This is a genomic window from Ruminococcus sp. 1001713B170207_170306_F1 (genome assembly GCF_015668065.1).
Taxonomy (GTDB): Bacteria; Bacillota; Clostridia; order Lachnospirales; family Lachnospiraceae; genus Blautia_A; species Blautia_A faecis.
Genome location: NZ_JADPEX010000009.1, coordinates 1 through 57,671, shown reverse-complemented (window position 1 = coordinate 57,671; position 57,671 = coordinate 1). Strand labels below are relative to the sequence as shown.

General features: G+C 40.7%; 46 protein-coding genes and 1 pseudogene (1 of these 47 running past the window's edge). 42 read left to right on the top strand and 5 right to left on the bottom strand.

Going from position 1 to position 57,671, the window contains the following annotated elements; translation table 11 throughout:
* The 5 genes from I4V84_RS07560 to I4V84_RS07540 all read left to right on the top strand — a co-directional run.
* Positions 1–1,170 carry the 3' end of a hypothetical protein gene (locus I4V84_RS07560; protein WP_195991516.1) on the top strand. The gene continues 1,248 nt to the left of window position 1, outside the view, so the window shows 1,170 of its 2,418 coding nt (coding positions 1,249–2,418); its start codon lies beyond the left edge, outside the window; its stop codon occupies positions 1,168–1,170.
* Positions 1,167–1,847, top strand: a complete 681-nt coding sequence (locus tag I4V84_RS07555) for a hypothetical protein (RefSeq protein ID WP_195991515.1) — start codon at positions 1,167–1,169, stop codon at positions 1,845–1,847. Before I4V84_RS07560 ends, I4V84_RS07555 begins: the two co-directional genes overlap by 4 nt.
* A gap of 22 nt (positions 1,848–1,869) precedes the next feature.
* Positions 1,870–2,145, top strand: a complete 276-nt coding sequence (locus I4V84_RS07550) for a hypothetical protein (RefSeq protein ID WP_195379816.1) — start codon at positions 1,870–1,872, stop codon at positions 2,143–2,145.
* 169 nt (positions 2,146–2,314) lie between these two features.
* On the top strand, positions 2,315–3,232 hold the full coding sequence (locus I4V84_RS07545) for a tyrosine-type recombinase/integrase (RefSeq protein ID WP_195991514.1): 918 nt from the start codon (positions 2,315–2,317) through the stop codon (positions 3,230–3,232).
* Between the two features lie 212 nt (positions 3,233–3,444).
* Positions 3,445–4,233, top strand: a complete 789-nt coding sequence (locus tag I4V84_RS07540) for a class I SAM-dependent methyltransferase (RefSeq protein ID WP_187564954.1) — start codon at positions 3,445–3,447, stop codon at positions 4,231–4,233.
* On the opposite strand, the gene I4V84_RS07535 is transcribed toward I4V84_RS07540, so the two are convergent.
* A complete protein-coding gene (locus I4V84_RS07535; RefSeq protein WP_187564955.1) occupies positions 4,200–4,967 on the bottom strand; it encodes a hypothetical protein in 768 nt (255 codons plus the stop codon). The two genes, I4V84_RS07540 and I4V84_RS07535, sit on opposite strands and share 34 nt — an antisense overlap.
* A 904-nt stretch (positions 4,968–5,871) precedes the next feature.
* Here I4V84_RS07535 and I4V84_RS07530 point away from each other — a divergent pair.
* From I4V84_RS07530 to I4V84_RS07430, 21 genes are all read left to right on the top strand, one after another.
* Positions 5,872–6,552 (top strand): hypothetical protein, encoded by a 681-nt coding sequence (locus I4V84_RS07530; RefSeq protein ID WP_195991513.1) that lies wholly within the window; start codon positions 5,872–5,874, stop codon positions 6,550–6,552.
* 17 nt (positions 6,553–6,569) lie between these two features.
* Positions 6,570–8,921, top strand: coding sequence for a leucine-rich repeat protein (locus tag I4V84_RS07525; RefSeq protein ID WP_195700026.1), 2,352 nt, complete (start codon positions 6,570–6,572; stop codon positions 8,919–8,921).
* 67 nt (positions 8,922–8,988) lie between these two features.
* Entirely contained in the window at positions 8,989–14,229 is a 5,241-nt protein-coding gene (locus I4V84_RS07520) for an Ig-like domain-containing protein (RefSeq protein WP_195991512.1), read from the top strand.
* 148 nt (positions 14,230–14,377) lie between these two features.
* Positions 14,378–16,117, top strand: a complete 1,740-nt coding sequence (locus tag I4V84_RS07515) for a hypothetical protein (RefSeq protein WP_207748634.1) — start codon at positions 14,378–14,380, stop codon at positions 16,115–16,117.
* A gap of 165 nt (positions 16,118–16,282) precedes the next feature.
* Complete coding sequence (locus I4V84_RS07510) at positions 16,283–16,804, top strand: DUF4430 domain-containing protein (RefSeq protein ID WP_195991510.1); 522 nt, start codon at positions 16,283–16,285, stop codon at positions 16,802–16,804.
* A 336-nt stretch (positions 16,805–17,140) separates the two neighbouring features.
* Positions 17,141–18,025: a leucine-rich repeat domain-containing protein gene (locus I4V84_RS07505; RefSeq protein ID WP_177968197.1), complete on the top strand. Its 885-nt coding sequence runs from the start codon at positions 17,141–17,143 to the stop codon at positions 18,023–18,025.
* On the top strand, positions 18,018–19,058 hold the full coding sequence (locus I4V84_RS07500) for an energy-coupling factor transporter transmembrane component T (protein WP_226855067.1): 1,041 nt from the start codon (positions 18,018–18,020) through the stop codon (positions 19,056–19,058). Before I4V84_RS07505 ends, I4V84_RS07500 begins: the two co-directional genes overlap by 8 nt.
* Positions 19,055–20,815, top strand: coding sequence for an ABC transporter ATP-binding protein (locus tag I4V84_RS07495; RefSeq protein ID WP_118580660.1), 1,761 nt, complete (start codon positions 19,055–19,057; stop codon positions 20,813–20,815). The genes I4V84_RS07500 and I4V84_RS07495 overlap by 4 nt, the downstream gene beginning before the upstream one ends.
* Positions 20,794–21,702: an ECF transporter S component gene (locus tag I4V84_RS07490; RefSeq protein ID WP_237925520.1), complete on the top strand. Its 909-nt coding sequence runs from the start codon at positions 20,794–20,796 to the stop codon at positions 21,700–21,702. The genes I4V84_RS07495 and I4V84_RS07490 overlap by 22 nt, the downstream gene beginning before the upstream one ends.
* 52 nt (positions 21,703–21,754) lie before the next feature.
* Positions 21,755–22,732, top strand: coding sequence for a prenyltransferase/squalene oxidase repeat-containing protein (locus I4V84_RS07485; RefSeq protein WP_195991509.1), 978 nt, complete (start codon positions 21,755–21,757; stop codon positions 22,730–22,732).
* A gap of 52 nt (positions 22,733–22,784) precedes the next feature.
* On the top strand, positions 22,785–23,723 hold the full coding sequence (locus tag I4V84_RS07480) for a MoxR family ATPase (protein WP_118580669.1): 939 nt from the start codon (positions 22,785–22,787) through the stop codon (positions 23,721–23,723).
* On the top strand, positions 23,720–24,886 hold the full coding sequence (locus I4V84_RS07475) for a DUF58 domain-containing protein (protein ID WP_195991508.1): 1,167 nt from the start codon (positions 23,720–23,722) through the stop codon (positions 24,884–24,886). Before I4V84_RS07480 ends, I4V84_RS07475 begins: the two co-directional genes overlap by 4 nt.
* Positions 24,811–27,144 carry a transglutaminase domain-containing protein gene (locus I4V84_RS07470; RefSeq protein WP_195991507.1) on the top strand — a complete coding sequence of 778 codons (2,334 nt, stop codon included), beginning with the start codon at positions 24,811–24,813 and terminating at the stop codon, positions 27,142–27,144. The genes I4V84_RS07475 and I4V84_RS07470 overlap by 76 nt, the downstream gene beginning before the upstream one ends.
* Positions 27,145–27,162: 18 nt before the next feature.
* Positions 27,163–28,560 (top strand): DUF4430 domain-containing protein, encoded by a 1,398-nt coding sequence (locus I4V84_RS07465; RefSeq protein ID WP_195991506.1) that lies wholly within the window; start codon positions 27,163–27,165, stop codon positions 28,558–28,560.
* Positions 28,561–30,402 (top strand): hypothetical protein, encoded by a 1,842-nt coding sequence (locus tag I4V84_RS07460; RefSeq protein ID WP_195991505.1) that lies wholly within the window; start codon positions 28,561–28,563, stop codon positions 30,400–30,402.
* 24 nt (positions 30,403–30,426) lie between these two features.
* Positions 30,427–34,389, top strand: coding sequence for a cadherin-like beta sandwich domain-containing protein (locus I4V84_RS07455; RefSeq protein ID WP_195991504.1), 3,963 nt, complete (start codon positions 30,427–30,429; stop codon positions 34,387–34,389).
* 93 nt (positions 34,390–34,482) lie between these two features.
* Positions 34,483–35,226: a sugar phosphate isomerase/epimerase family protein gene (locus tag I4V84_RS07450; protein WP_187564942.1), complete on the top strand. Its 744-nt coding sequence runs from the start codon at positions 34,483–34,485 to the stop codon at positions 35,224–35,226.
* Positions 35,227–35,586: 360 nt separating this feature from the next.
* A complete protein-coding gene (locus tag I4V84_RS07445; RefSeq protein WP_195700016.1) occupies positions 35,587–36,048 on the top strand; it encodes a hypothetical protein in 462 nt (153 codons plus the stop codon).
* A 24-nt stretch (positions 36,049–36,072) separates the two neighbouring features.
* A complete protein-coding gene (locus I4V84_RS07440) occupies positions 36,073–36,357 on the top strand; it encodes a hypothetical protein (protein ID WP_147422319.1) in 285 nt (94 codons plus the stop codon).
* 138 nt (positions 36,358–36,495) lie between these two features.
* Positions 36,496–37,059 carry an RNA polymerase sigma factor gene (locus tag I4V84_RS07435; protein WP_118580693.1) on the top strand — a complete coding sequence of 188 codons (564 nt, stop codon included), beginning with the start codon at positions 36,496–36,498 and terminating at the stop codon, positions 37,057–37,059.
* Positions 37,049–38,119, top strand: a complete 1,071-nt coding sequence (locus tag I4V84_RS07430) for a DUF4179 domain-containing protein (RefSeq protein ID WP_195700015.1) — start codon at positions 37,049–37,051, stop codon at positions 38,117–38,119. The genes I4V84_RS07435 and I4V84_RS07430 overlap by 11 nt, the downstream gene beginning before the upstream one ends.
* A 134-nt stretch (positions 38,120–38,253) precedes the next feature.
* Here the strand turns inward: I4V84_RS07430 and I4V84_RS07425 are convergent, their stop codons facing one another.
* The 3 genes from I4V84_RS07425 to mobC form a co-directional block, all read right to left on the bottom strand.
* Positions 38,254–39,462: an IS110 family transposase gene (locus I4V84_RS07425; protein ID WP_195991503.1), complete on the bottom strand. Its 1,209-nt coding sequence runs from the start codon at positions 39,460–39,462 to the stop codon at positions 38,254–38,256.
* Between the two features lie 253 nt (positions 39,463–39,715).
* Positions 39,716–39,880 (bottom strand): hypothetical protein, encoded by a 165-nt coding sequence (locus I4V84_RS07420; protein WP_330634160.1) that lies wholly within the window; start codon positions 39,878–39,880, stop codon positions 39,716–39,718.
* On the bottom strand, positions 39,852–40,289 hold the full coding sequence (gene mobC / locus I4V84_RS07415) for a plasmid mobilization relaxosome protein MobC (protein WP_195589465.1): 438 nt from the start codon (positions 40,287–40,289) through the stop codon (positions 39,852–39,854). The genes I4V84_RS07420 and mobC overlap by 29 nt, the downstream gene beginning before the upstream one ends.
* Positions 40,290–40,778: 489 nt before the next feature.
* Between mobC and I4V84_RS20450 the strand changes: the two genes are divergently transcribed.
* The 3 genes and pseudogenes from I4V84_RS20450 to I4V84_RS19595 form a co-directional block, all read left to right on the top strand.
* On the top strand, positions 40,779–40,910 hold the full coding sequence (locus I4V84_RS20450; RefSeq protein WP_347708741.1) for a DUF5348 domain-containing protein: 132 nt from the start codon (positions 40,779–40,781) through the stop codon (positions 40,908–40,910).
* Positions 40,911–41,216: 306 nt separating this feature from the next.
* A complete protein-coding gene (locus I4V84_RS07405) occupies positions 41,217–43,388 on the top strand; it encodes an extracellular solute-binding protein (RefSeq protein WP_195589462.1) in 2,172 nt (723 codons plus the stop codon).
* Positions 43,389–43,472: 84 nt separating this feature from the next.
* A pseudogene (locus tag I4V84_RS19595) lies at positions 43,473–43,703 on the top strand (ISNCY family transposase); the annotation flags it as partial.
* A gap of 329 nt (positions 43,704–44,032) precedes the next feature.
* Here I4V84_RS19595 and I4V84_RS07400 read toward each other — a convergent pair.
* Positions 44,033–44,941, bottom strand: a complete 909-nt coding sequence (locus I4V84_RS07400; protein ID WP_195589454.1) for an AraC family transcriptional regulator — start codon at positions 44,939–44,941, stop codon at positions 44,033–44,035.
* Positions 44,942–45,113: 172 nt separating this feature from the next.
* Here I4V84_RS07400 and I4V84_RS07395 point away from each other — a divergent pair, with 172 nt between their 5' ends.
* The 13 genes from I4V84_RS07395 to I4V84_RS07335 all read left to right on the top strand — a co-directional run bounded on the left by I4V84_RS07395 (position 45,114) and on the right by I4V84_RS07335 (position 57,542).
* Complete coding sequence (locus I4V84_RS07395; protein WP_195589452.1) at positions 45,114–46,043, top strand: sugar phosphate nucleotidyltransferase; 930 nt, start codon at positions 45,114–45,116, stop codon at positions 46,041–46,043.
* Positions 46,044–47,144 (top strand): aminoglycoside phosphotransferase family protein, encoded by a 1,101-nt coding sequence (locus tag I4V84_RS07390; protein WP_195589450.1) that lies wholly within the window; start codon positions 46,044–46,046, stop codon positions 47,142–47,144. It begins immediately after the preceding gene.
* 58 nt (positions 47,145–47,202) lie between these two features.
* A complete protein-coding gene (gene galE, locus I4V84_RS07385) occupies positions 47,203–48,219 on the top strand; it encodes a UDP-glucose 4-epimerase GalE (protein ID WP_195589449.1) in 1,017 nt (338 codons plus the stop codon).
* A 499-nt stretch (positions 48,220–48,718) separates the two neighbouring features.
* Positions 48,719–49,747, top strand: a complete 1,029-nt coding sequence (locus I4V84_RS07380) for an extracellular solute-binding protein (RefSeq protein WP_195589448.1) — start codon at positions 48,719–48,721, stop codon at positions 49,745–49,747.
* A gap of 35 nt (positions 49,748–49,782) precedes the next feature.
* A complete protein-coding gene (locus tag I4V84_RS07375) occupies positions 49,783–50,787 on the top strand; it encodes an ABC transporter ATP-binding protein (RefSeq protein WP_195589447.1) in 1,005 nt (334 codons plus the stop codon).
* 14 nt (positions 50,788–50,801) lie between these two features.
* Entirely contained in the window at positions 50,802–52,553 is a 1,752-nt protein-coding gene (locus tag I4V84_RS07370; protein ID WP_195589446.1) for an iron ABC transporter permease, read from the top strand.
* Positions 52,550–53,374: a glycerophosphodiester phosphodiesterase family protein gene (locus I4V84_RS07365; RefSeq protein ID WP_226855062.1), complete on the top strand. Its 825-nt coding sequence runs from the start codon at positions 52,550–52,552 to the stop codon at positions 53,372–53,374. The genes I4V84_RS07370 and I4V84_RS07365 overlap by 4 nt, the downstream gene beginning before the upstream one ends.
* An 8-nt stretch (positions 53,375–53,382) precedes the next feature.
* Positions 53,383–54,090 (top strand): MBL fold metallo-hydrolase, encoded by a 708-nt coding sequence (locus I4V84_RS07360; protein ID WP_195589445.1) that lies wholly within the window; start codon positions 53,383–53,385, stop codon positions 54,088–54,090.
* A gap of 120 nt (positions 54,091–54,210) precedes the next feature.
* Entirely contained in the window at positions 54,211–54,900 is a 690-nt protein-coding gene (locus I4V84_RS07355; protein WP_195589444.1) for an MgtC/SapB family protein, read from the top strand.
* Positions 54,901–55,391: 491 nt separating this feature from the next.
* Positions 55,392–55,583: a helix-turn-helix transcriptional regulator gene (locus I4V84_RS07350; RefSeq protein WP_195700444.1), complete on the top strand. Its 192-nt coding sequence runs from the start codon at positions 55,392–55,394 to the stop codon at positions 55,581–55,583.
* A 725-nt stretch (positions 55,584–56,308) separates the two neighbouring features.
* A complete protein-coding gene (locus I4V84_RS20115; protein ID WP_264292699.1) occupies positions 56,309–56,431 on the top strand; it encodes a hypothetical protein in 123 nt (40 codons plus the stop codon).
* Entirely contained in the window at positions 56,421–56,828 is a 408-nt protein-coding gene (locus I4V84_RS07340) for a hypothetical protein (protein ID WP_195380379.1), read from the top strand. Before I4V84_RS20115 ends, I4V84_RS07340 begins: the two co-directional genes overlap by 11 nt.
* Before the next feature lie 18 nt (positions 56,829–56,846).
* Positions 56,847–57,542: a Cas9 inhibitor AcrIIA9 family protein gene (locus tag I4V84_RS07335; protein WP_195700445.1), complete on the top strand. Its 696-nt coding sequence runs from the start codon at positions 56,847–56,849 to the stop codon at positions 57,540–57,542.
* The last annotated feature ends 129 nt before the right edge of the window (positions 57,543–57,671 follow it).

The following is a 57,671-nucleotide window of genomic DNA, read 5'->3' as shown; positions in this document are numbered from 1 at the left end:
TGTGTGCCGTATTCCTTTTGGAAAGGACAGATAGAACCACTTGCAGCTGCATTATCCAAAAAGCCGTTATCCAGATGGATCCGGGAGGACTTTCGGAACATTTCGGATTTAAGCTACGGAACGGCACTGTGGCTTCTTGTTTACCGGGAGCAGCTAAAAGGCATGGAAAAAGAGATCACCATGGAACAACAGGCCCTCTATCTGTTAAAAGATCTGGTACTGGTAAAAGAGTGTGATTCGTTAAGTGAATTAAAAGAAAAGCTGATCTTAGGGGATGTTTCCTGGAGGCTGCTAAAAGAAAAACTGTCGTTTTCAGAAGAATTTGTACAAAATAATGCTGCTCGGATTGGCAACTTTCTATTTGTAGGTGGGGCTGAGATCATGGAAACTTTTCTGGAACGGCAGCCCTCCAAAATCGAAGAGATCCGGAGACTGGTTACAGCAGAGCTTCTTGGAAAATTTGACGAACTGAAATATCCATCTGGGGATCTCATGCGTGAGATTGATTTTGAGGTATCCGAAGAAGCGGAAAAAGAATGGAAAAAAGACAGGACTTTTACTAGAGGAAACCTGGTATTAAAAGAGGAAACCGGTCTTCTTCCAGTCATGCAGATTGGAGAGATTCCAAGCTATTCCTGCCTCTCCTACCGTTCAGGGTTAAACAGCGATTGCCTGTTATCCTGCTTTGATTCGAATAAAAAGTTTTTCTTTATCCGAAAAAATGGACAGGTGGTATTTCGGACCATGATACGATTGACAAAGGGATCCTATGTGGGTGACAGAATGCGAAAAAAGATCCAGTTTGCAGATCTGTCAGGAGCTGGGAAACCAAAAGAAGAGGAAGGGGAGGAACTGGTATTGTTCCTGGAGCGCTATTATGAGAAGAATCTGACAAATGAGGAAATGGACCAGGCCGTATATCTTGCATTTGTGGCTGCAAAAGAAAAAGCCAAAAAGCTGGGAGCCAGGTTGGTTCTTAGCTGCTATTACCAGGATCATGTGAAAACGAAGGAATATTTAAAAAGCAATTATTATTTATATATTTCCAAATCCAAAAACGGCAGCCAGTACCTGGATAGCCTATACGGGGAAGCGTCTGTTTCTGCTTCTGGAGACTATAGCAGCAATATCTTTTTGGTGGAAAATAAAGAACAGGAGGTGGCTGCGTGAGCGTTCAGGAACTAAGAAAAGAACAGGCAAGAAATTTAAGGTACAAGAAGCCCATTGCAAAAGGTCTGAACTGGCAGGATATTTGGGATGACCTGTATGAAATGTACGAAGGGTGTACCCTTGTGATCTGGTTCATGGATGATGATAAGGAAACTCTTTTAGAGTCTTTAAATGATGATGAATCCGAAGCTGAGGAATATAAAATTGCATTTTCTACCTTAGAAGCAGACTGTGACCAGCTGATGGCAGCTCTTCAGGAAGAGTGGATTCCCGAGTGCTTCAACCTGTTTTTTGTGGCTGCACAAGCCGGGGATTATCTTGGTTATGATATTTTTGAGCGTGATTATTTCGGAATCAACGGAGAAGAGGCCTGGGCGGAGGATGTGGCAAAAGAAAAGCTCATGCGTCTTACCAAAGAGGAACTGATCGCATCAGTACGCCAGTGCTTTAATGTTTATCGTTCCTACGTCGGGCTTCGGTACCGGTATGACAATCTGACTGCAGCCATGAATTTTATAAAGGGAGAGCACACAGACTATCTGGGAATCGTAAAGCGAATTGAAGATTTATATGAAGGAGCTTGTAAGGAAAAGGGAGCTTATGCGAAGGATACAAAAGCCTGGCGTGACTTTGACCGCTTTACAAAAAAAGTTCCAAATGAAGTGTGGATCGTATAAAAGGAAAAGTGGGGAAGTGTGTATGGCAAAGGCATTATATGATTTATGTAGAAAGGACGGAACGGTGATGGTTTATTCCATCACCGGACCGGAAGTGGCAGCAGCAATCGGCTGTAAGCTGCAGGATGTTTATAATTCTGCGTGTTATGGACAATTGATCCAGCATACCTATTATGCGGAAGTGATTGACCGTCCGCTTAGCAGGCGAAAGGATATTACCCTCTTAACGGAATATGATCGTGTCCGCAAGGAATTTCTAAAGAGACACAAAAACAGAAGAAAATTGTTTGTTGAATAGGAGAAAGTAAGGGGCTGGAAACAGTCCCTTACAAAAATACTGAGAATTGTGACGTGAAGTGTGTTGTTGGGAATGGCAACTCTTTTGGAAAATCGATCGGGTATTTTATGCATTGGTTTTGACAAAAAATATATTTTACAGTACTGTGATAGAAAAAGGAGTATTGGAAATGAAGCTACAGGATAGATTGGAACAATATTTAGAATATTGCATTTACAGAAAAGAACTGGACTCAAAAACGGTAAAAGCGTACCGGATCGACTTGAATCAGTTCTTTTCTTTTGTATGCTGTGATGCGCCAGAAAAAGAAACGATTGAGTGGTATATTACGGAGCTACATAAAAAATATAAGCAGAAAACGGTGAAAAGAAAAATTGCATCGGTAAAAGCCTTTTATAGTTACCTGGAAGAAGAGGAACTGTTAGAACAGAATCCGTTTCGAAAAATAAAAGTTAAATTTAAAGAAACAATAGTTCTGCCTCGGATTATCCCAAGAGATGAGATAGAGCAGCTCTTAAATTATATGTATACTTACCTGAATGGTCTTTCTGGCATTGGATATAAATATGGTTTGCGTGATGTAGCGGTTGTGGAGCTGTTTTTTGCCACTGGAGCCAGAGTATATGAAATATCGAATATTCGAAATGAGAGTATGGATTTGAATTCCGGGCGTATACGAATTATGGGAAAGGGAGGAAAAGAGCGGTATATCCAAATCAGCAATGAAGCAGTTTTAGAAATTCTACGGAAATACTATGCAGAAAATGAGAAAGAAATAAAAAAATGTGGATATTTTTTTGTGAATAATAGAGGAAACAGATACACAGAACAATCTATTCGTTTTATGTTAAAGAAATACACGAAGAATGCTGGGATTGAAACAAAAATTACACCCCACATGTTCCGACATTCCTTTGCTACATATTTGATTGAGGAAGGCGTAGACGTGAGCTGTGTGCAGCAGATTTTGGGGCATTCCTCAATAAAAACAACTCAGATCTATATTCACGTAGCAGCCAAAAAGCAAGCGGATATTTTGCGAGAACGACATCCGAGGAATAATATGAAAATTATGGATGCTGCGTGATATTAATATTTAGAATATTGGAGCAGTAGGCCAGCTGAAAGCAGGTGGTCTTTTTTATGTGCATAAATGTGAAATGCTGGAAATCATGTAATAGCATTTCTCAAAAAATAATTATATAGTATTAAAATATGGAAAATTTGTATGAAATTTGATATAATCTTTGTAGATAATTCTTAATTATCTTAATAAATAAGACATTAGGAGGCAGTGAAATGATTTCACAAGAAAATTCGACAGGTAGACCATTGGCAGATGCAAAATGGTTAGAAAATCACCATCGTGCAAAACTACCTGAAAGAACTGCTTTTGCTAAGAAATTAGCAAAATTGAATCCGAAAAATATTGTTGACTTAGGCTGTGCAACTGGTTTATGGCTTGAGCTTTTGAATGATATACTCCCGTCCGATTGTGAATTTATCGGCATAGATAGTGATAAAGAATCTCTAAAATCAGCAACTGAACGAAGCAAATTATGGGACAGAAAAGTTAAATTTCTTCATTTAGATTTGGAAAAGGAAGTTGACAAAATACCTCCCTGTGATATAACTTTAGCCTTTAATATTTTTCCATATATTGACGATCTGGATTCCTTTATAAAGGCGTTATGGAAGAGATCTCCACATGGAGTTCTTGCAGTACGGCAGTACGATGGTGCTTCAATTCGTTTTGGTCCAATGGATACAGCTATAAGACAAAAGATGGAGTTGGATTTAAGAATAGCAACTGAAAATAGTCAAAAATTTCACCATTATGATATGGACAGGACATTTTCAGCTTTGCGTAAATCCAACTATAATAATTTTGAATATAGTTTCGAATTATTTGAACGAGTGAGTCCGTTTGATGAAAACTTTATTCCCTATTATCAAGGCACGCTCATCTGGACCATTCAGCATTTATCTGAAGTATCTGCAAATAATCTAAAAAAATGGATGGAAGCTGACGCGCTTATGAAAAATCGCTATTTTTATGAAGTTGATTTAGTTGCTCTACTGTCATAATCTTCGACCGCAACACGCCACAGACCTTTGTATTGCGCAGCAAACATATTAAGTATTTCAGTATCTCTAGATAGCAATACAACTGGGTCTTGTGGTATATCTCTAAAATCCCAGTTAAATAAAACTTCTTTAGTACCATCTTTATATGTCAGAATAACAAAACCGATTTGGGGTTCTGATTGTGCAATCAGTTTATATTGGTAATTGCCTTTATGCTTTTCAGATACTTGAATGTCTATTTTTTTGAAACGTTCAAGTGCGGATTTATCTCCAATATCTTTCCAAGTTAGACCTTGATTTACATTTTTGGCAATTTTAACAAATGATTGTTGATAAGAAGTACCATCATATAAGCGTTCATTCGTTTGAATCTCTTCATCTTCGAAATTAAACGAAGTATTTTGTACATAATCTAGAACAGGCAATCTATTAATAATATATTCCCAAGCGTATTTTGGGGTTCCCATTTTTGTTACATGTAAATAGTTTTTTACGGTTTCACAAATAAGTTCTGAATCCTCAGATACTTTTTGCACTTCATTGTGAGTAGTTATATTTTGCCCAATAATCAACACAATTATAGAAAGTAAAAATGCTGGCACAGCTGCTAATGATGATTGCGAAGTGTATTTTAATGGATCGATATAATAAGTTATTACAAAAGTTGCAATAGTCAAAACCGAATTAAATATCAACAGAATCAATTGTTTTGTTGATGAATTCATTTTTTTCATATGAGCCCTCTCTTAATTAATTATAGCAGATAATTAAGAATTATCCTGTATTCAGTTCCAAAATATAAAGTATTATGAATTTTGAGGAGAAGTAGACGAAAAACGATCAAAAAAGTCAGAAGGTGAATTATAAAAAAACAGCACAAATTTTCATTTCTCCATATAAACTACATAATATTGTCAGGGAAATCCTGGAGCAGCATAATGCCTGGTATGAAATGACGAATACAAAGGAGGGCGTTTTGTTCCAGTTTAAAATAGAAAACGGAACCTGCACTTTATAAAAAGCAGAATTTGATAAATTGTTTTATATTATCAGAAGAATACGGAAATTATAGGATAATCGGTTTGATAAAATGGTGGATAAGCCCCCGATAGTATGGATCTATATAACTATGCTGTCGGGGCTTTTGTAGTTGCGGATGTATATAAGACATTAAGATACAGATTATAAAATATTTTATCAGATATGCAAATGGTTATTTAGAATTACAGGATCTAAGTAGATTACGAAAAAATGAATCAATAGGTTAATCAAACAAGAAAGTGATTTTCATTTATATGTAAAAATTACTGAAAAGTAAATTAGAGATGTTATAAATATAATAAATTTTTAAAAAATCTTTTAGAATGATTGACAAAATTATAGATAAATGTTATGATTTTAACAACAAGAGAATAATTATGTGGTCGGCTCCTAAAGAGCCTGTTTAAGACAATCCAGTGGAATTCTGGAACTAGACCTTTGTGTTTACCTGTGTATAGCATTTTGTATCATGAGTGCTTAAGTCAGACCATACTACACGTAGCGAAGACTCCTATATCTATTTATAAGGGGACTTCGCTTTTGTTATCTAAATGTGATTTTTCACGGTCAAGATCTGAGTTATAGGCAGACCTTGATTTGGAGAATAAAGAAACAGGAAGGAGGGTCACAGGTCGGATTAGCAACAAAATGATAACTAAAAATTACAAAAAGAAAAATGGTTTTAAATTGAAAGGAGACAACACCATGAAAAAGAATTTTAAACGAGTATCCGCTATTATCTTAGCAGCAGCAGCAATGTCAATGAGCTCAAGCGTAATCGCTTCCGCAGCAAAGATGAATATCTATGTTAGAGATTACGATCAGAAAGTAACAAATATTTATCAGGAAACTTCAACTACCCCAACAATTGTACTTGATACGAATCCTGGTGAGTCTATCTATGAAGCTATTGCAAAAGGAAAAGTAGCAAGCGATTCTAATAATGCGTTAACAGCAAGCATTAGTTCTGATTGGAATAAAGTAACCAATAAAGATGGCTCAATTGACTGGTATTTGATTTCTATGGGAATTAATAATCGTGCTAAGACATCGTTTGCTACAAAAACAAATGACAATAACTATTCAGATTTGGAATACGATGATGAAGGCAATATCATTCATGGCGTATGGAGCGGACATTCTTGGATGTGGCTGGAAGGTGGTATGGAAAGTATTAACAGTACAGCGTATCCGGAATATACAATGAGTGATGCTGTGTGCCCGGCAAGTGATTTTTCAATCATCTTAAGCTATGATCATTCTGAATTAAAATGGTAAGTAGGTGACAGTGAGAGATGAAACGTAAACAATTTTTTTTCATTCTTTCTACTTGCTTAGCCTTATCTGCATATAGTCCAGTAAGTGCAGCAGAAGCTACATTTAGTAGTTTTGAAGAAGATGAGACATTTGTATCAGAAGATGAGGACTCTTTTTGGGATGAAAATTATGATATTATAGATGATGAAAATGATGACTATAATTTCGTTGATTCTGAAGAATGTGGAGAGACTGAACAGGCTGAAATATTTGCTGATGAAGCTGATACAGGATATACAATAGTAAAAAATGGGGTACCAATCGAGTTTAAATATGATGGGACAACATTATATTTTAGGCTAACGGAGGGTGCAACAGAAGGAAAATTACCAGATTGGGGATCTGTTGCTGGAGCAATGTGGTGTCGTGGCAAGCTACAGACAAGTGCACAGAACGTAACGAAAATCGTTATCGGTGAAGGAATAACAGCTATTGGCAAGAATAATTTTTGCAAAGGCGGAAATAAGTTATTTGAAAACTTAACAGAGGTTGATGTGCCGTCAACACTTTCTGAAATCGGTTTCGGAGCATTTCAGAATGACACTAAATTAGTGAAGTTTGATTTTAATAATATAAAATCAATTGGTGATGTTGCGTTTGCTGGCACTGGATTTACTGACGTTACAATTCCTTTAGATGGTGTTATTCTTGGAAGCAATGCTTTTTATAATTGCAAGAATTTATCATCAGTTTCCATTGGTGATTCTGAATTATCAGATGGAATATTTTCAGATTGTAATTCTTTAGCTGATATTCATTATGCGAGTAAATTAGTGAATATTCCAGCAAATGCATTTCAAAGAACTGCACTATCCTCTTTTAATTTTGATGGAGTTGAATCTATCGGTAAAACAGCATTTCAAGGAACAAAATTAGAAACAATTAGTCTGCCAAATGTAAAAGATATTAGTTCTTATGCATTCTTAGGATCATCGGTGAAAAAGATTTCATTCGGCAATGCAGAAATAAATGTTGCTGAAGATGCATTCTCTAATTGTAATGATTTGACAGCAATTTGTTATGTTGGAAGCAGAGAACAGTGGAAAAATCTAGCAATCAGCGCATCAGTTTCTGAGAATGTTCAAATTCATTGCAAGGCAGATAGTGTAGAACCTAAAGTTGCTACTTGTACCGAAACAGGATTGAAAGAGGTTGGTGTTTGCGAAGTATGCGGTGATCATTATTCATATGCAGACGATGAAAACGTACTTCCTGTAGACACTGTGAATGGACACAACTGGTCAGAGGATTATGTGGTGGATCAGGAAGCAACCTGCACAGAGCCTGGCTCCAAGAGTAAACATTGTACAAGAGAAGGCTGCGATGCGAAAAATGATACCCAGGAAATTAAAGCTCTCGGACATGATTATGTTTCCAAAGTAACAAAAGAAGCAACCTGCACAGAGAAAGGAATTCTTACTAAGACTTGTAGCAGATGCAACGACGTTGTAACAGAGGAAATTCAGGCACTTGGTCATGATTTTGCGAAAGACTATACCGTAGATGTGAAAGCTACTTGCACAACTGACGGTAAGCAGAGCAAGCATTGCTCCAGATGTGATGCGAAAACAGATGAGCAGAAAATTCCAACACTTGGACATGATTTTACATCTAAAGTTACCAAGGAAGCTACTTGTACAGCTGATGGCGTGATTACCAAAACCTGCAGCAGATGTGATGCAACTGAAACAGAAGCAATCAAAGCAACTGGACATAAGTTTGGTGACTGGAAAGTAGCTGCTGACGCAACTGTTTTCGTACCAGAGCAGCAGGAGAGAATCTGCGAGACTTGTGGAGAAAAGGAGACAAAGACAGTAGGAACTGCTTTAAAAGCGACAGCCACTGTAAATGCTTCTACATTAAAACTGAAAATAAAGCAGTCCACATCGGGTCTTAAAGTTACTGGTCTTGCAAAGGGGGATTCCGTAAAGACATGGAAATCCACCAATACTAAGATCTTTACTGTAAAGGGAAGTGCAAACGGTACCTGCAAGCTTACAGCAAAGAAGGCTGGTACTGCAAAACTTCAGATCACTCTTGCAAGCGGCCTGAAAAAGACTGTAACTGTGAAAGTGCAGAAAGCTGCTGTAAAGACTACAAAGGTTACTGTAGCAAATACAAAAGTAACAGTTAAGAAGGGCAAAAAAGTTACCCTGAAACCAGTGGTAACTCCATTTACCTCCAAACAGAAGGTTACTTACACAAGTTCCAATAAGAAAGTGGCAACGGTTTCCACTAAGGGCGTTGTAACTGGAAAGAAAAAAGGAACAGCAAAGATCACAATTAAATCTGGTTCCAAATCAGTAAAAGTTACTGTTCGGGTAAAATAAGTATTAGGATCAAGGCTCTTCTTCCGTGAGGAAGGGGAGCCTTTTTTAGAAGGAGTGGCTGAAAAAAATGAAAAAAATAGGACTATGGAAAAAAATAGCCAGCTGGCTGCTTGTTTTTTTATTGGTACTGCAAATTCCAACCGACGTATTCGCAGAAGGTTGGATCAGTGAGAATGATATTTCTATATCTGTAGATTCTGTAGAGAATGAAGACGCTGATTATAATGAAGAGGAAGAAAACACTGATTTTTATAGTGATGAAAATATAGAAGAATCAGAAGGTGATAGTTTTACTGATTCAGAAGAGTTGTCAGAGGCAGATATTGCTTCCTTTAGTGATGAAACCAGTCTGTCTGAAGATACAGAGACACAGGAAATTCAGGTTACTGTGAGTGTAAGCAAAGACGGTAAATTTTTAAATGACAAAGACGGTAAGCCTATGGCTGGCCGTACCGTATTGCTTAGTGGCAAGGCGTCTTACACTATGGATGATGCCCTAAAACTAGCGCACGACTTATATTATCCAGGTGGTTCTGAAGCGGGATATGATTATCATGCAGATGATAGTGGTTTATATTATGGGCTTATTTACAAATTATGGGGAATTAATCGCGATGCTGTTCCGTTTATAAAATCGGTATTAAACAATGATAGCGCAAATTATCAAACTTCTTTAAATAGATTGATTCATGACGGTGATGATCTTTGTTTCTTTATTCAAAAACGAAAAAGTGTGGATTCTTATGCATATTTTACAAGGAAAACACAAACGGTTTTTGCAGGGCAGGATATAACGTTACAGCTGAAAGAAACAAGTGATGCACATATTTATAGTAATTGCCAAAGCGCATCTATTTATATTGACGGAGAAAAGGCAGAAGGTTTAATTACAGATGAACAGGGTAAAGTAACTATATCAGGATTGGAATCACGGGAGAAACCATATTTTATTACGACAGAGAAAATGGAAGAAACTGCTGATGGTGATAGAGCTACTTTAATATCAGCAGCTTATTCCTATATAACAGTTATTCCAAATGAAAGTGTTAAACAATCTTGCATAGATACAGTAACACTTCATTTTGAGACGGAAGAAAAAGAAAAAGATATTGCTCTTAGTGTATTAGATGGAAGCCAGGCATTTATTGTTCCAGCGGAAATGACATATGTAAATACGCATACTAACAAAACCGATATGTATGTTAATGTAGGCATGAAAGATGTAGTGAGTGATGACTGTCATGTTTATGCTGTTTATACAAGTCCGCGAGATCAAGCGGAACATAGAGTAAGCTTAATCCAAAATAAATATGTATATTTAAGCCAGGCAATTTCTAAAGATGCTATATTGGATCAAGGAAAAGGATATAATTTGGCTATTCGATCAATACGGATAGAAGTAAGTAAGAATGGCAATGTTATTGATTCTTGCGATCTTGAAATTCGTTATCGTAATCATTTAAAAGAAATAAAAGTTATTGACCCAAAAAATCACGAAATCCCGTCCAATCTAGAAGATTCATTGGATAACCAAGAACTTATTGTCAATATGCCAGAGAATATTGAACATATTAATCTTGAACTAGAAGCATACGGATATAACTCTTCTCTTAAAGTAATGTTGGAGAAAGAGGAAATTAAACCGGATTATTTAGGCAAATACTGTATTGTACCAAATTGGGATAATAAAGAAGAGTATATAGCGACAATAGAAATTATTGAGGGTAGCGACGTATATTGTCAGGAAACAGCCAAATACTCTTTGATTATAAAAAAGAGTGGAATTGACTATACTCCAGATGTTACATTTAAAGAACCATTTACTAATATAAAAACATTACATTTGGGAGATACACCTTTAACGATAAGTGTGCAAGCGTCAGTGCCAGGCAATGGAGAGGGAAAATTTACTTATCAATGGTATTATTTACAGAGTACAGAGCGGTATTTTAGAGCATGGAATTATCCAAAAACAGCTTGTAAAATCATAGAAGGGGCTACAGAACCTACTTATACTGTAGATACAAATGAAGCTAGTTCAGAAAAATGTTATTGCTGTGAAGTTACTTATGAACTGAATGGAAAAAAATATAGTGAATGGAGTTCGTTTGGTCAGTATGAAGTACTTCCGGAAACTGTTTCTTCCCCTGTAATAACAAAGCAACCTGAAAGTATTATATATGTAAAAGGTAAGCCGATAACTTATCAGCTCAAAATAGAGACGGAAAAATCGCAATGGTTTACAGAAGACACTTTATATCAATGGTATAAAAACACTGAAAATAATTCCGAAAATGGAACTTTGATTCCAGGTGCTACAAAAGATTCTTATATACCACCAATTCCAGACGATGGCACGATGTACTATTACTGTAAAGTAAAAACAAAAAGACTGGAAAATTGGTTTGACTCGTTTTATAGTGAGGAAATCTGCTCTGATGTTGCAGCTATGACTGCAGTGGATGAACCACTTCCGTGGGAAGGAAATGGCACTGAGGAGTCTCCTTATCTAATTCAAAATCTGTCTGATCTGGAAGCTTTGCAAAAGAAAGTCAATGTAGATGGATTTGATTTTTATGGAAGCTATTTTTCTTTAAAAGAAGATATCAATCTTCCGTCAGACTGGAAACCAATTGGTACAATCCAACCTGGAAATACCAGCACAGGGAATGGAAAATATATTTGGCCATTTTCTGGCATCTTAAATGGCGAAGGTCACACGGTCACAGTCGCGACTAATGGAAAGCCGCTGTTCAATTATGTCCGTGATGCAGTGATTGAAAATCTCAATCTTTTGGGAGAACAGATTAATGGATATGGTCTGGTTGACCGTTATACGGTTGACTATGGTCCTGATGGTGTCTATAATACAGGATGTCCGGATGCAGTTACGATTCGGAATGTTACGTTAAAATCTGGCATGAGTACCAAAAAGGCAGGACTGATTGGAGGATATGCTTCCGGAGCCAACTCAATTGTAATTGAAAACTGCAAAGCAGAGAGTGGTGTCCTGATCGGATATACAGGTCAGGAATCCAGTATTGGAACTTTTGCTGGTACAATTAATGGAATTATTCGTAACTGTAGCAGTTCAGCAACTGTAAGAGGATTAAACAAAGCCGGAGGGTTAGCAGGTGCTAAAGGCCAATCTATGGGTTCCTGTACCATTGAAAACAGCAGCTTTACTGGAAGGGTAAACGCTACTGGCAAATGGGTAGGAGGAATCCTTGGAAGCGGCTATGAGGCAGATTCTGCTCCGAATACTCCGGTTGCTTCCGTGAAAAACTGTTATGTAGCAGGAACCATCAGTGGTGTATCAAACGTTGGCGGAATCTTTGGTGGGGAGCCAAGCTGCATGCAGTGCTGGGGAAATGGAAGCGGATCCGTTTCTAACAACTTCTTCTACGGGACTGTTTCTGGAAAATCAAATGTAGGGGCTATTGTCGGATATTTAAAGAGCTTCGATAAATTCCAGGGGATTTCAAACAACTATTATTTGGATTCCTGTGGGGCATCTCAGGGAATCGGTGAAGTAGAAAACATCCTGACCGTAGAAAATGATTCCAAATATGGAATCGACTACGAGTTTAACCAGAGCGATTACTGCTTTGCAAAAACCGCCGGGGAATTCGCCGATGGCACCGTAAAGGATGGATTAAACAGCGGCAATTACCATAACTGGGAGCAGGGAGAGCGTTATCCGGTTTATGGAGCTGGCGCTTACCCGACAGGACTTACCCTTACCGGAGATTACAAAACAGAGTATTACATCGGAGAAGAATTGGATCTTTCCGGCGGTATCTTTACCGTTACCTGGAGTGATGGAAGCAAGACCAATCCATCTTTTGAAGAGATTACAGTGATCGGTTATGATCCCCAGACCAGGGGTAGCCAGATGCTTCAGTTAAAGTATGGGGCTGTTGAAACAACTATTACGGTGAAGGTTTTGGTAAAAGCAGAGAAGATCACCGTTTCCTTTAAGCTCCTTGGAGATAAGGCCCATGGCAGTGATTCGGACGGTGAGGTGCATACCTTAAAGGCAGGAAACCTGGAGACCTGGATCCAGGAGACCAGTGTAGATACTGACAGCAACGCAACGGTACTGGATGTACTGGAAAAAGTGCTTGCAGACAATCAGCTTGAATACAGCAATCCCAAAGGCAACTATATTGATTTTATCACCAAAGATGGGGAAAAGCTTGGAGAGTTCACCAATGGAAAGAATTCCGGCTGGATGTACACCTTAAACGGAATCCATTCCGATCTTGGTGTCAGTGAGCAGTTTTTAACAGATGGAGATGAAATTGTCTTCCATTATACCGATGATTACAAACAGGAGCACGACCATAAGTGGGTGGAAGGCTGGACTTCCGACGCAGAAGGCCATTGGCATGAATGCAAATCTGATTATGGAACCTGTGATATTACCGATAATACGAAAAAGGGCGGTTATCAGAATCATACCTACGGAGATGGAAAGGTAGTAACCGCAGCCACCTGTAAGTCAGAAGGCCAGATGGAATATACCTGTCTGGTGTGTGGCTATACAAAGACAGAAGTTATTCCAAAAACCAGCCAGCATTCCTATGATATTGGAACTATCACTAAACAGGCCACCTACACCGCTGCGGGGGAAAAGGTATATACCTGTACCGTATGCGGGGCAACCAAAACCGAAGTGATCCCGATGCTTACTCATGACCATAACTTTATCTGGACGGTCATTTCCAAAGCAACTGTTTTTTCACCAGAAAAACAGGTGGGAATCTGCTCCATCTGCGGTGCGAAACAGACACGGGATAACGGAAGCAAGCTGACCGCAACCATGAAGTTAAATGTAACCTCTATCAAGCTTCAGAAGAAACAGACTACTACAAAAGTGAAGGTTACCGGTCTGGCAAATGGGGATTCCGTGAAGTTCTGGACTTCCAGCAACAAAAAGATCGTGACCGTGGATAAAAACGGCAAGATCAAGGCTGGCAAGAAAACTGGAAACGCAAAGATCACCATCACCTTAAAGAGTGGCAAAAAAGCAACCCTGAAGGTGAAAGTACAAAGCGCGAAAGTAAAAACGACTAAGATTACCGGATTAAAGACGAAGCTCACCCTGAAAAAGGGCAAAAGCCTTACCTTAAAGCCTGTGGTTGCGCCAATCACCTCCCAGGAGAAGGTGACCTACACCACTTCAAATAAGAAAGTGGCAACCGTTACGAAAAAGGGTGTGATAAAAGCCAAGAAAAAAGGTACCGCAACGATCACAGTGAAATCTGGAAAGGTTACAAAGAAAATCAAAGTAACAGTGAAATAGCAATCGGAACATCCACCAATGCCGGACAGAGATTATCTGGTGTTGGTGGATCTTTTTATAGGAAAACACAGAGTTCATCCTCACATTGGAATTGCCGCAAAGAAAAAAATGTCTTAAAATATGGGAAAATGTAAAGTTTTGTTATTGCATGAATATAATAGAAATGCAAACACATTATCACTTTTTTATATTGCTAGGTTATGAATTTAATTTGTGCGGAGGGAAAAGAAGCCGCTCATATATTTGGGGTAGAGAAAGAGAGGAAATTTACATGGAACCAGAAAAGATGGTTTGGGATTTTAAAACTAAAATTATAAATGAGGCCAGTGAGAGTAAATGTCCGGAAGAACTGCTTAGTAAGCGTTCTCTAACAACTGCTTTTTGGCGATTTACAAGAACGTGGGGAAAAGAAGAAACAGAATACTATTTAAGACAATACGAAGAAAAAAGCAAACATGATAGCACATTAAAAAGGAGTGATTATACATATTACTTTGTTTTACATTTTGAACATAACAGTGATGTGGAAAAAGAATATCTGAAGCTGAAAGCGGCTAAGGGAAAGAATGAGAAAACGCTGCTGGATAATCAAGAAAAATTACAAGAAATGTTGCGTGATATAGGCGAAAATAGGGAACTGAAAAAAGAAAAATGTAAAATTAAGGATTTCAAAACGCAAAATGAAAAAGAACTAAGAGAACTGAAAGAAAAAGGTACCCGATTTTTGATAGAAACGGCATGGAAAAATTGTAGTATTCCAGAATGGCTTGGCTTTCTTAAGTTTGATTTTCCAATCGCTTGGCCGTGGAATGCAGAAAATGCAATTGATAGGGAAAAAAATTATATTCTCCTATATGAGTTTCCAGTAATGGAATGCGAAAAAATGCTAGCATTGAAAAATGAAGACGAAGACAAGTTCATAGAAGCAATAAAAAATAACATTGTTAAGTATCATATTCCAGAAAATATGCTGAAAATAACTAGGGAAAATGTATATCTGAATAATAGGGTGGAAATTATATCAACTTCAATTGAATTGTTCCAAAAAGGAAAATATAAAGCATTTGTGTTCTTGGCAATGCTACAAATCGAAGGATTATTAAAAACACTATTTCAATTTGTTTGGGGAGACAAATCGGAAAACGATGGACTAAAGAGTATAGCTGATAAAATAAGAGATAAGGATAATTTTGGAAAATACATTTATCTTGCATATGAGTTACCGGAATTGAGAAACCACATCGCACATGGAGATATGATTGAAATAGATACAAAACTTGCTTGTGAAATATTGATGGTTCTTAATCGACTTATAAAAGAAATCGATTCGGAGGAACAGGATTACAAAAAAATTATAGCGTTTTTAAATGATGTCAGTACAGCCGATTTAAAAACTCTGGCAAGTAGATTAAATTATTATTTTAGCTCTATAAATAATGTAGAATATTGTGGCTTGTTTGAACGATATTTAAAAGGTGAGTTTGATGATGTTATTCAATGGTACCATCTTTCTGACAAAGATTGTGAATTTAAGAAAATCATTCAATCGGATGAATTTTATCTATCCATATGGAACAAAGATCCTCTGTTTACTACGACTGTTGAAAAAGTACAGGTACTGGATGGATCCGTAAAAGATATAACGGTAAAGCATTATTCGGAGTCTTTACAGTATGAAGGAATGGTACAGCTATTATATAGGCTTTTGAATGGGATGGGTAAAAGCCATAAGTATAAGCCCGTTCCGTTGAACTGGTATGAAAAATACAGTGCGTTTGTTAAGCAGGCGAATGAGGCAAAACACGATACTTTGAAAAAAGCAGGAATTGATCTGGATGCAATAGAAGCAGAAGTTGACAAATTAATGGAGCAGGAGCCCAATGATTAAATCTACATAATGGCTGTGCAAGAACGTAAGTTTTGGAAAATAGGATATAGAGTCTAAGTTTAACTTCTGTTGGTGGCTGATCGTTTCTTTGATTTCAGATGACAGTCCCCTCAAACAATGCTACAATACCTGTAGAAAAAGAATACCAAAAAGAAAGGAAAGCGTATGAACCAAAAACGAAAAAAGTGGTCGGTCCTATTCTTAAGCCTGTTACTGCTTCTATGTGGCAGCGTGTTTACAGGGTGTGGGGGAGAGCATTCTTCCGGGGAGCCTGCGACCTGTACGATCGAGATCTCCTGTGAGACGGTCCTGGATCACATGGAGGAGTTAAAGGAAACCAAAAAAGAGTTTGTCCCGGAGGATGGACAGATCCTAAAAAAGACAACGGTCTCATTTACCACAGGGGAGAGTGTCTTTGATATTTTAAAAGCCATCTGTGGGGAAAAGGGGATTCAGATTTCTTCGAAATACACCCCATTATATAACAGCTACTATGTGGAAGGAATCAACCAGCTCTATGAGCTGGACTGCGGAAAAAATTCTGGCTGGATGTATAGTGTCAATGGGACATTTCCAAATTATGGGGCATCTGCGTATAAGCCAAAAGACGGGGATGTGATCTTGTGGGTGTACACCTGCGACCTTGGAAACGATGTGGGAAATCCCTACCAGGGAGACGAAAAATAGCAAGGTAAGCCCACAAGGTTCTAAACCACTAATCATGCAAAAATATTCATAGATTGCCAAAATTTGACAGATACCATTTCAAATGCTATAATAACAATATTTGATATAGGTAGAAATATCAGAGAACGAAAAATCAAATAACCAGACATGGTTCAGCCAGATAAGGCTGATTTAGGAAAATTCGGTGCGATTCCGGAACCATAATCACTGTATGAAATCAGCGGTACATAACAGCGCATTTTAAGTCAGCATATTCCACTTGTCGTAAAGGACGGAGGCTCATCGAAGTAATGGGGCTCTGTTTTTGTTACCCTAAAAAGCGGAGGAAAGAAAAGAATGCGTGTTTATAAAGATGAAGAAATGCGCTGGAGTATGTTGCGGTATGACAGCCGGACATTTACAGCACAGCAGGCAAAAATGTTAAAGGGGGATGTTACAAGGAAGGAGATCCCGGAAAAATATATCTACATTGACGATGGCTGTTTTCGGGCAGATGGACGGATGCGGGAAGTCATTCTCCCGCCAAATTGTAAGATCATTGGACGGGAAGCCTTTTTCCAGTGCCAGATCCGAAAGGAAGTTGTTCTTCCTAAGACAATGAAGGAAATTAAACGGCGGGCGTTTTCAGAAAATCACAGCCTGCGTGCAGTCCATTTTCCAGCGTCTTTAAAAACCTTAGGACCAAAAGCTTACCGTGATTGTACCAATCTATTAAGAGCCGTGTTTGCAAAAGACTCAGAGTGCCGGGAAATTCAGGAGGGAGCATTTGATTCCTGTTCCAAGCTAAAAAGACTGGTGCTGCCAGACCACGTTGAAGTGATTGGAAGTAAAGCGTTCTTTCGGTGCAAGGAGTTAAAAAAGGTAATTTTCCCAGATACCTTGAAGGTAATCGAGGCAGAGGCGTTTCGGTTTACAGGCCTTGAGGAATTAAACCTTCCGGAAGGTTTAGTAGAACTTGGCGATAGTGCCTTTTTCAAATGCAACAACTTAAAACATGTTGTGATCCCGGAGAGTGTGGATGTGATCGAACGCTGGGTATTCCATGGCTGCAACCGGCTGGAAAGTGTGGAAATCCGTCACGATCCGGAGTATGTCGGTCCGTGGATCGTTAATAAGAGCTGTACCATTCGCTGTTATAAAGGCAGCAAGATGGATGCCTATTGTGATGAGTATGAACTGAAGAGGGAGTATATCGGTGCCGAAAGCGTTGTCAATGAATAAAGAAAAAAACAACAGAACGTGTGCAAACCTTACGGTAATGGATACCTTTTCTGCCTGTCATCCTTTTTTGAATTTTTTCTATTTTACAGTGGTACTTTTTTTTACCATGTTCAATCAACACCCGGTGTTCATCGGGATCTCTTATATTGGAGCATTTTCCTATTCGTTTTTATTAAACGGATGGGAAAAGACTCTGAAACAAAGCTTTCTTCTTACTCTGCCAGGTCTTCTCATTGTGGCACTATTAAATCCCATGTTTAATCATTACGGGGTTACCATGCTGTATTATGTAAAAAGCAGCGGCAACTGGATCACCCTGGAAGCACTTGTGTACGGTGTGGTGCTTGGCGCTGTGATGTTCGTAGTCATCCAGTGGTTTTCCTGTTACAATAAAGTGATGACAACGGATAAATTTATCTATCTGTTTGGGCGGATCATTCCGGCGCTTTCCCTGATCTTATCTATGGCGCTTCGGTTTGTGCCAAGGTTTACTGCACAGTTAAAAGTAATCCGAAGCGGGCAGAAAGCCATGGGACGGGATGTATCAGAAGGAAGCCTTTTTGCGCGTATCCGCCATGGGCTTAACATGCTCTCCATCCTGGTTACCTGGGCGCTGGAAAACGCCATTGAGACCTCTGATTCCATGCGAAGCAGGGGATATGGTCTGAAGGGAAGGACTGCGTTTTCCATTTACCATTTTACAAGAAAAGATAAGTATGTCCTGGGAATGATGATCGGACTGTCTGCTATATTTACAGGGGGCTGTATCAAAGGGGCTGCCTATGCAAGTTATGATCCCAGAATCCTGTTAGCTGGCTTTACCATCCAGGGATACGCGGCACCCATTTCGGTTTCCCCGTTACTTGCCCTGCTTACTTATCTTTGTTTTGCAGCCTTTTGTTTTCTTCCAGTGCTGCTGGATGTGACAGAAACCATCCGCTTTTCCTATAGCAGGAGAAAAGAAACGGCGGACCTTGAAATGACGTATCAAAAAATTTACCAGACTCTGGAACAGGAAGGAACAGACAGATGAATCTTGTAGAAATAAAGGATTTCGGGTTTTCCTATCCGGAAAGTTCCAGAAAAGTTCTGGAGCATGTAAACCTGAACATAAAAGAAGGAACCTTAAATGTTATCATGGGAAGGAGCGGTTGTGGAAAAAGCACCCTGCTTCGCCAGTTAAAAAGCGTGCTTGCACCAGCTGGAGAAAAAGAGGGAGAGATCCTCTATCGGAATATTCCGCTTAGGGATACCGACCACCGCACACAGAGCCAGGAGATCGGGTTTGTGATGCAAAATCCGGACAACCAGATCGTGACCGATAAGGTATGGCATGAGCTGGCGTTTGGACTGGAAAGCCTTGGGTATGACAATGCCACCATCCGGCTTCGGGTGGCAGAGATGGCAAGTTATTTTGGTATCCAGAAGTGGTTTTATAAAAATGTATCGGAATTGTCAGGCGGGCAAAAACAGCTTCTAAACCTGGCTTCCGTGATGGCCATGCACCCGTCTTTACTGATCCTGGACGAGCCAACCTCCCAGTTGGATCCCATTGCAGCCTCCGATTTTCTGGAGACCGTGAAGAAGATTAATCGTGATATTGGGACTACTGTACTGCTCACCGAACACCGCCTGCAGGATATCATTCCGTATGCCGACCAGGTGTTTGTCATGGATGAGGGTACCCTGTTTATGGAAGGGACACCCCGGGAGATTGGAACCAAATTAAAGGAACAGCACCACGGCATGTTTTTATCCATGCCGGTTCCCATGCAGATTTATGCAGGGACAGAGAGCACCCTTACCTGTCCCCTTACCGTAAGTGAGGGCAGACAGTGGATCCGGGAATATATAGAAGAAAAAGGAATAAAAAAAGAACAGATCCAGCAGGCCAACCAAAGGTTGGAAAGACAGGGGGAGAAAAACAAAAACGAAACGGCAGGGCTTTTTGGGCATTTCAAGCGCCAGAAAGAAAATACGCCCCCAGCCATCCAGATGAAGGATGTCTGGTTTCGGTATGAAAAGGACAGCCCCGATGTCATTCAGGATCTGTCACTGGAAGTAAAAAAGGGAGAATTCTATGCCCTGGTAGGGGGAAACGGAACCGGAAAGAGTACCACCTTATCTTTACTTGGACGAGTACACCAGCCGTACAGCGGCAGAATCTACCTGGATGGAAAGGATCTTCGTTCCTTTTCCGACCGGGAGTTATACGGTGGGTATCTTGGTGTTATGCCACAGAATCCCCAGAGCATCTTTTTAAAAAAGACGGTACTAGAAGACCTCTATAGCGTGATCGGCGGAAAAAAAGAAAAGCCGTCCAGCGAGTACCCCATTTCCATGAAAAAGGAAAAAGCCATCGAGGGGATTGTAAGCCTTACCCATTTGGAAGGGTTGCTTAACCGCCATCCCTATGATTTAAGCGGCGGGGAGCAGCAGCGGCTTGCCCTTGCAAAAGTGCTTCTTCTTCGCCCGAAGATCCTTCTCATGGATGAACCGACCAAGGGAATGGATGCGGAATACAAAGAAGAGCTTGGAAGTATTTTAAAGAAGCTGCAATCCCATGGAATGACGATTTTCATGATTTCCCATGACGTGGAATTTGTAGCCGAGTATGCGGATACGACAGGCCTGTTTTTTGAGGGAAATGTGGTGACAAGCAAAAAGACAAGAGACTTTTTCGCTGGAAATAATTTTTATACCACTGCGGCAAACCGTATGGCAAGAGGTCTGTTTCCAGAGGCAGTTACCGGAAAGGATGTGGTGTCATGCTTGACGAATCCCAGTTAGATGAATTTCTGGATGAATTCTTTGGGGAAGAAAAACCAGCTTCGGATGCCGCCCGTTTAAAGAATTCGGGAAAACAAAATCCTTTCCATCGAAAAGAAGTTCCTTCTGAAGAACTGGAAGAATATACCCTTCCGTCCGACGGAATGATTATCCGCCAGATGGAGCGCCAGGGAAAGGTAAGCCGCCGCACCTGGTTTGCATTTGCGGTCATGCTGATCGTGGTACCAATCCTTCTATTCTTCTCGGTGAAGATATGGGGAGGGCGAAAATACCTGCTCTGCAGCCTGATCGTGGTAATGGCAGCCATGCTTCCCTTTTTTATGATGTTTGAGGGCAGGAAGCCAAAGGCAAGGGAGATCATGGTAATCTCCGTATTAGCTGCCATTGGCGTAGCAGGACGCGCCGCCTTTTTCATGGTGCCAAGCTTCAAGCCTGTGGCTGCCATCGTGATCTTAACCGGGATTTCCTTTGGCGGCGAGGCTGGATTTTTAGTTGGCAGCCTTACCATGCTGATCTCCAACATGTTTATGGGGCAGGGCCCCTGGACACCCTGGCAGATGTTTGCCTTTGGCATGATCGGATTTCTGGCAGGGATCCTGTACCAGAAGGGGATTTTAAAAGCCAGGAAGTTCGATCTTTGTATCTACGGATTTTTAAGTGTCTTTTTAATTTATGGAGGCATTATGAATCCTGCCAGCATCCTGATGTCCTACGGATATATTACAAAAAGCAGCCTGATCGCCTACTACATTTCAGGCGCCCCCGTGGATCTGGTACATGCAGCTTCCACCGTGATCTTCCTATGGCTGCTTAGCCGCCCGCTTCTGGAAAAGCTGGAGCGGATCAAGGTGAAATATGGGCTGATACAGGAATCAGAGAACCGGTAATAGAAAATAGATGTAAGTGGAATTTGATTTTTAAAAGAAGGAGAAACGAAAAATGTTAAATCCCAAAAAGAAAAGGACTGGATGCTATCTTGCCGGAATTCTGGCGGCGGCAGCAGCCATCAGCCTGTTATCTGGCTGCGGTGGTGGGACACCGTCCTTAGAGGAAGCATTAAAGAAAACTGCTTCCTATGAACAGACAAGTATTCCCTCCCCAGCTTCCGATTCCCTCGGCGGAGAGTGGACGGTGATCGCACTGGCACGCTCCGGGAAAGCGGCAGAGGACGGCTATTACGAAAAATACAGGGCAAACTTAGAAAAGCGCGTCAAGGAGCAGGAAGGGGTATTAAGTGAAAACCGCTATACCGAGTATGCAAGGGCTGTCCTGGCTTGTAAGGCCATCGGGATCAATCCTTCCGATATTGGAGGGTATGACCTTATAAAGTCCCTGGAAGATTTTGAGGCTGTAACCGCGCAGGGGTTAAATGGAGCCGTGTATGCCCTTCTTGCCTTAAATGCGGACCGCTCGGACGTAGACGGGGAACTGGAACAAAAGTATCTGACCTACATTGTGGGACAGGAAAAGCCATCCGGTGGATTTTCCTTAGATGACAGTTCCGATACCGCAGATGTGGATCTGACTGCCATGACCTTACAGTGCTTAGAGCCCTATGCCACAGAGGAAGAAATCAGTGCCATCATTGACCGTGGCGTGGAATTTTTAGCGGATGCGCAGGCAGAGGATGGCGGTTATGAGGCGTATGGGGATAAAAGCTCCGAGTCCGTTTCCCAGGTAATCCTTGCGCTTAGCACGTATGGAATCGACTGTAACAAGGATGCACGTTTCCGGAAAAAGGAAAAAGGGCTTTACGACAACCTGATGGAGTATTATAAAAAAGATGGAAGCTTTTCCCATCTATTAGACGGGGACAGCGATCCCATGGCTACCGACCAGGCGTTTTGTGCAATGGCGGCATACAGCCGGTTTTTAAATTGCAAAACCAGTTTTTATGATATGAGCGATACCAATTGACACATAAGAAAAAGAACCTGGATCAGCCAGTAAAAAGGGCAGGAGGAAAGAAATGGCAGATAAGATCACACAGCTTCAGAAGGAGCTTGGAACCATTATAAAAGGAAAAAAAGAAGTTACGGATAAGATTATCATGGCAGTGCTGGCAAGAGGACATGTGCTTTTGGAAGACGTTCCTGGTGTTGGAAAGACAACCACAGCTTTGGCACTTTGCCGTCTTATGGGAATGGATTTTAACCGGATCCAGTTTACGCCGGATGTAGTTCCTTCCGATGTAACCGGATTTACCATGTACGAAAAACAGACGGGCAGATTCATCTACCGCCCAGGCGCGGTGATGTGCAACATGCTTCTGGCGGACGAGATCAACCGTACCTCCAGCAAAACCCAGGCAGCCCTTCTGGAAGTCATGGAAGAGGGAAAGGTAACGGTAGATAACGAGACACATCCGGTTCCGCAGCCCTTTGTAGTCATTGCTACAGAGAACCCTACCGGCTCTTCCGGAACCCAGATGCTGCCGGAATCCCAGTTAGACCGATTTATGATAAGCCTTTCCATGGGCTACCCGGATCACGAAAACCTGGTAGAGCTGCTTCGGGACCGGCAGACAAAAAATCCGTTGGAGAACGCGAAAGCTGTTATTACCAAAGAAGAAGTTGTTATGCTTCAGGATCAGGTACAAAAAGTATATATGGCAGATTCCATCCTGAACTATATTGCAACCCTTGCAGAGGCAACCAGAAACCATCCGATGATCACACTTGGTCTTAGCCCCCGTGGAACCCTGGCTTTATGCCGTATGACAAAGGCGGCAGCCTTCATGGAAGAACGGGATTATGTGATCCCGGAAGATGTAAAAAAAGTATTCACAGATGTAACCGCACACCGTATGATCCTGGATTCAAGAGCCAGATACCAGGAGCAGAGTGCGAAGGACATTCTGGAAGAAATTTTAAAAGATACATCGGCACCGAAGGTAGAGGGAGAATGAAAAACAGGATTTTACTACTTATATGGTTCATATTGCTTGCCCTGGCTGCGGTTTTTACCGGAGTCTGGGTATATGCCGTCCTTTTGCTTTTGTCCGCCCTTGCGGTAGTGGCGTTTTTGCTGCTTGGTTTCTTTTGCGGAAAAAAGATCACTATGAAGCTAAAGCTCCCCAAAGCTGCGGAACAGGATGGAATCTGGAAGGGGGAGCTTCAGATCGCAAATGGCTCTGTCCTTCCGGTATTTCTAGGAAAAGGCAGCCTGCATTTGGAAAATCATTTTACTGGGGAGAAGATGGAGCTTCCGTTTTCGTTTTCCCTTAAAGGAAAGGGGAAAAAAGCCATTGACTTCCAGGGAAAAAGCCAGTGGTGCGGTTGTATTTACGCCACCTTACACACCTGGCGCTCCTATGATTTCTTTGGTCTGGCAGGGCAAAAGAGGAAGGCGGGGCTGTCCGCTTGTACGGTGGTGATGCCCTGTGAGCAAAAGGAAGATTTTCAGTTTCTCACAAAAGAGGGCTTTGACATGGAGAGCTTCCGCTATTCCGGAGCCCGTCCTGGGGATGATCCGGGGGAGACCTTTGATATCCGGGAATACCAGGAGGGGGACAGCATTCGTCAGATCCACTGGAAGTTGACCGGCAAGTTAGATAAAATGATGATCCGCCAGAGAAGTTTCCCGGTGGATGATACGGTCCTGATCCTGGCAGAGCCCTATTTAAAGGAAAAAGCTCCAGCCGTAGCACAGACGCTTGGTGAAGTGTTTGCCGCAGTTTTAAATAGTTTTATGGAACAGGGCATTTCCTGTCAGGCAGGCGTGTTTGACCACAGCACCGGACATTTTTACATTGAAAAAATACGCACCCGCGAGGATTATGAAACTATTCTCTATTTATTCCTCCGCCACGGAGGGGAGGGGGAAAAGCCCTGCACCATCACAGAATATCTTCACACTCCGGGACAACAAAGATTTGCAAATTATATTTATATTACAGGCACCCCAGAAGAGGAAGATCTTAGAAGCCTTCGAACCCGGGGCGAGGTAACCGTTGTAGGCTGCGGAATCGCAGCGGATAAAGGAGAAACCATCACATGGAAGTATGGATCACAAGACAAGAAGAAAAACATAGAAGATACCTGCCCGGTATCCTGCTGGAAAGTATCCTGATTTTTCTGGTAAATGGCGTTGGTACCTTTGCGCTTTTGCATACCCTGATTCCGTCTGTGAATGGGATTCCTTTTTTGGTGAGCGTCGCTGTCACCGCCCTTTTCTGTGGCTTTCTTTTCAGGCTTCGGGAACATTTGGTTGCTGCGGTTTTCTCGTTAAGTGCAGCTGCCGGGATCTGCCTGTTTGCATTTTCTGGCATGCTCTTAAATGGATTCCTTTCGCTCTGGAACCAGCTTGCAGAAGTTCTTGGGAAAAAAGCAGGGATTTATCTTACCATCTACCAGCTGAAGGATTCTGGAAAAGCAAATGGGGAGCTGGCTGCTTTTATTTTCCTTGGCATTGCATGTGGGCTGCTTGGCTTCTTAATCCTGAAGCTTCGGTGGTATGTGCTGCTCCTTCTTTTTGCGGCAGTCCTTCCGGTGGTTCTGGTAAAAACCAGCCTGCTTCCAGATACCAGGCTTTGTCTTTGCTTTTACGCTGGAACCCTGTTAGAATTAAACTACATGACGAAAAATAAAGGGGGAAACTTAGGTAACGCTGCCGATGTGTCCGCTTTTATTGCCGGGGCATTTGGTCTTCTTCTGGTTTCCGTTTTCGGGGGTGTGTTCCTTCAAAGCCTGGTGCCAAAGAATGAGTACCAGGACTCCCAGCTTGTGGCAAATGCCAAAGAAGAGGCATTAAGTGGACTTTCCAGGCTCCGCTACAAAGGGCAGGGGGCAAATTCCCTTCCAGATGGAAAGTTAAAGCAGACCGGAGCCTGGAGTGCGTCATCGGATACGGCATTTGAAATTACCATGGAGCATCCGGCTTCTTTGTATCTGCGTGGCTTTGTGGGAAGCGTTTATGACGGCTCTTCCTGGACGGAGATTTCCACGGAAGAGGCCTATGAAGAAAAAGACTTGTATTACTGGCTTCACCAGGAGGGCTTTTATGGAGAAACCCAGCTTCTAAATGCAAGAAATCTGATCCAGGACGATTCCCTCTCCAGTGAAAAAGGAATCATTTCGATAAATAATAAAACGGCAAGCAGTAAATACCTTTATACCCCGTATGAGCTCTCAGGTCTGCCAGACGGCTACACAGGCGAAAACGCCCAGGCGGACAGCACCCTGTACGCCAGAGGACTGTTTGGAGAAAGAACCTATCGTTTTTCCTCCCTTGGAAATCTGGTAAGTGATTTTACCACCCTTGGAGCAAAGGTCTATCAGACATTGACCGCTGGAAATAATGCAGGGGATGGCGGCGCGGATGCCGTCAGTTCCTACCGAAGCCAGGAGAGTTATTACAATACCTTTGTTTATCAGGAAGATACCGCTCTTCCAGCGTCCTTAAAAACCCTGTTTCAAAAGGAACTTGGAGACGGCGGAAACCGGGAGGAAGGACATACCGATTACTACACGGCAATCACCAGGATCCGCTCCTATCTGGAAAAGAACATGACCTACAGTTCCCAAACGGATGTCTTTTCTGAAGACGGGGATTTTACAGAGAATTTTTTAACCACCTCTAAGATCGGGCACAGCGTTCATTTTGCAACAGCGGCGACGCTTATGTTCCGCTATTATGGCATTCCCGCCCGGTACGTGGAAGGGTATCTGATCACCCCTCAAGATGTAGATGGGAAAACAGATGGCGAAACTATCGAAATCCCGGGAACTAACGGACATGCCTGGACAGAGATCTACATTGATGGACTTGGATGGGTTCCGCTTGAAATGACACCTTCCTATTACGGTATTATGGAAGAAGCCAATTTAAAAACAGGGCTGGAAGCAAAAGGAAAGCTGGCTGCTTCAATCCCAGAGACAGAATCACAGCCGCCAGTGGAAGAGAACATCCGTACCAATTTCAGCCTGAAGCTGGCATTGTTTGGAATCGAAAAATTCCTTCTTCTGTTTTTGATCGTATTTGATACGTTTATGTTTCTGTTTATCCTGACGGTGATATTCTTAAGAGCGTTTACAAACCGAAAGAGAAGAAAGTGCTTTGCCTCCCAGGACACCAAACTGGCAGTGAGGGCCATGGCTGGTTATGCCAGAGCGTTATACGAGCATGGCACACAGTATTCAGATGAGACCACATTACTCTATGAAAGAGTAAGAAAGATTGGACAAAAGGCAGCGTTTAGCCCCCATCCGGTATCGGCCTCCGAACGCCATGATACGGCAAGCTGTATCCGGCATTTAAAAAAGGAATTAAAAGCATCTGCAAGCTGGTATGACAGATGGATCATGAAATACATTGAAAGACTTTATTGACAGGAAAGGAGGCTGTTTATGAAAGAAAAAAAGAAAAGAAAAATACTGGCAGCGCTCATTCCTGTGGCAGTGCTTTTTCTGGCTGCTGTCGTTTTTGCACAGGGCGTATTAAAAAGTGAGCCCGAGGCAGTACCAAACCCGGTGCAGGGAATCAGTGCAGACAGCTCCTTAAAAGGGTATCTGGGAACCGGTTTTGCCTATGCAGGTTCTAAGAATGATGGAAACGGCGAGGAAATGGCAGAGCAGCAGGAACAGGCCCAGCTTCTTCCAGAAGAGACACCGACTCCTACGGTTACGCCGGAGCCGACAAAGGAACCAGTAATGCAGACGGTGACACCAACGCCTGAACCGGAGGAGAGCGTAACGCCCACCCCACAGGCAACTGTGACGGAAACGCCGCCAGAAAATAATAACAATACAAACCAAAATCAAGAGAATCAAAGTAATACGATTGAATATGATAACCAGGATGAACCAGACAATTCCGAACAGCCATCGGAAACACCAGATGCGGATGATAACCGGAACCAGGACGGGGCGCAGACTCCGGATGAGGATCTGCCACCTGTTACCCCGGCACCGGAAGAGCCGCAGATCACTGCGACACCTGCCCCTACGGAAAGTCCAGAGGAACCGGTAGAAGATAATTACCCGAAGATTGCCACAGACCTTACCGATGGGGAGACGGTCAATGCTTCTTACCGTACCTTTTACATCCAGGCAACCGATCACTATGGAAACAGCCTGGGTGCAGCGTCTGTTTCTGTAACTGGAAACGGACAGCAGCTGAGCTGTCAGGGACAGCCGGCGGAAGGCATTTTGGCTTATCGCCTGGAACTGGCAGAGGGTGCCAACACCATAGAAATCAAGGCAACCGATGAAGAGGGATATACCACCACACTTCCTGCGTTTACCTTATATAAGGGCGAAGATGCAGGACCACAGGTGGCAGGCTCTATCACCATCAGCATTGAAGCGGGTACGGTAGGACTTGGAACCATTCTTCCGGCAACGTCCATCGAATATTACCAGGGAGAACAGTTATCTTCGGTTCTGCTGCGGCTATTACAAAATACAGGTTTTGATTGGCGCAACAATGGGGATGCCACCAGCGGCTTTTACTTAAAAGCAATCGGAAGGGGCGGCATTTCCGCAAATGCAGCTATTCCGGATGACCTGATGGCGCACTTGCAGGAAGTGAACTGTCAGTTATCCGACCACGATTCCAACTGGCTTGGAGAGTTTGATTTTACCATGGACTCCGGCTGGCTGTATTCTGTGAACGGTGAATACATGAGTGTTGGAATGTCTTCCTATTTCCCAGCGGACGGGGATGAGGTAAGACTTCGATTTTCTCTTTATTCCGGTGCCGATGTAGGCGGCGGGGTAAACGGCGAGACATGGGGGGACTGGTAAATGAAAAAAAGATTAGTAATGGGAACCTTAACGGCAGCTCTGATTGCTGGAAGTGTCCCTTATGAGATATATGCACAGCAAGAAGTGATGATACAAAGCGAAGAAGGAGGACCAGAAGAGCCTTCGGAACCGGAACAGCCGGAGCCTGCTCCAAGTGAGGAACCACAGCCGACCATGGAGCCAGAGCCCACTGTGGCACCACAGCCGACCGTGGAGCCAGAGCCTACACAGGCACCAGCTCCAACTGAGACTCCACAAGAGCCGACTGCAACACCGGTTCCGGAGCCAACTACGGCACCAACAGAAACTCCGGCTCCAACCGAGATTCCACAGCCGACTGCGACTCCAACCCCGGCTTTGGTGAGCGTGAGACTTCAAATTGAGCCGGGAGATGCCAGTGGGGTGATACTGGATGCAGAGGGAAACCCGGTTTCTGCAGAAGAAAATGGACGGTATTCTCTTTTACAGGGACAGGCGTATGAACTTTATGTCCGTAAAGAAGGGTACCAGGAATTCTACCAGAAGATCACGGCAGATCCTGCGGTGACGGAATATACTATCACCCTTCTTAGCGGCAACACAGCCTTAAAGGGCTTGTATGTTTCCAGTTCCGACAAGTACGGAAAAGGAATCTTAAAATTAAGCCCGGATCTGGCTCCAGATAAGGAAAAATTTGAGGCTTCCTACGATGGCGAACGGCAGAGCCTGAACATCTGGCCAGAAGTAGAGGATGAAAAAGCTTCTGTTAAGGTTTATGCCATCAGCGGTATCAAGGCAGGAACTGTAGAAAAAGATGAGACCATCACGGGAACGAAAGACAACAAAGACCGCCTCTACTGGAAGATCTTTTTTGCCGACCAGGAAAAAGAGGCGAAGGTCCGCCTGGAAGTAACGGCAGAGGATGGAACCACCAGAGACTATTATATTACCCTGACACTTACCGACAAAACAGCACCTGTTTTAAAAAAGGTCAGTGCCAGCCGTATTTCCACAGATACCGCTTCGGCGGTCTATAAGACCTCAGAGAAAGGAACCTGTTATTACCAGGTGATTGAGGCAGGGGCAAAAGTACCTTCCCTAGATACAAGTGGGAAAGGAACAGAAGTATTAGCCGGAACCAATACCATTACCCTGACTGGATTATCCTCCGGGGAAAAAGACCTGGTGATCGTGGTAAAGGATGCAGCGGGAAATGTAAGTGATTCTTTAGTCATGGGGATCCCGGATATAAAAACAGCCGGTACCCCTGGAAACCTGGTACATGGCTCCGACCATGGCGGAAATAAGTCCCAGGCCACTATCCCAGGACAAAACGGCGAGGGTTCCTTATCCAATTTAAAACAGGTGGAGGGAAGCAAAGCTGGAGGCAAAGAGGGGGAGAAAACCACTGGGGAGATTAAGGCTTCCTTAAAGCTCCAGGGGGAGAAACAGACTTCTTTGTTTGGAAATATGAAGACAGCTGACACCAAAAAAAATGAGTCCCCGAAGTGGACAGACCGGACAGGGAAGAAATATGCAAAGGATTTAAAGCCTGGCTATACCATAGCAGGGGAGAAGGTGATGGAAAAAGCCACTCCCTCCCCGGTGGTAGAAGAAAAAAGTGAGGCGTCAGATGGTTTTACAGAAGAAACGAAAACCACAGTTACAAATACAACTGGAAAGAACCAGGCTCAGGAGGAATCTTTTGCAGGAAGTGTGACAAGAGGAATCCAAAAAGCAAGTCTGACAACAAAATTTCTTCTGGTGATTGCGGTATTGGAAACTGGTTTTGCTCTCTTTTTTGTAACGGCAAAGAAAAGGTTTAAAAAAGAAAGCAAGAAAAAGCCCAAAATAACGGCGTAAGCAAAGAAAAGAAGGGAGAACTGAATGAAACCAACAATGAAAAAATGGCTGACCGGACTTTTGTCTGCGGCCCTGTTAGCTGGAAATCTTCCGGTGTATGCGTTAAACACCGCTTATGCCGCAGAAGAGGATGGATTTTTTACAGATGAGACGGATTCTTTTGAGGGTGGTTCCCAGAAATCCGAAGACACACAAAGTGAGGATTCTTTTGCAAGCGTTTCTGAATTTACCGGGTTTACCTCCGGGGAAGCAGAAGAAGATTTTTCAGGAGAAGAGGACTTTGAAGCCTCTGATTCCCAGGAGGGATTTGAAGGGGAGACAGATCCTATCATCATGCCAGAAACCGATGCGCAGGATGAGGGTGGCTACCTTCAGAACCTGACCTTATATACCAGCCAGAGCGGTGCTTCTACCGTAGGATTAAAGCGTATGTCTGATCTTGACGCAGAGTTTGGCGGCAAGGTTTATGTGGCAGAATATGGTTCCAACATGGATTCCGCATCCTTCTGGATCACAGCGGATCTGGCAGGGAATGCACCGGAGGGATCCGTCCTTCAGCTGGAAACCACGGGACTGGACGGAGAAAAACAGAATGCGGAAATGTCAAAAAGCGGATACACAGATGGTACCCGTTACAATATAGCTGCCTCCGTTTTTGCAGCCGGAGAAAATGGCTCCAAAAGAGCACTTTATACTATCACCGCAGGAACAGAAGGGGACAAGCAGGTTTACCAGATCCTGGTAGAACGCCGTCTTGACCTTTCCGATCTCAAGGCCTGCCTGCCGGATGACAAGGACCTGGCAAAAAATATCCTTCCGAAATTTGACACCACAGGAACTACAAGGGACTACGAGGCAACGGTAGTAGTTTCTACCGCTTCTTTACAGGTGGTTCCAAAAGCGTTTTCCGGCAACTGGTATCAGCTTGCCATTTCCAGTGAAAATGTAACCACAGGCGAAGTAAAAGAGGTTCCGTTTTCTTCTACAGATACGGCTGTGAGCGTTCCACTGGCAGACACCGGTGATACCAAAGTGACGCTCTCCATGTCAGAGGCAAACACCTATGCGGATCCTGCCCTGGCAGAGAAAACCTATACCTCCACAGGAACTTATACTATCCTGGTGCATAAAAGTACAAGCGACAAGGTAAGTTTTCAAATTACTCCGGAGGATGCGGTCATCAGCGTATATGACAAGGATGGGGAGCGCCTTACCCCTTCCGCCGATTCCCTGATGGTTTATGAGAACATCCTCCAGGGAGAAGCCTATACCTGGAATATTTCTAAATATGGCTATATTTCCCAGCAGGGCAGCTTTACCGGAGGCGAGGTTTCCGATATTACCGCAGAACTGGTAAAACAGGATGCCACGCAGCCGGAGATCACGGACAATGACTGGATCAATTTCCGAAATAGTGATACGAATAACGGCATTACCGGAAGCAGCACCCCAACCAGTGCGGATTCCACCCTGTTAAAATGGGCTACAAGGATCGGAGTGGGCTGGGAGGCAGCCATCACACCACCACTGATCCTGGGCGGAGCAGTTTATGTAGCGTCTGGACAGTTTATCTATAAGCTGGATAAAAACACAGGGGAAATCCTTCAGACCAGCGAACAGCTCTCTGGAAATATGCAGTATGCCATGATCCCCCTTACCTATGCAGAGGGAATGCTCTTTGCACAGATCGGCGGCGGTCAGATCCAGGCGGTCAGTGCTACTTCCTTAAAGTCCTTATGGATCAGTGAGTCCCTGGGAGGTCAGACACTTTCCCCGATCACTTACAAGGATGGTTATATCTATACCGGAACCTGGAATTCTGAGACCACAGCAGGCTCTTATTTCTGTCTGTCTGTTACAGACGAGGATCCATCCACAGGAACGGAGATTAAACACTGCACCTGGAAATACAACCATAAAGGCGGCTTTTACTGGGCTGGTTCTTATGCCTCATCCGATTACCTGATATTTGGTTCCGACGACGGTTCTTCAGAAGGAACAGATACCAACTCCGCCATCCTGTATTCCGTAAACACACATACCGGATTGCTCCTGGATAAGATGACAAGCCATGGAGATATCCGTTCTACTATCGTTTATAATAATGGTTATGTATATTTCACCACCAAAGGCGGGTATCTGTACCGCGTGCAGATGAATGCAGACGGCACCTTTGGAACTGCCTGCAGCTATAACCTTGGCGGCATGGTAACTGCTTCCCCGGTTGTATATAAGGGAAGGATCTATGTAGGTGTCTGCGGAAATGGCGAACAGTTTAGTTCCGATGGCGGTCATCATTTTGCAGTCTTAACTGAAACCGCTTCCGGGATCTCTCTGGCATATAACGTATCCATTCCAGGCTATCCCCAGGCAGCGCCTCTTCTGTCCACGGCCTACGAAAACCAGGATTATAATGGAGATGGACAGGCAGATGGAAGAGTCTATCTGTACTTTACCTACAATGCAAAACCAGGCGGTATTTATATGTTATCCGATGAACCGGGACAGACTTCCGGAACAGCCGTAGAGCTTTTCCGTCCGGCAAGTGACCAGCAGGAATACTGTATCAGTACCATCTGCGCAGACCGGGAAGGCACCCTTTATTACAAAAATGATTCCAATTACTTGATGGCTCTGGAAACCAACGGGGCCTATTTAAACAGCGTGACAGCCACGGCAGATACTGGAAAAGTGACCTGGCCTTCTGCCTTCCGAAAGGATACCTTAAAATATAACTTAACGGTAGCGGAGAATGCCAGCAAGGTAACCTTTGCTTTGAAAGCACCGGAAGGCTGTACCATAACCGTAAATGGACAGGCGTATGCAGGAAGCTTTGTGGCGGATGTAAGCAGCGGCTCCACAGATATAAAGGTAACCGTAAGCGGCCAGGGAAAGAGCCGGGAATATACCTTCCACATTTCCCAGGATATTTCTACGCCGGTTTTGGCGAACATGACGCTTAGCACCAGCAATACCTACTCCAATACGGCAAACCGGATTTCATTGTCCCCGGAATTTAGCAGCGTGACAACCAGCTACCGGGCAATCTATAAAGAGAGCAGGGAGTTTTTAAATATCTTTGCAGAACCGGCAGACAGCAGCGCATCCGTCACCGCTGTGGGAATCCGCGGTACCAGCAAGGTAACGGTACTTGGAAAAGTAACTGGAAGTGGCGCAGCACACAGAATTGCCATGTATTTTGATAAGACCAATCCAGATGCGGAAGCAGAGGTAAAAGTTACCGTAACCACAAAGTCTGGAAAGACAACGGATTATACGATTGTGGTACAGCGTACCGATACTCCATCCCCGACACCAACTGTAACTCCGGTTCCAGCTACCCCGACACCCGTTCCGCCGACTCCGACACCAACGGAAGTCCCGGAGGTATTTGGCCCCTGGACAACCGTATCGGGGGCAACCGTATTTGCCCCGGAAACCCAGAAGCGCACCAGCAACAAGGGAAAAACGGAAACCCGTACAGTGGGAAGTAAACTTACCCCCACCATCAAGGTAACGGCCTCTAGCATTAAGCTGAAGGTAAAACAGTCTACCACAAAAGTGAAGGTAACCGGTCTGGCAAATGGGGATTCCATCAAGAGCTGGACTACCAGCAATAAAAAGATCGTAACAGTGACCAGAAAAGGTACCATAAAAGGCTTAAAGGCTGGAAAAGCAAAAGTCACCATCACCCTGGCGAGCGGTAAAAAACAGGTGATTAATGTGACTGTTCAAAAGACGGCGGTGAAGACAACCAAGATCACAGGCATTGCGTCTAAGGCAACCTTGAAAAAAGGCAAGAAGCTGACCTTAAAGCCAGTCATCAGCCCGATCACCTCCCTGCAGAAGGTAACCTATACCACTTCCAATAAGAAGGTGGCAACCGTTACGAAAAAGGGTGTGATAAAAGCCAAGAAAAAAGGAACTGCCACCATTACGGTAAAATCAGGTTCCAAATCGAAAAAAATTAAGATCACAGTAAAATAAAAAGTGGAACAGGCAGCAAGGCCTTGCGGGGCTTCTGCCTGTTCTGCCATTTAAAAGAGGCAGGAGTAGCTTCGTAAAAAAGTGAGGAAAAAAATGATATATATTAGCCATTTAGTTTTAGATGTTGACATGAAAGCATTGGTAAAAGAGTACGGAACCGGGATCGAAAGCATTGATTTTTCCATTTCGGATAACCTGGATCAGCTTTCGAATTCAATCAAAACGTACTGGGAGAAGATGAAAGAGATAGGGACCAGGGATCTGATTCTTCATGGCCCATTTCTGGATGTGAACCCCTGTGCATACGACAGCCTGGTGCGGGAAGCCACCATGACAAGATTCAACCAGTGCTATGAGGCGGGGCTTCAACTTGGAGCTAAGAAGATTGTCTTTCACTCTGGCATGAACCCGTATGTTTATTACAAAGAATACTGGGCGGAGCATGTCGCCAAATTCTGGCAGGAATTTATGAAGAACAAAACAGAAATAGAAATTGTTTTAGAAAATGTATTTGATGATGACTGGAGGCTCCTTTTGGATGTTTATGAGAGGGTGAACCAGCCGAACTTTAAGCTGTGCCTGGACATCGGGCACGCACACTGTTATTCTTCCCTGGATGTCAGGGAGTGGGCGAAAAATCTGGCTCCCTATGTAAGCCATGTCCATATCCACGACAACTGCGGAGACCGGGATTCCCACATCGGACTTGGAAGCGGAAACCTTCCCTGGCAGGAAGTGCTTGGCTATCTGCCAGAAACAAAAGAACGCACCTGGACCATTGAGTGCATGCAAAAAGAAGATATAAAAAGATGCCTTGACAGCCTGGCTGAAAAATAAGTTGTGGAACAGCACTATTGATAAATTGCTTTATATCGTCAGGAGAATATGGAAATTATGATGAGATGAGGGATAAGCCCCCGATAGTATGGATCTTTGGAACTATGCTGCCGGGGGGCTTTTGATTTACGGCTACTTATAAAACGCCAAGACACAGATTATAAACGGATCCTGTTTGTGTGCCAAATTAGGGCTGGAGGTTTTGAGAATAAAATAAATTATTTTTAGCAAGGATGCAACGGATACCGAAATTTTACGTGATATATAGTGAAAAAGGAATAACGAAACTTTGAAGGGAGGGCTCTAAAAATTTTTATTTACAACTTATAGGGAAAAATTTAAGAAAACGAGGTAAAAAGGATGAGTGGATTAAAAAAGTGGATGGCAATTATTATGACAAGTGTTACAATTATGGGAAATATGGCAGGGCAGGGTATCTCTGTAATGGGTGCGGAAAATGAAGCGCAGGAAGTAATTTCCAGTGGAAACATTTATGTAACAGAAACTGGTGCTAAGGAAAGAATTGTCAGAGTAAATGAAGATGGATCTTTTGTAACAGAACCAATTGAAGCGATTTCTTCCTATGCGACAAATGCGCCATGTGAACATCCGGCGAGATATTTAGAAGCTGTTGGTAAAAAGACAGATTTTCGAACAGTTGGAACAGCTGGAATCTGTTACAAAGAACGGCTGATTATCTCAAACAAATGTAATAAATGCCATCGTAGGGGGATAAAAACTTACACTCCATGGACATATTGCAGTAAACATAGTTATCCGTTTTTGAAGAAGACCTGTAGTATTTGTGGATATAAAAAATAATCACGGTTAAGAGAAAGGAGCAGCATGATGAAACGAAAAAAGTTTTGGATTGGAGCGGCAGCGTGTATGCTGATTGGAACAGCTTCAGTGGCTGCCAGTTCTGGAGTTGAATTACATGAATTTTTCAATGCAAATGGAGAGAGGGTAATGTACCCGCTGGCCACATTTGACGAAGATCCGGATTTAAGCACCAGCGGACCACAGGATCAGGTATCAGTGGGGCAGATTATTGAAACAGAAGACGGAAAAGAAATAGTTACTGCGGTAGATGGTCAGGGAGCTTATATGACAGAAGTAATTGACCAGTAAATGGAAATGCAGAAAAGGAATTAGGAACGAAATATATTTCATTTCCTTTTCTGCAAAAAAAATAAAAAAATTACATTTTTCATGCGACCAATTAAAATAAAATACGTGATATAAGGTGAAAAAGGAGGATAGCTTAGGATGGATGATGCACAGATCATTAATTTGTATTTTGCCAGAGATGAAAATGCAATTGTAGAGACCAAAAATAAATATCAAAATATGTGTTATATAGTTGCACACAATATTTTATACAGCAGGGAGGATTCTGAAGAGTGTGTAAATGATACATGGCTTTTTACCTGGAACAGCATTCCTCCAAGAAGACCATCTATTTTGTCTTCCTTTGTTTCAAAAATAACAAGAAATACAGCAATCGACCGTTATCGGAAAAGAAATGCGCAGAAACGGGTGGATTCACATATGGAAGATATTGCTGGGGAAGTGGAAAAAATTGGAAGTGCAATTTCTTCTGATATTGAAATTTATTTAAAAAAGAAAGAACTTGTAAAATTATTTGACCACTTTTTATCAACGCTTTCGGAACGTGACCGGGATATTTTTATTAGACGCTACTGGTATATGGATCCTGTAAAAGCGATAGCAGACCGACATGCCTGTGGGGAAAGTAAGATCAAGTCAGTTTTGGCTCGTAGCAGGAAAAAACTTTATGGTTTATTAAAGGAGGCTGGCTATGAGGGATAATAAAGGATGGGATTTTTTAACGGCATTTGAGGATATAGATGAGAAATACATTTATCAGGCGGCGAAACCGTGGAAAGAAAATAAAATCGTAAGAGTCAAGCGCTACATACGGGTTGCAGCAGCCTGTATCATATTAGTGGCTGCTATTGGTGGTGGACTTACACATCAGAATGAGGTAAAAGCAGCCTGGTATAAAATGACTTCTCTTATTGGCCGGATTTTGGGAATTGAGAAGGAAACAGATGAATATGTGAAAACAATTCAAAAGACAATCGAAAAAAATGGGATTGCGGTTTCGTTAGAGGAAGTCGCTGCGGATGCAAAAAGCCTTTGGATTGCATATTCCCTGACGGATGAAAAAGGCGAAAATGATATTTCCATGAGCAGCATTCAGGTCGCAGTTGATGGCGAGTCATTAGCGTTAGAAAATCAATATTCGCTTGATAACAGTAGCGGATCAGAAAAAGTGACTTCCAAATACTTTGCAGCGAAATTTAATCGAAGTAGAGCTGATCATTTCCAGAAGTTTGAAATTCAAATAGGAACTTTCCAAAATCAAAATGAGCAGGTTGAGGAAAGGGATGTATATAGTTTTTCATTTACAGCAGATCCAGAAGCACTGCAGGCAGACACAAAAGAAATTGACATTCAAGTGTCTATCCCAATTGAGAAGGATCAGACGTTTTTGATTTCAGAAATGAAATATAATATTTTCGGGTGTACCATTTCTGGATCATATTCCGATATGACAAATGAAGATGAATTCTGGCTTCGCGGGAAGGACGATTTAGGAAATGAATATGTTTTTAGTCTCACTTCCTATGATAAACCGAATCTAATTTTTGAATTACAAGATTGGAGAATTTTGGATCATGCAAAACAGTTAACGCTGCAGCTCTATCACTATTCAGGAACTACAGGAAAAATGGTTTCCTATGAGCAGAAAGAATCAGAAGAGGCTTACATAGAAGAAATAGGAACGGTATATGATGAAGACCAGGCACCGGAAGACCTAGCGGTTTCAGTTGGAGATGGTATTACCGTTGATTTACAAAATTAAATCGGAAATGTAGTAGCCTGCAAATAAAAAGTCAAGGCTAAATTGAAGAACATTGAAAATTTTATACAGGTTGAAAATTAGGTATCAAAATAAGACCACCACACCAGTGCTGGCCTGAAAATATTAGTGGATAATTAAGATTCTGGAAGAGATGAAAGATATTCTTTCACTCGTCCGTAGTAGATTCTTAGAAACTTGTTGGCACCTGCAGTCATATAGACATAGTAAGGCTTGCCTTGAGCACGTTTCTTATCTAAGAACTGATAAACAGGATCATCTTGCGGATGCGTTTTAATCAGGACATCCATTACCTGAAATAAAGTCTTTCTAAGATCAGAGGAGCCTCGTTTGGAAGTTGGAACACTTTTTTGTTCATAACTTCCCGATTCATTAACACCGGGATCTACACCGGCAAATGCAGTAATAGCACTTTTGTGAGTGAAACGGGAAACATCTCCGATCTCAGCTATCAACTGAGGACCAAGTGAAGTTCCAACCCCTTTCATAGCCATAACGACAGGATATTCCGGGAGTTTGGATGCAGTTTCATTCATGAGAGTGCGTAGTGACTCAACAGTTGTAGAGGCACTATTAAGCTGGTCTACAGACTGCTTAATAATAAGCTTTGTAATGGCATCCTTTGAAAGTACAGGAACAAGTTCCTTTGCTTTTCCATAGATTTCCTCAGCTTTGGATTGGCTGAAGTTGTACTTCTTACGTTTGCACCAGTTTTGATAATGGTCGATAAAGGAATTCAGGGACATTTTACGGACACAGTCTACATGCCAGTATGTAGATGCAAAATCAACCCATTTCTGGCTGCCGTCACTGCGTGCAGGACTGTCAAAGTAAGTATTGACACCAGGATAGGTTTGGTCAAGGATGCCGATAAGATTATTTTTCATAGCCGTCTTGTGTTTTATGTAAAAGCCGAACTGACGGTTCATGGTTTTGAGCTGATTGCGTAATTCATCCATAACATTATACTGTTTAAGATTTTGCCATTTGTCAAGAGCATATCGGGCAATCTTAACAGCATCTGCTTTATCAGATTTCACTTTACGAAGAGAATCATTATCAAAGTCTTTGATAAGTTTTGGGTTAATGGCACTGACGAAAAGATTTGCCTCTGAAAGCTGATGAGCGAGGACTTCATAATAACGCCCTGTGTGCTCCATCACGATTCGGGACTCACCTTCAACAGAGTTGATGAGTTCTACAAGTGAATTGATACCACTGGCTGTGTGTTTGATTTCGAAAGGTGCGGAAACAATTTCACCGAAAGGTCGCATGATAGCAACCATACTCTTACCTTTTGAAACATCGATACCTACTGCGTTCATAAATTGTCACTCCTTAAGATTATTGCAATGGATAAGTACCAGTTTTACTCATTGCCTATTCAATCTACTGTGGTGTGACGCGAATGCACCTATGGCGATTCAACCTGCATAAAACGAACGCTGCGAATGAGGAGCTGGTTATCAGTCTTAATTACGGACGCGGAGTCCAAGAAAGTATTCGATATACCGATTGCTCCATCATTATACAGCTTAAGCAACAAGATGGATAATTCCTTACTGGCTGTAAGGGATATTAACCATAAATATATTGTAGTAGAAAGTATTCACTGCGTGGAATCAGCTCCTCGTTTTCATCGAGGATCGGCTTCCCTGTATATTCATCATGCTGAAACAGGAGATATTTTTGTGCTTCACCGTAATCTGCGTTTTTACTTGCTATGTGTTTCAGGATTGCCATGGAGATCTCCTTCATTCTTAACTTTAGGCTGGCCGGAGATAGAAGTAAAATCACCTGCCATTTTTAACACTTCATATTTCATTTCGTAGATTCTTGCGATACTCTGATTTATCGCTTTTCTCATTTCCTGAGAATGGATACCGCCGCTGTTGAAGTGCCGGGCAATCTGGTTCAGATTACTGCCAATCTTTCCAAACTCAGCAATCAGTTTTTTCAATTCTGGTATATCTGCCACAATCTCATATTTAACAGTGACTTTTTTATTCATTATCTGGTTCCGTGCATATTCTGCCAGTGTAAGATTTGCACTTTTGGCATTTTCTGCTACGATTTCGTATTCTGTGTCTGTGAGACGGAGCATAATCTGGTGTGTATGACGGAGCTGTCCGTCCTTCTTTGGCCTTGCCATGTGTTTCTCCTTTCCCGTGACGGCAGAGCCATCACGTTGCGACTATTTTATAGGAGCCAGATTGCACATTTAAAAAATGTGCAGCAACCGAGGGTATGGGGAAGCAGAATCCCCATCAAGATTGCCAGGTAAGCAAAACCACGAAAGTGAGTTTTGAGTTACTCTGGCGAATCTTGCTTTAAAAGAGAGAATAATTACCTTTCAAATAAAAGCCAATTAATTTATCTTAAGGGAAAGTCTGAGTTACTAATTTTTGAATATGAAATGATTTAAGATTTATGAGATGGCAATTTACAATAAATGAAATAAATTGTTTAAAAAAGCATATTGTTGTATTTTAGATTATTTTTAGAAGTAAAAAAATATAGCGAGCATGAAGGAGAAATGTAAAAACATGACAGAGGGAAGATAGGTATATAATATTGAAAGTGGCAGATATGGATTTTGGGTATCAGATTTATGGTGGCATAATGGATTTCATTGCGGTGAATGCTTGGAGGTATGCTTGATGGAGAATGGACAACTACTCGGATGGAAATAAATATCAATCAGGTGTGGTGTTTTGTTGGTACACCATATAGGGTAAGTAATTTGGAATGTGTTAGAGCAAGGATAAAATAAACGCCACCTTACAACTTTTTGAATAAAAAAATATCGTACAGGGATTTTCTGATGTTAATGACATTGCCGTGAACAGTATCAGCTAGTGCAAATATAATATGATTTAGACGTCAAAAGGGTAATTTGCTAACCGGAATTATTATATTTAGTATATTTACTTCGTGTAATGTTGTAGAAGAATCCGGTCAAAAGGACTTTTGACAATCTAATTATAGTATAATTTATATAAAAAAAAGAATGCAAAAATTCGGGAAATATTGTATAATTATTAAAACGTTATAAAATATGGAGAAATAAGGTGGAAATATGGCAACCATTCTTGATGTTGCAAGATTAGCAGGAGTATCGCAGGGAACAGTATCTAATGTGCTGAATGGTAAAGGCAATGTAAGCAGTGAAAAAATTCGTGTTGTTGAAGAAGCTGCTCAGCAGTTAGGATATACAATTAATGAAAGAGCAAGGATATTACGTAAAGGAACGGGAAAAGTTGTAGGAGTTATTCTTCCTACAGTTGAATCACGGCAGTATCGTGAATTCTATTATAGTTTAAAATACTATGTAGAAAGCAATGGCTATTCAACAGAATTATTCTTGACAAATAATAGTCCTCAGGTTGAACTTGAGATGATTCAAAAAGCGAAATCTGTTATGGTATGTGGCATGATTGTTATTACATGCCTATATCGAAAGGAGAATGTTTACAAGCAAGCTGGATTTGCAAAGGTTTGTTTTGTTGAAAGACATCCTGGTTTCGAAGCCGATTATTTTGGATTTGATTATAAACTTGCTGGTATCCAGATGGCAAAAAAAATATTGAATAATGGATATAAAAATGTATTAGTTGTTACGGAATCTGAGAAATATACTAATGAAGCTGAGTATTTAAAAGGTTTTTGTTCCGAAATTGATGAAAGTTCTTATTGCAATGTTAAAAAAATTACAACTGACTTAGGAAGAGTATCCCATAGCATTTTAAATTTATTTGCTTCAAATGAAGAGATGGATGTCATTGTGACAACAAATATGGGATTTGCTGAAAAAATAAGACAGATAATTAATTCTTTTTTTTCCGAAAAAAAAATAGATATTCATACGCTGTCTCCTGTAGTATATCTTCCAGAAAAAGACTTTAAAAAATATGAGTTAAATTATAGTTTACTTGGACGAGAAGTTGCAGCCAGAATTATTCAGAACAAGGGAAATTTGATACCAGAAACTCACATTTTTGAAAATGATGGTGAGAGAAATTGGAAAAACATTCAAGTTAGTCACGAAACAGCAGAATGTCTGAATATATTAGCGTTAGATAGTCCAGAATCTATTATTATGCAAGGGCTGGCACAATTTTATACAGAAAAAACAGGTACAAAAGTAAAAATAGCTGTTTTTGCATATGATGAAATTTATGATCAGTTTGTCAATTCAGAAACATCAGATTTATATGATGTATTCAGGATTGATGTTACATGGCTTTCGTGGTTTGCGGAAAGATTACTGCTTCCATTGGATAAGATTGAACCTGATATAAGTAAGGTGTTTTCTGAATATTTGCCTTCTCTGGAAGATAAGTATTGCTATGTAAGGAATAAAATATACGCGCTTCCAGTATCTCCAAGTTCGCAGCTTTTGTTTTATAGAAAAGATCTTTTTGAGAATGTTGCGATTAGGAGAATGTATCGTGAAAAGTATAAACAGGAATTAAAAATACCGGAAACGTTTGAAGAATATAATAGGATTGCGGCTTTTTTTACTGAAGGAAATGGGTTTGGTACAGATGTTCGGTATGGAGCTAACTTAACATTAGGGAATACAGGTGTTGCATCTACAGAATTTTTAACACGTTTTTTTAGTCATAAAGATAATCTATATAGTGATGAAGGTAAAATAATTATCAATAATGATGTTGGAAGAAAAGCACTTGAAGAGTTGGTAGAAGCTCAAAAATATGCACCAGGAAAAACTGCTCGTTGGTGGACTACAGCTGCAAAAGAATTTGCAAATGGAAATGTTGCAATGATGATTAATTTTAGTAATTACGCATCAGAAATTCTTGGATATAATTCTAAGATCGTAGGAAATGTAGGATTTGGAATGGTACCAGGAGGAAACCCAATTTATGGAGGAGGCTCTCTTGCTGTTTCTAAAAATAGTAAACATCCTGAAGATGCGCTGGCGTTCATTAAATGGATTACTATGGAACCAGTTGCATCGGCGATGGCAGCACTTGGCAGTGTTTCTCCGTGCATCAAAACATATAATAAGTATGATATAATAAATACATTTCCATGGTTGGAATTTTCAAAAAAATGTTTTTCATTATCTCGAACAAAGAGATTACCAGATACAGACTATAGACCTTTTGATGAAAAAAAGTTTTTGAATATAGTTGGTTCTGCTGTAAAAAATGTAATGTCAGGGTTGCTTAGTGTAGAAGAGGCGTTGGAAAGAGCACAGAGTATGATAGATTCTGAATTCTGATGCTATATTGAGAAAAAGGAGGGGGAGTGGTTTATAATCCAGTCCACTCCTTCTTTTTTTGTATGTATTATACTTTAGGTGTTTACCGAACCAATCTGCCAATAGCTTGGTCTTGCGCTTGGTTCCATGACTATCTTTGATACATCGGGCATCGAAGCATGGGTTACCGAAAATAATCCCAAGTATGTAAACCGCATTATTAAATACTCGAAGGCTTTTGCTAAAGCAAATAATCTTGATGAGAATTATAATTCTTATAAAGTAGCCTATGTTTCCGTGCATATCTATGTTGTTGCCAATCCGGTTATCCAGCAAATCAAAGATAGCTTTTGCATTGCCCATCGTAAAACTTAAAACGAAAAGACTCTTCGCGCAGACTTATCGTTTGCAGGCATTACATAACTTGTTACAGTGATGGTTGCTGATAAAATTCATCAGTATCAATACATCCGAAGTCTTACGCCTTTAATTGTCTGACATTTACTTTTCATAACATCTTTTTCTTAGTGGCTAGTCCGATAAGTCTTTTTGTTATGCCTGAATTTAAAATCATACACTTTCCATCCTAAGAATCCTGTATTACAGGATTCTATCCTTGTTTTCAATCAGGATTGCGAACTTGTTTTGCAATAACCAAATTCTTATTATATATCGGTTTCATTTCTTCGTTCCGAGAGCGCTTTAATGGAACTGGAATATTCCGAGGGAGTCATGCCCGTAATTTTTTTAAATTGCCGGGAAAAATAGTGGATGGACGAATAGCCTAGGAAATCAGAAATCTGGGTAAAATTCATCTGGTCCTCCCTGATAAGTTGTTTTGCAAATTCGATTTTCATCTGCAGAAAAAGCTCAATCACACCACATTGATGCTGCTCCCTGAAAAGTTTTTGCAGCTGTGAGCGGCTGATCAGATTATCGTGGCAGATTTCTTTGACAGAGACAAATTCCCGAATGTGTTCCTCCAGATAAAAAATGATTTTGTTGTATTGGGCAGAATCTCCTTTTATGTGGAAAAGCTTTGTTTCAGGAACTGATAACTGTGGGATGGTATGGCGGCGGAACATCGAGATGAGCAACTGTTCCAGATAGAGAACCAGCAATTGCTGAGAGCCAAAAAGACAGTCCGGACGCATGTTCATTTTCTGCAGGTACGGGTCATCCAAAGGGGAGGCAATACAGCGCCTTGCTTCTGCAATCAGCATGCCAAGAAGACTGCGTTCCCATTCGGAAATGGTGAGGATGCGATTTTTGAAAAATTTCATACAGGGAGAATCACATGCAAAAGAGACAACCACAATATTGGGCGGAGTTTTTCCTTCGGCCTCCATGGTGTGAAATTCATTGGGCTTATGGAAGATGACCTGACCACGGCTTAAATGGTAGATAGCTTCGTCTGTACATACTTTGGCAGAGCCCTTATCTATACATTGGAATTCCCAGAAATCATGAACTTCGCCGGGAAAATGGAAATCACTGCGATATTCAAAGTAATGAACAGTATAAACAGCGGAAATATGCAGTTCCTGATTCAACTGCAAAGCTTCATATGCCACTTTTCTGTCCTCCTATCTACTAAAGATTTTTGTTGATGTATAGTATAATGCATATGAGAAAAAAAAGCCAGATGGTTGAACGCATTATGTAAAAGAAAGAAGCAATAATGTAAATACTATTGTTTCGGACATGTTAAAATGAGGCTGATAGAACAGAAAGGAAGGGTGTTTTATGAAGAAACCAGTTTTAGTAGTTATGGCAGCAGGTATGGGAAGCCGTTACGGCGGTCTCAAACAGATTGACCCGGTGGATAAGGAAGGTCATATTATTATGGATTTTTCAATTCATGATGCAGTAAGAGCCGGATTCAAAAAAGTGGTTTTCATTATCAAGAAAGAAAATGAAGCAGATTTTAAATCTGCCATTGGAGACCGTTTGAGTAAAATACTGGAGGTTGCTTATATTTTTCAGGATCTTCATAATATTCCGGAAGGTTATGCTGTGCCGGAAGGCAGGGTGAAACCATGGGGAACCGGGCATGCCATCTTAAGTTGTTTTGATGAAATTGGCGGACCTTTTGCGGTGATCAATGCGGATGATTATTACGGAGCGCATGCGTTTAAAATGGCGTATGATTTCCTTTCCAAAGGGGAGGAGGACAACGGTGTTTATCAGTATATGATGGTTGGGTATAAGTTGGAAAACACACTGACAGACAACGGTCATGTGGCGCGAGGCGTCTGTGTGACAGATGAGGAAGGACATTTGATCACGATTAATGAGCGCACCCATATCGAAAAGAGAGAGGGCGGAGCTGCTTATACGGAAGATGACGGCTCTACCTGGGTAGAAATTCCAGAGGGTAGTACCGTATCTATGAATATGTGGGGATTTTCCGCAAGTATTCTTCAGGAATTAAAAGACCGTTTCCCGAAATTCCTGGATGAGAATCTGGAGAAAAATCCGCTGAAATGTGAATATTTCCTTCCTTTTGTGGTAGATGAGCTTTTGGGCGAGAAAAAAGCAACGGTAAAGGTTTTGAAATCCATGGACAAATGGTATGGGGTAACTTACAAAGAGGATAAGCCCGTTGTAGTAGCAGCTATTCAGAAGTTAAAAGATGAAGGTCTTTATCCGCAGAAATTATGGGAGGAAGAATAATTGGAAACGAAAAAAATTGAGGAAGTAATCGAAGAATTTGATTTTGCTGGCGAACTGACAGAGTGTATTCCTTATGGAAACGGACATATCAATGATACCTATCGCCTTACTTTTCGGGTAGGGGAAAAGGTAAATCGTTATATTTTGCAAAGAATGAACAAAAGCATTTTTACTGATCCTGTAGGACTGATGGAAAATATCAGTGGCGTGACTTCTTGGCTGAAGAAAAAAATCCTGGAAAATGGCGGGGATGTGAAGCGTGAGACGTTAAACCTTGTAAACGATAAGGAGGGCAGTTCTTACTATGTGGATAAGGAAGGAGAATACTGGAGAGTTTATCTTTTTATTGAGGGAGCCACCTGCTATGATCAGGTGAAAAATGAAGATGATTTTTATCAAAGTGCAGTTGCTTTTGGAAATTTCCAGCGCCTTTTGGCGGATTATCCGGCGGAAACTCTTCATGAGACCATCATGAATTTCCACAACACGGTAGATCGTTTTCAAAAATTCCAAAAAGCTCTTTCACAAGATGTGTGCGGCCGTGCAAAGAGTGTGCAGGAAGAGATTCGCTTTGCTATGGATCGTGAGGAACTTTGCCATACTCTTGTGGATATGCAGGAAGATGGACAGCTTCCTCTTCGTGTTACCCACAATGACACGAAGTTGAATAACATTATGATTGATGACAAAACTGGAAAAGGCATTTGTGTCATTGATCTGGATACAGTGATGCCGGGTCTTTCTGTGAATGATTTTGGGGATTCCATCCGTTTTGGGGCAACGACAGCTGCAGAGGATGAGAGAAATCTGGATAAGGTTTCTTTTGACCTTCATCTTTATGAAACATATGTAAAAGGATTTATCGAAGGCTGTGGCAAAGCTCTGACGGATATGGAGTTAGAGATGCTTCCTATGGGAGCTGTTCTGATGACTTTTGAATGCGGTGTTCGTTTTCTGACGGATTATCTGGAAGGTGACCATTATTTTAAGGTTCATAGAGAAGGTCATAATTTGGATAGATGTCGGACACAGTTTAAACTGGTGAAGGAAATGGAAGAAAAACTTTCCGAAATGAAAGCCATTGTGCAAAAATATAAATAGCAAATATAAAAGAAGTTAATGACTGAAAACAACAGCATGATATGAGGAGGAAATAGTTATGTCAATTTTAGTGACAGGTGGCGCAGGATACATTGGAAGTCATACAGTTGTAGAACTGCAGAACGCAGGTTATGATGTAGTGGTAGCGGATAATTTGTGCAACTCCAGTGAAAAATCTCTGGAAAGAGTAGAAAAGATCACAGGAAAACCGGTGAAATTCTATAAGGCAGATATCCTTGATCGTGATGCTTTGAATGAAGTTTTTGATAAAGAAGAAATCGATTCCTGCATACATTTTGCCGGATTAAAAGCCGTTGGCGAATCTGTTACAAAACCATGGGAATATTATGAAAATAATATTGCTGGTACTTTGACTTTGGTGGATGTGATGAGAAAGCATAATGTAAAGAACATTATTTTCTCTTCTTCTGCAACGATTTATGGTGATCCTGCAGAGATTCCGATTACAGAAAACTGTCCGAAGGGACAGTGCACCAATCCGTACGGTTGGACCAAGTCCATGTTGGAGCAGATTCTCTCCGACATTCAGAAAGCAGATCCGCAGTGGAATGTAGTGCTTCTTCGCTACTTTAACCCAATCGGAGCACATAAGAGCGGAACTATCGGCGAGAATCCAAACGGCATTCCAAATAATCTGATGCCATATATTACACAGGTGGCTGTAGGCAAGCTGAAAGAACTGGGTGTATTCGGTGATGACTATGATACTTTGGACGGAACTGGTGTGAGAGACTATATTCATGTGGTTGACCTTGCAAAAGGTCATGTGAAGGCTCTGAAGAAGATTGAAGACAACTCCGGCTTAAGCATTTACAATCTGGGAACCGGAAAAGGCTACAGTGTCCTGGATATTGTGAAAAACTTTGAAGCAGCGACCGGTGTGAAGATTCCGTATGTAATCAAACCGCGCCGTCCAGGTGATATAGCTACCTGCTATTCTGATGCAACCAAGGCAAAAGAAGAGCTTGGCTGGGTAGCAGAAAATGATATTCGTGAGATGTGTGCAGACTCTTGGAACTGGCAGTCCCATAATCCAAATGGATATGAAGATTGATACAAACTAAGAAGTAGAACCCCAATATAAGAAAAATAAAAAGCACCTGACAGTGATGAAGATGAAAGCTGTCAGGTGCTTTTGCTTTTCTCTTTGTCAAATTTTTGCTCGCGGGTAAGTTCAAAGACAAATTTGTGGAAGGAAGGGATATTTGGAGTTTTACCATAAACTTTGAGGAGATATTTTATTTTGGCAACAAAAATTTCCGTGTTTATGCGGCTTTTGACGTTTCGCAAACGCCTATATATTATACTGTTTATTTTAGGCTTTGATATAAAGAAAGTTAGAATTCAATTTTAATTATTGAATTTTGTGAAAAATATAACGTTATAATAAATAAAAAAGGAAAATGAAGTTAAAATATACTAAAAAAACATGTTAATTCATTGTAAAATATGCAAAAATGACTATTTTAGATATTGACACGTTATAATAAAAGTGGTATTATTTGTATGCAGCAAAAAAACGTGAAACGTTATAAAATTAGGAGGAAAATCTTATGAAAAAAATGTTAGCTACATTATTAACAGGAGCAATGATTGTTTCAGCAGGTTCTGTCATGGTACAGGCAGAAGAGGTAGACAAGAGTCAGTCAATTGTTATTTACACCAACAACGGCTCTGAAGGTCGTGATGAATGGTTAATTAACAGAGCGGCAGAAGAAGGCTTCAATGTGCAAGTTGTAAGTCTGGGGGCATCTGCAGTGACAGAGCGTATGATTGCTGAAAAAAATAATCCATTGTGTGACGTCGTTTTTGGTTTGAATAACATTGAATATGAAAAACTGAAAGCAAATGATCTTCTGGAAACATGGAAACCTGATTGGACAGATGGAGTAGATGAAAGTTTGATTGATTCGGATGGATATTATTATCCTGTAACAACAACACCTCTTTTACTGATTGGAAATGTTGATTATGAGGATATGCCATCCGATTGGACAGATCTTACTGATGAAAAATATTCTGGTTTGTATCAGCTTCATGGTTTAAACGGTGGTACTGGAAAAACTGTGTATGCAAGTATTATTAGTCGTTATCAGGATCCAGAAGGTGAACTTGGTATATCTGATGAAGGTTGGGAAATTGCAGCATCATTTTTAGGAAACGCTCATAATATCGCTGAAGGTGAAGATTCTATTGGAGAAGTTATTGATGGTACATACCCGATGGATGAACACTGGGCATCAGGTGTATTAACAGAACAGAAAGAACGTGATTATAAATTCCAGGTTATGACCCCTGAAGTTGGAGAACCATATGTAGTTGAATCTGTAGCAATTGCAAAAGGCACTAAAAACTATGATCTTTGCGTGGAATTTCTTAATTGGCTTGGAAGTTCTGATATACAGCTTGAGTGGTCAAATAATTTTGGTACAATCCCATGTCAGAAAGATGCACTTGCAAATGTATCCGATGATCTGGCAGAATTGATGGAAATGCTTACTCCGCAGGATCTTGACTGGGGATTCATAGCAGAAAATATTGATGCATGGGTAGAAAAAGCGGAACTGGAATTTATTCAGTAATTGTAACTTTTTATAAGTTCAGATAGGAGCATACCATGGTAAAGTTTGAGAATGTTGAAATTAGATATGGTGACTTTGTAGCAATTAATGATCTGAATCTGGAAATCAAGGAAGGTGAATTTTTCACCTTCCTTGGTCCAAGTGGATGTGGAAAAACCACTTCATTAAGAGCACTTGTAGGATTCATTACTCCTTCTAAAGGAAAGGTTATTGTTGCTGGAAAGGATGTAACTAATCTGCCGGTAGAAAACAGAAATATCGGTATGGTATTTCAGAGTTATGCGCTGTTTCCGACAATGACAGTTTATGAAAATATTGCATTTGGTATGAAAGTGAAGAAACTGCCAAAAGCTGAGATTGACAGGAAAATCCGAGAAGTTGCTAAAAAAATTAAAATTACGGATGAACAATTACAGAAAAATGTTTCCGAGTTATCAGGTGGGCAGCAGCAAAGGGTAGCTTTGGCCAGGGCTATTGTACTGGAACCTAAAATATTATGTTTAGATGAGCCGCTCTCAAATCTTGATGCCAAGCTTAGAATTGATATGAGATTGGAATTAAAACGTCTCCAAAAAGAACTGGGAATCACAACATTGTATGTCACACATGATCAGGAAGAAGCGCTGACACTTTCTGATAGAATTGCTGTTTTTAATAACGGTTATATTGAACAGGTGGGAACACCATATGAGATTTATAATTCTTCAAAAAGTGAATTTGTTTGTGATTTCATAGGTGATATTAATCGGTTTGGAACGAAAATATTGACTTCAATTAATGAACAGCTTGGAACAAAATTAGATGTTCAAAAGACTGGTTTTATCAGGATCGAGAAATGTGTGAATAATTATATGCCTAATCATGCAAAAATCACGGGAACTGTTACTGAACTAGAGTTTAATGGGATATTGACAAAATATACTCTTTCTTGCATGGGTGAGACCATTAAGTATCTTGAGAAAAATGATGGATATAAATACTATAAAGAAGGCGACGAAGTAGATTTATATATTGACTATCAGGATATCATGCAATTTTAAAGGGGGAAAGCTCTATGGGAAAATTAAAATCGAAATTGCAGGATGGAACAATTAATATCCCTGGGCTGATTTTGAAGCTCTTTTTAATATGGTTTATTTTTTCTTTCCTGGTGTTTCCTAATGTTAATTTGCTTTTAAAAGTCTTTATTAAGGACGGGCATTTTTCATTGGATGCTATCCATAAAATTATGAAATCAACAAGAGCGATTAACAGTTTGAAAAACAGTTTTTTGCTGGCTGTTGCATCCGTTGTTACTGTGAATGTTTCAGGAATATTGATTGTTTTATTCACAGAATATTTCGATATAAAAGGTTCTAAAATTTTAAGCCTGGGATTCATGACAACTTTAATTTATGGAGGCGTTGTTCTTGTTACCGGGTATAAATTTGTATATGGGGAAACTGGTATTGTTACAAAAGTTTTAATGCAGTTCTTTCCGAATATGGATCCGCAATGGTTTGTGGGGTTTGGAGCCGTATTGTTCATTATAACGTTTTCCGGAACATCGAATCATATGATGTTTCTTACAAATGCAGTACGAAATTTGGATTACCACACAATTGAAGCTGCAAAAAATATGGGAGCTTCACAGGGAACAATTCTTTTTAAAATTGTTCTTCCTACAATGAAACCTACAATTTTTGCAATTACTATTCTTACGTTTATTGCTGCTTTGAGTACGATGTCTGGGCCGTTGATTGTCGGTGGACCTGATTTCCAGACCATTAATCCGATGATAAAGACATTTGCAAATATGACTGGTTCTCGTGATATTGCAGCATTGTTGGCAATCATATTAGGAATTGCTACTTCAATTCTTCTGTTTATTATGCAGAAAATAGAAAAAAAGGGAAATTATATTTCTATTTCTAAGACTAAAGCTAAAATGACAAAACAGAAAATTGAAAATCCAGTTTTAAATGTGATTGCACATATTGTAGCATATGTTATGTTTGTAATTTATATGCTTCCTATTATCAACGTTTTGGTGTTTTCATTTACAGATGGAATGACCATAAAAACAGGTCAAATCAGAAAGGATTCATTTACCCTGGAGAACTATGCAAAATTGTTCCGTTCCTCAACAGCATATAAGCCATATCTGGTTAGTATTTTATATTCCTTTGTGGCAGCGCTTACTGTTGCGGTTATATGTATAGCTGTTGCAAGAATTGTTACGAAACTGAAGCATAAATGGGATAAACTTTATGAGCCGTTGATTCTTATTCCTTGGTTGTTGCCTTCCACAATGATTGCGCTGGGTCTTATGATGACATATGACGAAGCACGTTGGAATCTTGCTAATAAAGTTCTTGTAGCTACCCCTGTGATTATGTTGATAGCGTACATGATTATTAAACTTCCATTTTCATACCGTATGATTCGTGCTGCATTTATCGGGCTTGATGGAAATATGGAAGAGGCTGCGCAGGTTATGGGAGCAAAGCCATTCTATACAATGCGAAAAGTAATACTTCCTATTATCATGCCTGTTGTTCTTTCTGTTGTTGTGTTGAATTTTAATGGTTTGTTATCAGAATATGATTTATCTGTTTTCTTGTATCATCCTCTGTTCCAGCCATTAGGTATTGTAATTAAGCTTGCGACAGATGAAACTGCTACTACGGACGCCCAGGCAATGGCATTTGTTTATACAGTAATTCTTATGATTATTTCGACAATTGCTCTTTGGTTGGGAAGATATGATGGAATTGCTACAATCAAAGGAATTTTTTCGAGAAAGAAAAAGGAAAATAAGGCATGATGAAATCAACTTTAGAATTAAGAAAAGAAAAAGGTATCTTAGTTGCGGCTCATAGAGGAACCTCGGGAGGAAACATTCCTCCAAATACAATTGCTTCCTTCGATATCGCATTAAAGGAAGGGGCTGACATCCTTGAGATGGACTTGTTTAAGAGCATAGATGGAGAGATATTTGTATTTCATACGGGGATGGAACCGGCTCAATTGGATCGACATATAAAAGTTGAATCAATGACATCTGAAGAAATAAGAAGACTTAGATTGTGCAATGTTGATTTGACAGAAACCTTTTTGCCTTTAAATACTTTTGAAGAGGTATTGGAACACTTAAAAAATAAATGTATTTTGAATCTTGATAGAAGTATTAAAATACTGGATGATGTCATGAAAATTGTAAATAAACATAATATGGCAGATCAAGTTCTTCTAAAAAGTGATCCTTCGGATGCATCTTTGAAAATGGTAGAGACTTTTGCTCCAAAAGTGGATTATATGCCAATTTTTATGGAGGAAGATGTTGCTTCAGAAAAGATAGAGAATATGAACATCAATTATATTGGTGCAGAACTTGTTTTTAAAAGTGAATCATCTTCTATTGCACAGGATTCTTATATTGACATGATGCATAAAAAAGGAAGAATTTTATGGGGGAATTCAATTGTGTATTCAAGTCGTGTGCCATTAGCAGCAGGACATAACGATGACATATCTCTTACTGGTGACCCGGAAGATGGATGGGGATGGTTGGCTAAAAAGGGATTTGATATTATTCAAACGGACTGGACACATCATTGTGTAAATTATTTACGTAATCGTTATTAGAAAAGGCGGTGGTAAAAATTATTACATTTTTAGGTTCTGGATCTGCGTTTAATCCTCTTTTAGGGAATACGAGTGCTTATTTTGTGAGAAATAATAAATTTTTTCTTATTGATGCAGGAGAAACTGTTTTTACAAAATTGTATGAAATGAAATTGTTAGAACAATATAATGATATTTATATCATTATAACACATACCCATGCTGACCATGTGGGAAGTCTTTCTTCTATCATTTCATATAGTTATTTTGTGTTGGGGAAGAAGGTTAAAATTATTCATCCTGAGAAATCATTGATAAAATTATTAGAAATGATGGGAATTACATCGGATGCATATGAAATGCTAACAGATGAAATTAATCTTATAGGGGATGTAAGAATAGAAGCGGTTTCGGTAAAACATGCTGATGATATAAGATGCTATGGTTATGTATTGGACTTTTCTGATGAAAGAATCTATTACAGTGGAGATTCTTATGAAATTCCAAGTATGATTGTGAAAGATTTTTTTGCAGGAAAAATTCAGACAATATATCAGGATACGACAGAATTTTCTTCTGATCATTTGTCACATTGTCCATTAAGCACATTGGAGAATGTATTTCCTATCGAGAAGAGAAAAGATATTTACTGTATGCATTTTTCAAATGATTTTTTGAAAAAAATCGAGGAAAAAGGATTTAAGTATGTTCAAGTAAAAAATATTTCTGCTAATTAGGAAACTCAAAAGAATTTCGGGGCCGCCGTACTAAAGAGATTTAGTACGGGCAGCCCTTTTTAATTTTGTGACTTATGAATGGATAGAAACAGATAATTAATTGGATGGAGAGGTGTTGAAATGAGCGTAGAATTATTAGGTAAGTCTTTAAGCGATTTAAGTATTGTTACAATGATTTTCCGCATTATATTATCCATGGCTTGTGGAGGCGTTATTGGTCTCGAAAGAGGAAAGGCGAATCAACCTGCAGGTATGAGAACATATATGTTGGTAAGTCTGGGATCATGTGTTGTTATGATTACTGGGGAATTTTTATTTTATAAATATGGTGCAGGGGATCCGGCTAGATTAGGTGCACAAGTTGTCAGCGGAATTGGTTTTTTAGGTGCAGGAAGTATTGTAATATCTGGAAAATCAAAAATAAAAGGCTTGACTACTGCGGCAGGACTGTGGGCATCAGCTTGTATAGGACTTGTAATAGGAATCGGTTTTTTTGAATGTGGTATAGTTGCCACTCTTGCAGTTTATGTTATTATTAGAAATTTTAAAAAATTGGAAGACAGAATTACGTTTAACGATGGTTGGTTTAGCGTTTATGTTCGTCTTGAAGATGTTTCTAATCTTTCAGATTTTTATACTGGTATAAAAGATATGGGAATGAAAGTTGGAGAGGTTCAGGTTTATGATAAAAAACACGAATTTAAGGGAGCCATAGTTTCTATTCAGAATTGTGCTCATAGAGATAGAGAGGATGTGTTATCTCTTCTGAATTCGTTACGAGGAGTGATAGATGTCAAATATATTTCTTGACGGTATATAGATATACAAAATGAGGAAAATATAATGACAAGAATATATATGTTTCCTCATTCCTGTTTTTGATATTTTCAGAGCTCTCTTGTAAGTAAAATAGATAGACAAGCGCTAATACTTGTGCAGGAGGGGCACGAATTGCTATGTAGAATTTTAAAAAGACTATACACTCATAATCGTAGGTTGAAAGTATGTTCTGCTAAACAAGGTACTCATTCGGGGGGCTTTTCCTTTTGTTTAAGTTGAGATAATTGTAAAAGTAAACTTTGCTAATACAATGACAGAGTCGAGAAACAATAGAAAGGCTATCATGCAACATGTGTGATTGGGTTTAAAAAGAATTTGAAGGCTATGACCAAAAGGAATATATAAGATTCTCACAGCCAATATTGAATAAGGAGCTAGGAAAAAGGAAGCAGGCTGTTATATGCCTGCTTCCTTTATAAAAAAACTTAATAAGTATAAATACAAAATCTGGAGGAAAAAACATGCAGAGGGAAATGATAGGGGAAACTATTCGTAAATTCAGGGCGGAGAGAAAGCTGTCTAGGGAAATGTTGGCTGAACAAACTGGGATTAGTGTATCCCATCTTGAAAAGATAGAGAATAATTTAAGAAATCCCAGTATGAAAACATATGTAAGACTAAGGGCAGCTCTCTGCTTGTTAGGGGCTGGATGATCTGCCAATGATTTGATCACCTCATATTTCTTTTGTTCATCCATTGATAATTCTACCTTTCTGATAATCGTTACCTCCATCTGTTGATGGAAGCATTATACTACATTGGGACATTTTCCTTTATGGTATATTAGGACATTATCATAAATGGTTCATACATAAACACAATATATGGAAATGCAACATTGACACGCACTATATATTGTGTTATCCTATAATCGAATTATCGTTTATGCATAGCACCCTATGCAGAAGAAGTTTAGTCCTGGCAAAATACCGGGAGCAATCATTTGAGACAATAGATCTGAGAAATATAGAAAGACATCAAAAACCTGGAATGGATTTTTGGTGTCTTTTTTTGTTGTCAAAAATTCAGAATCTAGGCAAAGGGAGCAAATACAAAAGGAAGGAGAAGAGGGATAATTCGAAAAAAATAGAAGTATGTCGGATGAGAAACATGGAACAGGAAAAGGAAGGACGACATGCATAAATGGAAAATGCCGGGAACCGAAAAATGTTAGAACTATAAAGAAGGTGAGGGCATAAGAAATGAAGAGTATGCAGGCTATTATTGCCTGGTACTGGCAATTGTCTGCGGACTAAATGCAGCGGAGGCCTGGAAGATCTATCAATATGGACCGGATCATCCGTTAAGTAAAAAAATTCTGAAGCATAAGATCAGGGATTCCTCCCTGAAAAAGCTGAAGAAAAAAGAGCAGGAAAAAATGATGAAAAAGCTGTTTCTGGAAGGCTACAGTAAAAACGCAATTGCAGATGCGTTTGAATGCTTACCGGAAACTGTAACAGCGAGAATCAAAAGAGCAGAGGAGGACATGAATGGAACGTAGAAATATAAATACAGTTGGAACGATATTTAATGACTTTTTAGGTTTGTACACAGGAGAAAGACCAGTTGGGATCCGTGAGCTGATCCAAAAATATGACAAACATCCGGTCCTGATGGGATTGTTGTCCAATGTGGATTCTATTATCTACGTGGATGTCAAAAAGGCCATGTATGAGATTTATCCGCTTTATAAGAAATATAGACATTGTGCGTTGGACGATGAAGCATGGAAAGCCATTGTGGAGAGTGCGGAGGCGCTTGAAAAGAAGTGGAATGGAAACCTTTGGGTACGCCGGGTAATCCTAAATCTGGTAAATGAGCTGGATAAGGAATCTAAGGAACTGCAAAGAGCGGCAGCTGGCGGAAATGCAGAAAATCACGCCTCCAAAGCTGCATAATGACGGGAGGAGTTTTATATGCTGGAAAAATTAGCCAAAAGCATAGAGGAAATAAATGTCCTGGCGGAACATTACCGAACCTGTCATAATGTAGCGGCAATTGAAAGTCTTGCAAAAGAACATTCCATATCCAAAGAGGACATGGATGCTTTTATAGCGGGAAAAAGGAATTTTCTGCTGAAGGTTTTGTTAACCCGGCAATCTGCGTCTGCAACCGAAAAGCTGACAGAAGAAATGCTTCTTTTGCAGGATCCTGGGTATGCGACTGTGATTGGCACGTATCTTTTAGACCTTGCTAGAAAAGATCCTGTTATGAAAGAGGTGATCCTCCAGCCCCATAAGACGTTGCGGCGCTGTATCGAATATGTCCATGAAAAGGCATATGAGACGGCACTTAAAAAGGCAAAGAAAGAGGGAAAAGCTGGTGTGGGGCAAAATACTGGTATTGCGATTGGCTCTACAGAGGTATTTGCCTGGGTAATAGACTATTACCTGTTGGATGACCGTAAGGATATGGAGAAAAAAGCGCAGGAAGAAAAGGATACAATAAAGAAAGCCTGGAAGAAAGCGGAATCTATCAGGGCATTGTCAACAAAATCAAATGATTCAGATACAAAGAAAGATGTTTCGGAAGAGGCGCTGGTGACAGCAAAGCCAGTAGCGAAAAAGAAAGAGGAACCGGAGCAGCTTTCTTTATTTAATTTAGGGGCATGAGAAAATGATTGCGTATAAAGGCTTTGGAAAAAATCTGGTGTGTCTGGGTTACCAATTTAAACGATATGGGATCAATGAGACAACGGAGGCAAATTGCAGACAGAATGGATTCCATTGTGCGGAAAATCC

What these genes read in the sequence shown, in the direction of transcription:
- I4V84_RS07550 (WP_195379816.1), top strand. Translation starts at nt 1,870, where the DNA reads ATGGCAAAGGCATTATATGATTTATGTAGAAAGGACGGAACGGTGATG.
- I4V84_RS07545 (WP_195991514.1), top strand. Translation starts at nt 2,315, where the DNA reads ATGAAGCTACAGGATAGATTGGAACAATATTTAGAATATTGCATTTAC.
- I4V84_RS07540 (WP_187564954.1), top strand. Translation starts at nt 3,445, where the DNA reads ATGATTTCACAAGAAAATTCGACAGGTAGACCATTGGCAGATGCAAAA.
- I4V84_RS07535 (WP_187564955.1), bottom strand. Translation starts at nt 4,967, where the DNA reads ATGAAAAAAATGAATTCATCAACAAAACAATTGATTCTGTTGATATTT.
- I4V84_RS07525 (WP_195700026.1), top strand. Translation starts at nt 6,570, where the DNA reads ATGAAACGTAAACAATTTTTTTTCATTCTTTCTACTTGCTTAGCCTTA.
- I4V84_RS07520 (WP_195991512.1), top strand. Translation starts at nt 8,989, where the DNA reads ATGAAAAAAATAGGACTATGGAAAAAAATAGCCAGCTGGCTGCTTGTT.
- I4V84_RS07515 (WP_207748634.1), top strand. Translation starts at nt 14,378, where the DNA reads ATGAATATAATAGAAATGCAAACACATTATCACTTTTTTATATTGCTA.
- I4V84_RS07510 (WP_195991510.1), top strand. Translation starts at nt 16,283, where the DNA reads ATGAACCAAAAACGAAAAAAGTGGTCGGTCCTATTCTTAAGCCTGTTA.
- I4V84_RS07505 (WP_177968197.1), top strand. Translation starts at nt 17,141, where the DNA reads ATGCGTGTTTATAAAGATGAAGAAATGCGCTGGAGTATGTTGCGGTAT.
- I4V84_RS07500 (WP_226855067.1), top strand. Translation starts at nt 18,018, where the DNA reads ATGAATAAAGAAAAAAACAACAGAACGTGTGCAAACCTTACGGTAATG.
- I4V84_RS07495 (WP_118580660.1), top strand. Translation starts at nt 19,055, where the DNA reads ATGAATCTTGTAGAAATAAAGGATTTCGGGTTTTCCTATCCGGAAAGT.
- I4V84_RS07490 (WP_237925520.1), top strand. Translation starts at nt 20,794, where the DNA reads ATGCTTGACGAATCCCAGTTAGATGAATTTCTGGATGAATTCTTTGGG.
- I4V84_RS07485 (WP_195991509.1), top strand. Translation starts at nt 21,755, where the DNA reads ATGTTAAATCCCAAAAAGAAAAGGACTGGATGCTATCTTGCCGGAATT.
- I4V84_RS07480 (WP_118580669.1), top strand. Translation starts at nt 22,785, where the DNA reads ATGGCAGATAAGATCACACAGCTTCAGAAGGAGCTTGGAACCATTATA.
- I4V84_RS07475 (WP_195991508.1), top strand. Translation starts at nt 23,720, where the DNA reads ATGAAAAACAGGATTTTACTACTTATATGGTTCATATTGCTTGCCCTG.
- I4V84_RS07470 (WP_195991507.1), top strand. Translation starts at nt 24,811, where the DNA reads ATGGAAGTATGGATCACAAGACAAGAAGAAAAACATAGAAGATACCTG.
- I4V84_RS07465 (WP_195991506.1), top strand. Translation starts at nt 27,163, where the DNA reads ATGAAAGAAAAAAAGAAAAGAAAAATACTGGCAGCGCTCATTCCTGTG.
- I4V84_RS07460 (WP_195991505.1), top strand. Translation starts at nt 28,561, where the DNA reads ATGAAAAAAAGATTAGTAATGGGAACCTTAACGGCAGCTCTGATTGCT.
- I4V84_RS07455 (WP_195991504.1), top strand. Translation starts at nt 30,427, where the DNA reads ATGAAACCAACAATGAAAAAATGGCTGACCGGACTTTTGTCTGCGGCC.
- I4V84_RS07450 (WP_187564942.1), top strand. Translation starts at nt 34,483, where the DNA reads ATGATATATATTAGCCATTTAGTTTTAGATGTTGACATGAAAGCATTG.
- I4V84_RS07445 (WP_195700016.1), top strand. Translation starts at nt 35,587, where the DNA reads ATGAGTGGATTAAAAAAGTGGATGGCAATTATTATGACAAGTGTTACA.
- I4V84_RS07440 (WP_147422319.1), top strand. Translation starts at nt 36,073, where the DNA reads ATGATGAAACGAAAAAAGTTTTGGATTGGAGCGGCAGCGTGTATGCTG.
- I4V84_RS07435 (WP_118580693.1), top strand. Translation starts at nt 36,496, where the DNA reads ATGGATGATGCACAGATCATTAATTTGTATTTTGCCAGAGATGAAAAT.
- I4V84_RS07430 (WP_195700015.1), top strand. Translation starts at nt 37,049, where the DNA reads ATGAGGGATAATAAAGGATGGGATTTTTTAACGGCATTTGAGGATATA.
- I4V84_RS07425 (WP_195991503.1), bottom strand. Translation starts at nt 39,462, where the DNA reads ATGAACGCAGTAGGTATCGATGTTTCAAAAGGTAAGAGTATGGTTGCT.
- I4V84_RS07420 (WP_330634160.1), bottom strand. Translation starts at nt 39,880, where the DNA reads ATGGCAATCCTGAAACACATAGCAAGTAAAAACGCAGATTACGGTGAA.
- mobC (WP_195589465.1), bottom strand. Translation starts at nt 40,289, where the DNA reads ATGGCAAGGCCAAAGAAGGACGGACAGCTCCGTCATACACACCAGATT.
- I4V84_RS20450 (WP_347708741.1), top strand. Translation starts at nt 40,779, where the DNA reads ATGCTTGGAGGTATGCTTGATGGAGAATGGACAACTACTCGGATGGAA.
- I4V84_RS07405 (WP_195589462.1), top strand. Translation starts at nt 41,217, where the DNA reads ATGGCAACCATTCTTGATGTTGCAAGATTAGCAGGAGTATCGCAGGGA.
- I4V84_RS07395 (WP_195589452.1), top strand. Translation starts at nt 45,114, where the DNA reads ATGAAGAAACCAGTTTTAGTAGTTATGGCAGCAGGTATGGGAAGCCGT.
- galE (WP_195589449.1), top strand. Translation starts at nt 47,203, where the DNA reads ATGTCAATTTTAGTGACAGGTGGCGCAGGATACATTGGAAGTCATACA.
- I4V84_RS07380 (WP_195589448.1), top strand. Translation starts at nt 48,719, where the DNA reads ATGAAAAAAATGTTAGCTACATTATTAACAGGAGCAATGATTGTTTCA.
- I4V84_RS07375 (WP_195589447.1), top strand. Translation starts at nt 49,783, where the DNA reads ATGGTAAAGTTTGAGAATGTTGAAATTAGATATGGTGACTTTGTAGCA.
- I4V84_RS07370 (WP_195589446.1), top strand. Translation starts at nt 50,802, where the DNA reads ATGGGAAAATTAAAATCGAAATTGCAGGATGGAACAATTAATATCCCT.
- I4V84_RS07365 (WP_226855062.1), top strand. Translation starts at nt 52,550, where the DNA reads ATGATGAAATCAACTTTAGAATTAAGAAAAGAAAAAGGTATCTTAGTT.
- I4V84_RS07355 (WP_195589444.1), top strand. Translation starts at nt 54,211, where the DNA reads ATGAGCGTAGAATTATTAGGTAAGTCTTTAAGCGATTTAAGTATTGTT.
- I4V84_RS07350 (WP_195700444.1), top strand. Translation starts at nt 55,392, where the DNA reads ATGCAGAGGGAAATGATAGGGGAAACTATTCGTAAATTCAGGGCGGAG.
- I4V84_RS20115 (WP_264292699.1), top strand. Translation starts at nt 56,309, where the DNA reads ATGATGAAAAAGCTGTTTCTGGAAGGCTACAGTAAAAACGCAATTGCA.
- I4V84_RS07340 (WP_195380379.1), top strand. Translation starts at nt 56,421, where the DNA reads ATGGAACGTAGAAATATAAATACAGTTGGAACGATATTTAATGACTTT.
- I4V84_RS07335 (WP_195700445.1), top strand. Translation starts at nt 56,847, where the DNA reads ATGCTGGAAAAATTAGCCAAAAGCATAGAGGAAATAAATGTCCTGGCG.